A 57671-nucleotide genomic window follows, 5' to 3' on the forward strand; every position below is an offset into this window, starting at 1 on the left:
ATGCTCGCCACACAGGTCCAAAGCGGATGGAGAATAGCCGCCGAAATAGAGTAGCGGCCCTCCGGTCTGGTATGGCTTGGCCGGATCAGTAGTTAGGCCGGAGAAGTTATAGACTTCACCCGCATGGTTGATCTCATCCTGCGTCCAGGCCTGTTTCAGAACCTCGACCACTTCTCGTGAGCGTTGGTACCGAAACGCGCTGTCGGCCTCCTCACCGGGGAAGTCAGACGAGATGATATTAACCGTCAACCGCCCCTGCAGCATGTGATCCAGCGTCGCGATAGTGCGGGCCAGCATGATGGGCTGCATCTCACCGCAGCGCACGGCAGCCAGCATGTTGATCTTTTCAGTGATCGGCGCGCAGCCTGCAACAAAGCTCAGCGTGTCCTGACCGACCTGATAGGATGACGGGCAGAGGATGTTGCGGAATCCCTGCGCTTCGGCCTCTTTCACAATGCCGGAACAATGCTCCCAACTCGACCGCAGATCGCCATCGGGAACGCCAAGGAACTGGTAATCATCGGAACACAAAGCGGCAAACCACGAAACTTCGGCCGCATCCAGATCGGGGGATGTGATGGGGACGATGCTCATTTGATTCACGCTCCGTACATCTTTGACTTTCCTCTTGCGTAGCAATCACTTTGATGTAGATCAATAGTGTATCAATTTTTTCCTGCGACCGAACGAAGCGTCTACCTTGCCTGCATCCAACCGAAACCCAAATGCCCTACCGGTTTATATTCAGATCGCGGAACTTCTGATCCGTGATGTCGCGGCTGGGCGCCTTATTGATGGTGAGCGTTTGCCGCCCGAGCGCGAGATGGCGGCGGAGTTGAATGTCTCGGTTGGCACGCTCCGAAAATCGCTCTCTGAGTTAGAAAAAAAGGGGATGTTGGAGCGTATCCAAGGCTCAGGCAACTACATCCGCGAGACCGGTACACAAAATAGCGTCTATGCAATGTTCAGGCTGGAACTACCTGAGGGGGGCGGCCTACCGCGTGCGGATACCCTGTCGGTCGACCATCTGAAGAAGCCAGCCGATCTGCCAAATTTCGGCGCTTCGGATACCGGTTCGCGCGTCCGGCGGATGCGCTACCTGAATGATACAATCATCGCTGTCGAAGAAATTTGGCTGGACGAATCAGCGGGCCTGGTCGAGCAAAGCCTGCTGTCCGACTCACTCTATCGCTATTATCAACGCCAATTGGGCTTTTGGATCGCAAGGGCTGAAGACAGAGTTTCGGTCCGTGCGCTACCGGACTGGACGCCTCCTCAATTCACCAAACCAGCGGGCCAAGCGGTAGGTTATATCGAGCGGTTCAGTTGGTCAGAGAACGCCGAACCCGTTGAATTCTCAAAAACATGGTTCGACCCAGATCGGGCCAACTACGTACAACGTTTGAAGTAAAAAGGAATCGCACATGACCCGGACCATCAACTACGGGCTGATTGGATGCGGAATGATGGGGCAAGAGCACCTGCGCAATATCGGATTGCTGGAAGGTACTAAAGTGGCTGCGATCTTTGAACCCGATCCAGAGATGGCAAAAGTTGCCAAGGCAATTGCGCCAACTGCAGCCATGGTAGGTTCCATACAAGAGCTTCTGGCGGTCGAGGAACTAGACTGCGTCGTCATTGTTAGCCCAAACCATCTTCATGTGGACCAGATGTGCGAAATCGCCGAGACACGTCCGCTACCGCTTTTGGTAGAAAAGCCATTGTTCACCGACCCACAGGACGTGGCTCGGCTCGAGCAGTTGCAGAGCGGCTACCCCTGCCCGATCTGGGTTGCGATGGAATACCGGTACATGCCCCCTATTGCTGCTCTGATCGAGAAGGCTGAGGCGACAGGTGGCATAAAAATGCTGTCGATCCGCGAACATCGTTTTCCATTCTTGAACAAGATAGGCCACTGGAACCGGTTCAACCGCAATACTGGCGGTACTTTTGTCGAAAAATGCTGCCACTTCTTCGACCTGATGCGTCTGATATTGCAATCCGATCCGGTACGAATAACGGCAAGTGGCGGGCAGGCTGTGAACCATTTGGACGAGAGTTACGACGGTCAAACCCCAGATATTCTGGATCACGGCTATGTTCTTGTCGACTTTGCATCGGGTGCGCGCGCGATGTTGGAACTTTGCATGTTTGCCGAAGGGTCACGTTATCAAGAAGAAATATCGGCAGTCGGACCCGACGCCAAGATCGAGGCATTGGTGCCCGGACCCGAACGTTTCTGGCCAGATCATTTGGAAACCCCACCGCTGCCGCAGGTGATCGTAAGTACGCGCAATCCCAAAGGCCCCATATCAATGGACGTTCCAGTGGACCCCAACCTTCTGGCGGCTGGGGATCACAATGGGTCGACCTTCTATCAGCATAAAGGGTTCCTGGCCGTGCTTCGTGGCGAAAAGGTTAAACCGGATGTGAGTTTGAAGGACGGCCTCTGGGCCGTCAGAATGGGGCAAGCGGCGCAACAGGCAATAGACACCAGCGAAACGGTATACATGGTCGATTGAAAGGGATCAAAAACACCGCTGCGTTTGCAACCGCCCTGCCCCGCTCAAGCGAAGTTAATCTGACAAGGCCGAGAAAACCTCAGTCAATGTTTCTCCGGCAGCACTGCTAGGTTGGCTGATACCGAAAATAGTGCTCAGAGTGACAGCCACGTCCACCGTGGAAACCGGTCGGCTGACACGAGCCGGCGTGATACCGGGGCCGGCGAAAATGATCGGAACATGTGTGTCATAGCGCCAAGGTGATCCGTGCATTACGGCAATTGGGCCGTCCTCAAAAAGGAAGGAATATGGGGTTTGCACAACATAGATGTCGCCAGAGCGTGTCGGGTGATAATTTCGCCGGATCTGCTCCTGAAGGGTGTGCCCTTGCTGTTCAGCAAGCGGTTCGGTCGGCATAGCAAGCTCAATGCCCGGTGCAGCCATTAGCTTTTCGACGATGCGTTGCTCGATCACGCGTCGGTCAACGCCCGACACTTCTATCGCGGCATTGTCCAAATAAACGTAAGGACGAAAAAAGAACTTTATTGCGGAGTCCACTCCAAACTCATCGGCGATGACCGAATTCACTGCCGTCATCAATGCTTCGGTGGAGTTACGGAATGTCGAGAGCCCTGTTTCGGTCATCTCTTCCGGCGCTTCCGGCATGCCATGATCGGCGGAAAGCACGTAAATCACGTTCTCACGTCCAACCTCTCGATCCATGAATTCAAAGAAATCTGCCAGTGTCTCATCCAGACAGCGGACCATTTCTTCATTTTCCAGGCTGGATGGTCCGAAAAAATGGTTGGTTGCGTCTACGCCAGAAAAACTGACGCTTAGGTAGTCTGGCCATTCGTCAACACCAAGCCCCTCTTCTTTGATTACCGTCTTTGCGAAGTCGGCCGTGATCCGGTCCCCATGCGGCGACAATAAGACCTGTGTGTAGTAGAGACCGTCGTCCGGTGTCCCGTAGAAATGCGGGAAAATGCGACCGAACGCGCCAAGGTTCGTTACAAAGGAGCGTTCTTTTCTTTGCATCAAGTAAGGTGCGTCTGAACACTCCGGCCACCATTCACTTTCGATCTTCGCATCGGCGGGGCGTTTAGAATTCCAATCGAGAACCCAATCGGGATACGCGTCGTAGTAGAATGTACTTGTTTCAAATGCTCCTGTAGCCGCCGACAGCCAAAAAGCCTTTCCAGAATGTCCTGCCATTGCAACCGCTGAACGGTCTTTACCAGAAACGGAAAAAACTCTTGATCGGCCGTCATTGGCCTTGACCAGTTCGTCTCCAACCGTCGTCGCCAACAAGTTTACAGGAGAACGGCCCGAAGTCGCAGCAGCAGCTTGAGTCGGGTCGACCTGATCAACGTTTCCTCCAAAGCCTGGTACTGGCAGCATTGGGTAGTCTGGATCTTCAATGTTATACCCCAACCGCTCTTCAGCCCTGTTGAACCAGGCGTTACCGATCATTCCATGTTCAGAAGGGTGGGCTCCTGTAGCCAGGGTCGCGTGACCAACAATGGTTTCGGTGTTAGCGTGTCGATGATGAGCGTCAATGTACCAAACACCGCTTTCTATCAGTCTTTTGAAACCTGCCGCTCCGAAGGAGGCCTCATAGCGAGAAATCAAATCTCCGCGCAGCCCATCAACTGTGATTTGCACGACAAGTCGAATGTCTTCCGTTGCCCTGCCTGCTGTGGCGGAAATTGAAAGGACGATGATTGAGGCTAACGCCAGTGATCGCTGCATATGAGACCCCAAAGGATTACCTATAGGGCCTGAATACCAGCATCTAAGTCCTCTGCCTAATAAGAGTTGCGAGCGATGATGTCCTTTGAACCTGCACTTTGGGCTCAGTGCGGACGTCGATGGGACACGTGTTGGAGCCCTGCCTCCGTCTCTCCAACTACTGCGGATTCTTGAATTAGAGGCGCGCCTCAGAACAAACAGCTGATAAGCGGGCGATTGTGATGTCATAGTTCAATCTGTCGGGGTAAACGTATTTCTGCGGTCCAGCCGACAATTCATATGGTCGCTCATAGCAGAAAGAACCTTCATGCCTCACGTATCGATAGAATTTTCCAAAGGCCTTGAGAAAACTTTTGATTTTCAGTCGGTATGCGACCAATTGTATGACGTCCTCGCTGATCAGGATGTATTTGATCCACCAACAATAAAAATTCGAGCAACTTCAGTAGAATTCTTCCGCATTGGGACCGAACCTCAAACGTTCGTTCATGCAACTCTCTTGCTTATGGACGGTCGCGACGAGCAAACCCGAGCACAACTCAACACAATAATTGCCGACCTACTGAGGAAGGTTCTTCCTGGTGTTGGGAGTATTACGGTTCAAGACGTCGAAATGACTCTTGCCACATATGCTAAGCGCTTACTGTAAACCCTGGCTGACGCCGAAGTTAGGCTGCAATGGATTCAGTGCGGTCATTCGGTGCATTCGGCATGAATGACTGCCTTGCGGACAACCCACGCTTTCACTGCGCCGTCACCAACGGCCGCATTGGAAAAACCGGAGCATTAAGCCCTACCCTTTGGCTGCCTTGTCTAAGCCCGAACAGTTGAATGCAAACATGACGGTAGTTCCCGCTAAGATAAGGTCTAAACGCGGCGGCCTAGGTCGGGACATCAGCGGTGAACAGCGCCTTTGAGCGGCGCAAGCCAGACTTGTTTTTCCAAAACTGCACTTTTAGTGGCCGACGGAATCCAATCCCCTTTTGCCACCTTTGATTACATTCAGGGCGTCGTGGTAGATCGGCTGTTCACGAATGACGTCCATGTAAGCGTTAGCCAGTACCTGCCCGGAGGTAACGTCCATCGGATAGTGGACGCCTCCTATGACACGACCGTAACCAATTTCACGACCAAGCTCGTCGAGCTCATCTGAATGCTCAGGGAAAATGTCCGAAAGAACAGACGTGTAAACTATTGCACGGATAGTATGCCCACTCGGATATGACGTGACAGGGAAGGCTGTTGCGACCGGTTCAACGTCTTCATTGGCAACAAATGGGCGCGGAATGTCATAGTTTGCTTTGACCGCGTTATAGTCATCGCGAACCTCATCAATAATCTGGTCCAGCGTTTGGCTAAGGACCTCGGTATCGACATTTAACAACCCAGGTGCCACGATGGGGGCGAACCGTTCCAGATCAACTGACTTTTGGACAAAATCGATTTGGTCTTGGGTTCTGCTTTCTTGCAGCCACATGACGGCAAACATTTCCTTGTCGAACTCCATCGTACCAGGTTCTGCCGGTGGCCCGATGAGTTCCATGCTGTCAAGACTGCCGGCCGGATAAAACTGTTCTGAAAAAGCTGGTCCAGCGAGGGCTACAAAGACAACAGCCGCAACGGTACTTTTGATCATGGCCTCAACCGTCCTGATGATTTCGAGGTTAACTTTCTAAAGTGATCAAGCCTCGGCGATCATTGTGCCCCAGCTGGAGAAGCCACCATCATTGTTACAGATGATTGTTTCCATCCCGGTCACAGGATCATTTCCAAAGTAGCATTCCGCGAATGCGCCGGTGCCGATTAGTGAAAGGGTCATGGCAACGAGACCCAAAGCAGCAAAGTTCTTCATGGTACTTACTCCTCTCAGGTGAGTCTCACGTGGGAACCATCGATGGGCGAAATATTTGGCTTTGATTAATTTTTCTTAAGCAGAATATATCAACCGAATGTCTTATTTAGGCGGGTGATGTCAAAGAAGTCCGTTGATTGGAAGGCATGGCCGCATTCCTAAAATCGGGCGAAGACCTACCTTTTTGCGGTTGTCATCAAACTGAATCCGAACCTTCACAAAACCGCAATGAACCACGGCCATGCCACTCTCATCCAAGTGAGAGAGGATACCGAACGATGTCATTGCGCTTTGCCTGCCTGACATCTGCCGTTGCCCTGACAACCGGTCAGGCCGTGGCAGAGATGAATTTCAACCGAATTGCGTCTTTCCCTGTCGTCAAGAACATGGCCGAGGGGGCTGATACCACCCGTGAGACCTCGCCCGAGATCATCGCGGCGACTGCGGATGGCATGACGCTGGTCTACACCGACAGCCCGTTGGGCGTGATCGGCATGGTGGACATCACCGACCCGGCAAACCCTGCGCCCTTGGGTGCGATGGCGGTTGGTGGTGAGCCGACATCCGTGGGGATCGTTGGTGCGACGGCTTTTGTGGGTGTGAACACGTCGGAAAGCTATACCGCTCCTTCTGGCAAGCTGATCTCGGTCGATATCGCAGGTAAGGCAGAAACCGGTGCCTGTGAACTGGGCGGTCAGCCTGACAGTGTCGCCATCGCCCCCGATGGCAGCTTTGTTGCCGTAGCGATTGAAAATGAGCGCGACGAAGACCTGAATGACGGCATCATCCCGCAACTGCCCGCTGGCTCGCTGGCACTGGTGCCGCTGAAGGACGGCATGTTGGATTGCGCAGGCATGAAGATGGCCGCGCTGACCGGTCTGGCCGAGGTTGCGCCGACTGACCCTGAGCCGGAATTCGTGGACATCAACGACCTTGGCGAAACTGTCGTCACGCTGCAGGAAAACAACCACATCGCGGTCGTCGACAAAGACGGCAAAGTGGTCAGCCATTTCTCGGCGGGTGCAGTTGATCTAGAAGGTATCGACGCCACCGACGAGCGCGGCGCGCTGATCTTTACCGAAAGCCAGCCGGGCCGCCTGCGCGAGCCAGACGCGGTGAAGTGGATCGATGACGATCACTTCGCTACCGCCAACGAGGGTGACTATCAGGGCGGATCGCGTGGTTGGACGATCTTCCACAAGGACGGCACTGTTGTTTACGAGAACGGCACCGATTTCGAAAAAGCCATAGTCCAGATCGGCCACTATCCCGACAAACGCTCGGACAGCAAAGGTGTTGAGCCTGAAAGCGTGACCGCCGAGACCTTTGGCGGCACGCCGATGATATTTGTGGGGGCGGAACGTGCCTCGGTCGTGGGTGTCTACGACGCCACCGACCCCGCTAATCCTGTGCTGAAACAACTGCTGCCGTCGGGTGTTGGCCCGGAAGGCTACGTTGCGATCCCCGAGCGCAACCTGCTGATTTCGGCCAACGAAAAAGACCTGATCGAAGATGGCGGCCCGCGCGCGCATGTCAGCATCTTCGAGTATCAGGATGCCCCCGCCAACTATCCTCATCTGACCTCAGAAGGTGCGGATGAACTGATCGGATGGGGTGCCCTGTCCGGTCTGGTCGCGGATGAGGACGGCATGATCTATGCGGTCAATGACAGCTTTTACGGCTTCCAGCCTTCGATCTTCAAGATCGACCCCAGCCAGACCCCTGCCCGCATCGTGGATGTGATCCGCATCCATCGTCAGGACGGCAATCCTGCGCAGAAGCTGGATCTGGAAGGCATCACGCTGGACGGTGAAGGCGGCTTCTACGTGGCCTCCGAAGGCCGCACCGACCGCGTCATCCCGCATGCGATCTACCAAGTCTCGGCAGACGGTTTGATCAAAGACCGCAAGAGTGAAATCGGCTTGCCGCCAGAACTGATGGCTGTCGAAAAGCGTTTTGGTTTCGAAGGCATTACCAAGGTCGGCGACACCCTGTGGATGGCTGTTCAGCGCGAATGGAAGGACGACCCGGAAAACCACGTGAAACTGGTCGCCTACAATCTGGACACCAAAGAATGGGGCGCGGTTCACTATCCTAAGGCGGACCCGGAAACAGGCTGGGTCGGTCTGTCGGAAATCGTGGCCTTTGGTGAATATGTGTATGTCATCGAGCGCGACAACCAGCACGACCACCGCGCAGTAACAAAGAAAATCTACCGCATCCCGCTTTCTGAGATGGCCCCGGCCCCGCTGGGTGGCCCGCTACCGGTGGTCAGTAAGCAAGAGGTCCGCGACCTGCTGCCCGACCTGACCTCGACCGGCGGTTACGTTCTGGACAAAATCGAAGGTCTGGCCATCCTGCCCTCGGGCGAGGCGTTTGTGATGACCGACAATGACGGCGTCGACGACGCCTCAGGTGAGACGATATTTTGGTCGATCGGTTCGGTTTCGGTTGGCAACTAGGTCAAGCATCAAAGATTGAAGAGCCCCGTGTAGAAACTGCGCGGGGCTTTTGCATTCAAAGCCAGTTTTGGTCCTCTTAGGACTTTGGCTTAAACCCTGCGACTTTGCGCTAAAAAATGCTCCACACAGCGCGTGTCTAAGGAATATCGAACACATTGAGGCATGGGTTCAGGTACGGAAATGTGGGTGCCAAGGGCTCTGAACCAATTGTCAGCCCAAGGGGATTCTTGTTCGAGGTTTACCTTGATAGATAAACACTTTCGCGTTCAGGCAGGCGAATTACCATAACTTTGTTCCAGTAAAGCTATTGTTTGCCAGCAAGGTTGGTGAGTTCTTCCATTCAGATTTTCGATGTGTCGGATGATCGTGAATTCAGGGTCACCATTCCGGAGTCCGACCTGTTTGTCTCGGTGCAGATTATGAACAAGAGCAGCTCGAAGCGCCGCGCGTTGCCTATAAAGATGAGTTCTTAAAGGCTGGCATTGATTACACCTATGCCAGAGCACCCGGCGCGGCCGATCAGCATCTTTTCGACATTTCACATGCATCAAGCTGGGGCGGGTATCCGGCAGAGTTGGCGGTCACGAATGCCTATTCCAGCTCGCCCCCAGTGCCAGGTTGTTCGCAGGCCATAGCAGCCACTGGGGTAGAGAACAAAATGCTGCAGTTGCAGCCCACAATCCAGACATTGACACAGGCAAACAATGCTCACGCTGCAATAGGTCAAAACTGCGCAACTCATATTGTAAGAAGAGTGGATTGATTAAGCCTACCGCCACTCCATAGTTCTCACGTGCGTATTGGCAATAGTCCTTCAAAGTTATCTTAAAGCAGTCAGTCACGCCTGCAGATTTTTATCACTACCGATCTTTCCAACCTTCAATCAGTCCAACAGCTGCCTCGGCATAGCTCTGTGGAAACTGGTCCGATGTCCGGGCTTTCATGATCGTGTGAAGCCCAAGCAGAAGTCCGATCAGCAGCTTTGCTCCTCCTACCGGATCAACATCCGCGTGCAAAGCGCCCTGTGATCTGGCGCGTTTTAGGATTGCCACAAATCGCCCTTCCAAAGTGGTCAGGTACCTTTCGATTCTGGCGTTCACCTCAGGGTCTGTGCGGTCAAAGGAACTGATCGAGTTGAAGGCAAGGCACCCCGTATCTTCGATCTTCGGCATACGTTCAGCCGAGGCGATGCCTTTAATCCAGTTCGCCAGGTCATCCAGCGAATAGGTGTCTGGGTCAGGAAAATGCCGGGCTTCAGCATTGTCCAGATAAGTGTCCAAGGTCTTTAGGAAAAACTTCTCTTTGCCGCCATACGTTGTTTGCAGTGTGAACCGGGTCAACCCCGTCTCCTGCTCAAGCTCACGCGTGCTGGCACCATGGTACCCTCGCCGCCAAAACAGGTCCAGCGCCCCTGCCACAGCACTGTCGTGATCCGTCTTGCGTTTGCGCGCCACAGATTTCTCCTTGCCTTTTCTATCCATGTGGATAGTAATTGTTTCCTATCCACATGGATAGCATTGCGCTGGCGCGGCGGCAAATGCTGCGTGACCCCAACCGAAACGGAGATCAGACATGACCGCCATCGATCCGACACCCGGAGTATCAAAACCTGTAAAGCTACGCGTGATCTTCATTTTGAACGCGCTGAAAATCGTGCTGGCCTTTGGCTTCTTCGTCGCATTCAAATTTTATGCTTTACAAGTAGGAGAGCTGGTCGGGCCGCAAGCGGCCAACCTGATGCTCTATACGATGCTGGGGTACATGGCGACTTTTGCCTGCATCGTCATATCCATCCTCAAGCGCACCATGATTGGTATTCGTGCGGCGATTGCCGTTGATTTTCTAGTCTCGATCCCAGCCACCGCAGTCATCGGCTTTGTCATTGCGATCATCAGCATGGGCCTGACCTTCACCGCATCCGTCCGTGCGTATTTCGAATATCGCAGCTGATGTGAGCATTCCTTTGAACCACCCAAATGACATTACCGGCCAATGCATCTGCGGCGCTGTGCGCTATCGGGTGCAGGACAACTTGGCCACGTTCAAACTGTGCTATTGTAGTTTTTGCCAAAAAGCTTCGGGTTCGGCCCATGTTGCGAATGCCTTTACAACGCCCGACCAGATCGAATGGCAGCAAGGGCAAGAGCAGCTAACATCCTTCGATGTGCCCAATTCCCAGGTCCGCCGGGTGTTTTGCCGCACCTGCGGAACGACCCTGCCGTTTGAAACGCAAAACGGCAAGTTCCTGGTCATCCCTGTCGGCACCCTTTCCCGCCCGCCATCCGGCCCCGTTACGGCGATTGTCGGGTGGGGGTCCCGACCAGCGTGGTATGATGAGGCGTTGGGTTTAATCGAAAAGACGCGCACTGCAGAAAGGGCCACTCAATGAATACCCAACAGGGGATTTCCCCCGACTTCCCATTTGACTCGAAATATGTCGAGGTGAACGGCCAGCGCATCCACTATGTCGACGAAGGTGAAGGCGCGCCGGTTCTGTTTCTTCACGGCAATCCGACCTCGTCCTACTTGTGGCGCAACATCCTCCCCTATGCAACCAGGCAGGGCCGCGCCATTGCGATGGATCTGATCGGCATGGGCAAGTCGGACAAGCCGGATATTCCCTACCGATTTGTCGATCACGTCCCCTTCGTGGATGGCTTCATCAAAGCGCTGGGACTGAAGAACGTGACGCTCGTCATTCACGACTGGGGCTCGGCATTGGGGTTCTATTATGCGCACCGGCACCCCGGGAACATACGCGGCATCGCCTTCATGGAGGGTGTCATTCGTCCGATGACCTGGACCGGCTTCCCGCCCGACTTCCGCGCGGGGTTTCGGATGATGCGGACGCCTGGTCTGGGTTGGATGATGATCTCGGGCCTGAACATGTTCGTCGAGAAAATCCTGCCAAGCGCCATTGTGCGCGACCTGACACCGCAAGAAATGGAGCACTACCGCGCGCCATTCCACTCCGCTCGCAGCCGCAAACCCGTTCGGGTGTGGCCGTGCGAAATTCCGATCGACGGTACGCCCGCAGATGTGCATGACATAGTCAGTGCCTATAGTCGCTGGCTGGGTGAAACCCAGATACCGATGCTTATGTTTCACGCCACACCCGGAGGAACTATTGGACCAAAAGAGGTCGAATGGTGCCGCCAGACCATCCAGAATCTCGAAGTTGTGGATATCGGAAAAGGTATTCATTTCCTGCAGGAAGATAATCCCCATCTGATCGGGCAGAGGTTAGAGGATTGGCTGGGGCGCCTGCCCGCGTAGGTCTTTCTGGACGCGCGTAGTGACTGGCCGATCTATACAAATCAGATTTCCTGATTGTAAGGTTCAACGACCAGCCCCAAAGGGGACCAGACACCGGAGCGTAGCCTTGCTGAATATGACGATCCCCATACCCTTGATACTGGTGGCGGTATTGCCCGCCTTTCTGGACCGGTGCTCGGGTTCCGATACCAGCGTGGCCTTGGGCGTATTGGCGCGCGACCGGGTCGCTTTGACCGCGACGGCCAGCGAAATCGTAGTCGGTTTACCGGTAGCTGAAGGAACCGTCGTCAAAGCTGGCGACACGCTGGTTCAGCTTGATCCGACGCTGCAAAGCTCAAAGCTAGCTCTGGCGCGGGCCGAACTCGAAAAGTCGCAGGCCACGCTTTTGAAACTGCAGGTCGGGCCGCGCGAGGAGGAGATAGCGATAGCCGAAGCCAAGGTGGCAGGCGCTGTTGCCCGCCTTGCCGATGCCGAGGCCATTTATGATCGAAACGCCAGACTGGTCGAGAACTCGGTCGTGACGGAAGCGCAAGTGGCCAATGATCTGGCACTGCGCGATTCCGCACGGGCTGAATTGGCAAGCGCTCAGGAATCCCTGAAAGAGCTGCGAAACGGCACAAGACCCGAAGACCTGGCGGTTGCCGAAGCAAATGTACGGGCCGCCGAGGCGTTGGTAGCCGCCGAGCAAACCGTTCTGGACGACTTGACGGTCACGGCCACCCGAGATGGCGTGCTGGATTCCCTGCCGTGGAATTTGGGCGAACGCGTAACATCCGGTAGCCCGGTGGCCGTTATGGTCACGGGCCAAACCCCCTATGCGCGCGTCTACGTTCCAGAGCCGCATCGCGTCAATCTGAAGCCCGGCGATACGCTGGAAGTACACGTTGACGGGCTGGCCGATCCGTTGGACGGCGTGATCCGCTGGATCAGCGACGACGCGTCCTTCACGCCCTATTACGGATTGAACCAAGATGACCGAACCCGGCTTGTCTACTTGGCCGAGATTGACCTGCCCACTGCAAAACCGGACTTGCCCGCCGGCGTGCCAGTGCAGGTCCCCATGCCATGAGCGATGTTGTCGTCTCGACGAAAGGCTTGACCCGCCGGTTCGGGGAAAACATCGCAGTCAACAATCTGGACCTTGAGATCAGAACGGGCCAGATTTATGGATTTCTCGGGCCCAATGGTTGCGGCAAGACCACGACCATGCGCATGCTGACCGGCTTGCTGACCCCCAGCAGTGGGGCGATCTCGGTTTTGGGTCGGTCGATGCCCGAGGCGGCAGAACCGCTGAAGAACGAAATCGGGTACATGACCCAGATCTTCTCGTATTACCGCGACCTGACGGTGATGGAAAACCTCCGGTTCGCGGCGGAAATCTACGGCATCCCAGTGAAAACAGCCAAGGATCGGATCGACGAGCTGCTGCATACCTATGACCTGACGACAAACGTCCATCAGCTCAGCGGCAGTATGAGCGGCGGTCAGCGGCAAAAGTTGGCCCTAGCCGCCACCGTCATGCACCGCCCAAAGCTTCTGTTTCTGGATGAACCGACATCGGCCGTTGACCCCGAAACCCGTCGAACGTTTTGGGAGCAGCTGTTCGATCTGGTCGATCAAGGAGCGACAATGATCGTATCCACGCATTTCATGGACGAGGCAGAGCGTTGTCACCGGCTGGCCATCCTGCAGCACGGGGTTAAGAAAGCGGACGGGTCTCCGCGTCAGTTGATGGACGATTTGCAGGCCGATGTGGTCGAAGTCGAAGGGCCGGACCTGCGAAAGGTCAAACATGAACTAGACGGTACACCGAAGATACTCTCAACTGCACAGGTCGGCTCGCGTCTGCGGGTGCTGGTGGACAAATCCGAACCTCGGCCGGTGGATATGCTGCGCGCCCAACTTGGCGCGTTCCCGGATCTGTCCCTGACACCACAAAGGCCAAATCTAGAAGATGTGTTTGTCAGTGCAACGCGGGGGCCGGAACCGTGATCTCACCACGCCGCATCGCTGCCGTCCTTAAGAAAGAGCTGCTGCAACTGCGGCGTGACCGGATGACTTTCGCCATGGTCATCATGATCCCGTTGATCCAGCTGCTGCTGTTTGGCTATGCGATCAACACCAACCTGCGGCACGTGCCTGTCGCACTGGTGGATGAATCCAGAACCGAGCTGTCTCGTACGTTGGCGCAGATCGTTCAGGCTACGCAAGTCGTGACAATCACTGAAGAGCTGACCACCCCATCAGAGGCCGAGCGTGCAATTACGGAATCCCGCGTACGCGCCGCACTGATCATCCCTCAGGACGTAAGCCAACGCCTTGCTCGCAGCCCGTCCGTCGGGTTGGGTCTGCCAAACGCAACGGACCAGACCAGCAGTCGGCCTATTGCCCATTGGATCGTTGATGGCTCAGACACGATGGTTGCCAGCGCAATCAAGTCCCTGCGGACGATGCCCCTAACCGAATTATTGAAACAGCCTCCAAACCGGCAAGTACCCACGTTTGAGGTCACGCTCTACTTCAACCCCGAACAGCGGTCGGCGGTGAATATCGTGCCAGGTCTTGTCGGGGTCATCCTGACCATGACGATGATCCTGTTCACCTCGGCTGCCATCGTCCGCGAACGCGAGCGAGGCAACATGGAGATGCTGATCAACACACCAATCCGGTCTATCGAACTGATGATCGGTAAGATCATCCCCTATATCTTTCTGGGTCTGATACAGGTCGCCATTATTCTCGGTCTGGGACATGTCCTGTTTGATGTCCCGATAAATGGTGGGTTGGGTGTTTTGTTGGTGGTCACATTGCTGTTCATCATTGCCAGCCTATCCCTTGGGCTGGTGATTTCCACTCTTGCCCAAAACCAGCTTCAGTCGATGCAGATGACAATTTTTGTCCTGCTGCCATCGATCCTGATGTCCGGCTTTATGTTCCCCTTCGACGGCATGCCCAAACCAGTCCAGATGATTGCTCAAATTCTGCCTGCGACGCATTTTATGGACATGATCCGCGGTGTGGTCCTGCGAGACGCTTCGCTTTACGAGTTGCGCTGGGGGATACTCTGGATGGTGGGCTTTGCGGTTTTTGGATTGTTGGCGGCAACTCTAAGGTTCAAGAAACGATTGGGTTAAAGACTCGGCCTAAACCGGCCATTGCTCGAGGCTTCCCATCGCTGCGGTGCAGCCCGCTAAACCGGACTTTCACTGCACGATCATAGTCCTGAAGCTTGCGAACTCACAATTCGCGAGACCAAGCATGCGTTCGCGATCACAAGTCAAACATCCGCTGTGTAGTGCTTTAGAAACATCGCAACGCAATCGTCCAAAACATCTTTGGGCGTCGGGTTCTCGCCGAGGAAAAATTCCGGCCAGAAGAAAAAGTTTTTCACAAGCGCCAAAAGCTGGTTGGTTGCAAAAACCGGATCAGCCTTTCGGATTACGCCTGCGTCCATGGCTTCACTGATCAGCCTCGTTATTGGGTAATCATGTGTTGCTGTTTCTGTGAAGAATTGCCGGGAACGGTCAAGGTCACGGATCAATTCTGAGATGACCATCCGGTTTAATCCAATGGCATTCTCATCAGTGATCACCGCAATGTAACGCCATAAGGCTGCCTTCAATTGCTCGACGAAGTCACGATCCGGGTCATAGGGAACCGGCTCCATGCTCCGGTTCTGCTCCAGCATGATCTGTGAGATCGCCTCAAACAGGGCCTCCTTGCTCTCGAAGTGATTGTAGAGCGTGCGACTCGATACGTTGGCTTTTTTGGCGATCGAGGTGGTCTTTGCCCCTAAAAACCCCTGTTCTTTGAACTCGTCGATGGCTGCGTCGATGATATCTTTTCTTTTTTTATCAGTGCGTTTCACGATTTCCACCACAAAAAGTAAAATGATGTGTTTACAAAAGCCTTCTCCCTACCATAAGTAAACTCAACATTTTACTTTAGCAAGGCGCAATAAAGCCTGATCCTGAAAGGACCAAGACTATGACAACCCAAAACCTCGCCGCGGGCAAAAACGAAGTCACTTTCAAATCCTTTGGCGTGGATTTGGCGGGAGATCTCTATCTCCCCGAAGGTTTCGATGAGACCAAGACCTACAAAGCAATCGTCGGCGCCAGCCCGTTCCCGCAGGTCAAAGATCAAATCCCGGCTACTTACGGCCCGGAAATGGCGGCACGGGGCTTCGTCTACCTCGGTTTCGACTACCTCGGCATGGGCTCGTCCCCTGCCCTGCCCGGGGAGCACAAGCAGTCCCGCTACATGTTCCGGCTGATCGAAAACACTTGGGACGCTGTTTCTTACCTCGGCACTCTGCCGTTCGTTGACGAGATTTACGGTCTGGGCGTATGCCAAGGCGGTTCAATCATCGCATCGGCTGCCGTGACCGATCACCGGATCAAGAAGATTGCCATGGTTTCCGGTATGATGGCAGCGGACGCCTTCCAGTGGACCGACCGAGACGTGGTCAATCAGCAAATCGCAGCCTCGAACGCCTCGAAGCAGAAGATGTATAAAACAGGCGAACCGGATTATGTCGCTCCCTTTGGCCTTAGCGATGACCAATCCCGAGAAGAATTTGTTGGATCGGGCGGCAACCCGATGGCCGGAGAATCCTACGATTACTACGGCCGCGATGGTGTCAAAGGGCCGGTGGCAGTTCCGAACTATACCAACATGCATATTGGCGATCAGGGTATGCAGTCGCTGATTTCCATTGGGGAAGCTTATGCCGACAAAATCGTGCAGCCGTCCTTGACCATCTATAGCAGCTCAGCCTTCACGGCCCCGTGCTCAACGCAGTTTGTCGAGAAGTTGACCAATGAACATAAAGAATTGGCGTTTGATGAGTTCTCCCATGTGGACTTCTACTACCAGCCAGAAGCGGTAAAGGCATCGACGGACGCAGTTGCCGAATTCTTTGGCAGATAAACTTATTAGGCAGAGGTCACTCCGGGACCTTTGCCATTTTGATTGATCAAAAGCAGGATCAGTTGACCGTACCAGTATGAGCTTTGATGCCACCCCAGGTACTTGTCGAAGAATTCGACCATAGTTTCCGGATGAGGGTTGCCAGTTGATCTTCGGTTGGCTGAACGCTCATTTCGGTGCTCCTGATTTTAACGAGTTTCATGGTTTGGGGCCGGAGGGCCGGTCCCGATTAAAGGAAGGGCGGTGCAATCTGCATTTGAGGTGAGGCACAGGTCAGGTTTGGATTGGCACCTTGCACGGGCTTTTCGCCAATCTGGCGCGCTACTTGGCTGGGGTCAGATGTTCCCATTTCTGGAAGGCACGATACAACGAGCCCTGATCTTCGTAGCCGAGCAAGTATGCAATCTCGCTGATGTCGAAATCCGGCTCAGCCAGATACTCACGTGCCAACTGATGCCGGGTGTCCGACAGATGCGATTTGAAGCTGTGGCCTTGGCCCTTAAGGTGTCGCTGCAGAGAGCGTTCATTGACCGCCATATCGCGGGCGATACCCCGCGGCTCTGGGCGACCGGCAGTCAGCGCGCGGCGCAGATGCCACCGCACCTGATCGGTCAGCGACGTGGTATTCTCGGCTTTTTCAAAGATCAGGCGGGCGTGTGGCGCATTCCATGTGATCGGGCAAGAGAACCAAGTCTCAAGCCTTTCGCTTGGACTACGCCGCAGCTCGACCAACTCGGGTTTGATCATATACCCGGTTCCAGTCCGCACCATGTTCACAAGGAATGTGAAGGTGGCAACGCGGAACTCTTCGGGTGCGCAAAGTGCTTTGAACCGTGCAACTCGATGCATGGCTTCACCAACTGTTTTGGCGTGGAAAGCAACCAGAAAGGAGGGAGGCAGCATCGGCCCATGCATTGTTTGGGTGAGATCCAATCCAATATCGTCGCCGCCCAAAGTCTGCAGTGCGTCCCACATAGCAAAAAAATGCTTCGTGCTCATGCGTGCTTCTGACGAAAACATGCTCGGTGGAAGTTTGGCCGCCTGTAGAAATGCTGCCCGATTGATCGAGAGGCTCACAAGAGCGTCCCTAAAGGTATCTGGTGTCTTTATCCGGTCAGGCGTTGGCATGAGTTCGTTCCTTGGAGACTGAACTGAACATGGTCAGTGCAGCCGAAAAAGTTTATGGCACCACCCGCCACATCATTTGCAGAACGTGCCAATGCTCTGCGCTTGATAAGGTCACCTTCGCTGCCATTCGTACACGAAATAACATCCGAGTCATTAGGCTCGAAGCCGGCCTCGGATGCGGAGCAGTCCCGGCATCAGCGCAACGGGCAAGCCTTCACAGACAGCCCAGAGCAGACTTCCAATTGTCACTATAAATGCTGCGACGCAGCCTGTCGAAACTGCCGTTCGCTTTGCTCGTACATATCGGCTGCACCTGAATCCACACAACGTTCAATTGTCAGACGCTAACCGTCACTATCCACGTTTGCGAACAATCCGCTGGATTATATTATTTTTCTGAAAGGAATTTACAGGCAGCTGCCACTTCGTCAGGACTATCACCATCTGCAACGTCTTTCCTGACAGATTCAAGGAGGGTGATTGCCTGTTCGATCCAACCTTTTCTCTTCCAAAGCGCTGAAAGACTAATGGCCGCCCGCAGTTCCCATTTTTTTGCATGTTGTGCACTGGCGACTTCCACAGCTTGTTTGAGGCACTCCTCGGCCAACTCGTGGTCACCAATCTTCAGCGCGATCATACCTTCAAGATGCAATAAATCACTCTTGATGAAGTTTTCCTGCGTTTCCGAAAGAACAAGCCGCGCTTGGTCTGCAAACGTTTTACAAAGGCTAATTTCATTTGTGCGAAGCGCTTTCCAGGCAGCCAGACTTTTGAATATTGGCAGATAAAGGCGCGCGTTTAATCGGCTGTAACCCTTTTCAAACCTTTCATAAATTTCAACCCAAGTTTCGCCACCACCAACTCCGTCGGTCAGCGCTTCAATTGAGCCTGCGTAAACACCCATTTGTTTGAGACCGAATTTGTCACTTATTTTTCGAAGAGCTGAGGCGTGTCGGAGCGCCGACTTGTCCGCCCGATCAAGTAAATCACGCAATCCAACATGCACATGCACATACCCGACCGTGTTTGCGTGATCGGACTTCAGCGCCGCCTCTTCGGCAGTTTTTGCCATGTATTCGGATTCCTGCGTTCGCCCCAAACACCATAGATTCAAAGATTGGTAAGCGCGAATGGCGACGCCCGGGTCTTGTCCAAATCGATTTTCAAACCCAACATTTTCATCGGGGTCATAAAGGCTCAGCGCCAGGTCAAACTCTGCCTGCGCTTTAAAGAAATTGCCCAGCATACAACAAGAAACGCCCACCAAACGGTGGCCGGTCATTTTGTTTACGCGAACCCCCGAGCATTCGGCTTCGCTTGTGACATAACGGGCGGTTTTCAATGCTTCTTGATGTCGCCCGGTCATCAGGTTCCCAACCCACAATCCGTAGAGTGCGGGAAACCTAAGCGGTGAATCCCCGAGTTTCTCGGCCAGTGATAAGGCAACTTGATACGCCTGAGTTGTCTCATCTGCCGCATAGCCGTGCAGGGCCAGCAATATGGGTGCGATCTGGACCTGCAGATTCAAGGCTCGCTTTAAGCCTTCCAGCTCTTCGGCATCCGCCATGTCGCCGTTTAATGCGAAAGCGCGTCTAAGGTGCCGTACCGCTTCTTCAAATGCAGGCCCGGCGAAGGCAACTTTACTTGCGCTTTCCCACAAGCTGATCGCGCGGTCAGTTTCGCCCGCGGCCTCGGCGTGGGTTGCCAAAACCTCTGGCGCAATATCTGGGTCGGTCTCCAGGGCTGCAAGAATGCGGGTGTGAACCGCCCGTCGGTTCTCTTTCAGCAGGCTCTCATACGCGGCATCCCGTACAAGCGCATGCTTAAAAATGTAGGTTGCCTCGGGCGGCAATCCGCGCCGGTAAATCAATTCGGCTGCGATCAAGCCATCCAGAGCCGCCCCAAGTTCAGCTTCGGACAGGTGGCATACGTCAGCCAGAAGACGATGATTGAACTCCCGCCCGATGCAGGCGGCGGTCTGCGCCACATCCTTGATCGGTTGCAACCGATCCAGGCGTGCCATCAGACTGTCATGCAAAGTGGTTGGAATAGCGATTGCGCTAATTGGACCGTCAGCAACAAGCTCGCCCTTGATCTCTTTGAGTGCCCCGGATTCGAGGATTGTCTTGGTCAGCTCTTCAACAAACAGTGGCACGCCATCCGTACGTTGCGCGATAATCTCAATAATCTCGGACGGCATCGATTTGCCATCCGTCAGCTTTCCTATGATGGCACCGATTTGTTCGTTGCCCAGCCTGTTGAGCGAAAATCGTGTCACAATCGGATGCCCGCCGAAACCGTGCTCAAAACTTGGTCGCGTCGTTGCAAGGACCATAACCGGTTTATCGGTGATCGAGTCCAGAATGAGATCAAGCAGTTCAAGTGAAGTGGGGTCGATCCAGTGCAAATCCTCGTAAATCAACAGAACGGGTTTCTCAGAGGCTTGTTGCTCCAGTAAACGGATCAACGCCTGCATGGTTTGGGCACGCAACTGCGCTGGCGTCAGGCTCAGCGCGCCGTACCGCCCACTGCCGTCCAACCCCAGCATCGGTGCAACAAATCTGAGGGTGTCATGATCCGCATCGATCAGCGCCTCTAACTTGTCCATTCGTTCGTCCGGGGTGTCCGTCGGCGCGATACCGGTAGCGAAGGTCAACTGCTGAATGATGGGGTAGAATGCGCTATCGGCATGGTAGGGTGAGCATTGATAAGTGATGCGGGTTTGATCGTCCTGCGCAATGCTGTCGACTACGGCCCGCGTGATACGCGATTTTCCGATACCGGCCTCGCCGCTGACAACGACCATTTGACCATGACCAACGCGCGCCAGCTTCCAACGGTCAAGCACCAGTTCTATCTCGTGTTCCCGTCCGACAATAGGTGTCAGAATCCCGGATCGGCGCGCCGCAAAGCGGCTTTCGACTGCAGTCTCGCCTTTGGCAACAAATGCCTCGACCGGAGCGCCGACACCTTTCAACGTCTGTTCACCGATGGAATTCACCTTGAACGAACGCCCCAGTAACCTCCGCGTTTCAAACGGCATCACTAGCTGATTGGCGCGCGCGACACTTTGCAACCGCGCCGCCAGATTTGGAGTTTCTCCGACCACCGCTGCTTCTTGCGCTGCGCCGCTGCCCACGAGATCTCCGACAATCACGACCCCGGTGGCCATCCCGACACGAGTGGCCAGAGCGGTGCCGTCAGGTGCCTTTGTTTTCCGAACAACATCTATGATTTCAAGGCCAGCGCGCACGGCCCGTTCCGCGTCATCTTCATTGGCCCTGGGCCAGCCAAAATAGTTCAACACTCCGTCACCCATGAACTTGGCAACGAACCCTTCATGCCGACCAACCACACCGGCCACGGTGTTCTGGTAGTTTGTAATGACATTACGCATGTCCTCCGGATCGGCACGCTCGGCTATCTCGGTTGAGCCGACCAGATCGACAAACATCACCGTCAGATGGCGACGCTCAGCATCGTTGGGAGAAGCAGGTGACGAGTCCGTTGTTTCTATGGCCTTTGCATCAACGGCCGAATTCGCAGGACCACCGCCATGTCGTTGAATTTGAGAAACCGCGTCCATGATTTTGCGGCGAGGACCAATCGGTAGCCCAAGTTCTATTAAATCGTCTTTATCAAGGCTTGGCAGGACCTCAAAATCAATCTCAGCTTTCGCAAATACTTCAGAGTATTTTTCCAACCCAAGTTCGGCCAGCCAGCTTTCCAGATCTTGCAAATCCAATCTCCTGCGCTGTGGTTAAGCCGGCGGGTGGAAGCACAATAATACATAACACTAAACGGAAATTGCGTTGGTTGTCATGTTTTATGCCGCCCTTGAAGCTGCCCGTACGCAGGTAAATCAGCCGTTTGACGTAATCGCAATCGCAGCGGCCTGAGGCTATCAACCCTCGGCTAGCTTCGTGTACCCGTCTCTGGTTTGTGGCGTTTTTATTCCCAGCAAACTACCGGCGACCTGTGTTTTCAGAATCTGCGCGGTTCCACCGCCGATGGTAAACATGCGTACGTCGCGATACATGCGCTCGATCGGCTCCTGTGCGCCGTATCCGCGGGCACCAAAGATCTGCAAGGAGTCGTTGACAACTTCGATCGCCTGTTCAGACGCAAAGGCCTTTGCCCTGGCTGCCATCATCATGTCAGGAAACCCAGACGGCCCAAGAGTTCCAGCGGCCTCGTGCAGCATCAGACGGGACGCATGGACCGCCGTATCCATGTCTGCAAGCATCCATTGAAGACCCTGAAACTCCTGCAAGGGGCGACCGAACTGATGACGCTCGCGCAGGTATCTTTTCGCATGTTCTAGCGCGCCCGCTGCAATTCCCATGGCCACCGTTCCGGCCCCGACACGCTGACTGTTATAGGCGGTCATTAGATCGGCAAAGCCACGTTTCAGTCCCGACGGGGTGACCAACGCGAAACACTCGTCAACTTCCAGATCGGTAAAACGAAGCTCAGTTTCGGGCATTCCGCACAACCCCATGGTCCGTTCGCGGCCAACCACATCGAACCCTTTGGGGGCGATACCGTTTTCGGGATCGTAGTGAACCAGAAACCCGGTGATCCCCAGATCGGTTCCGTCTTCATCCAGAACACGCGCAAAAATCAGGTAGAGCTTCGAAACGCCGCCACCGGTGATCCAGTGTTTGCAGCCGTTGATCAGGTATTTCCTGCCAATACGCCGGGCCGTTGTCTGCATCTCGGTCGCCGCGCTGCCGGCGTTGGGCTCAGTTATGCAGATTGCAGGCTTGTCCCCCGACAGGACCAGCGGGGCCACAAAGTCGCGTTGCTCATCTGTGCCATAGGCCATGATTGCGCTGATGCCGCCCATATTGGCCTCAACAACGATCCTGGCACTCAACGCGCAGGCTTTGGCGATTTCTTCGACGGCCAAAACCACGTCAAGGTATGAGGCGCCGAGCCCTCCGAACCTGGTCGGAATTGTCATGCCCATAAGCCCGGCGTCGGTCAGTTCTCGTACGTTTCCCCAGCAATAGGTGTGGGTCTCGTCCCAGTGACTGGCGCGGTCCGCAAATCCCGGAGCAAGTTCGCGGGCGATTTGCTGATACGTTTTTGTTCCCTGATCAAGCATTGGGCCATCCTCTCTGCTCACAATTATGTGAGAGCCTGCTTGTTGTTTTCAATCGAATTTACTTTGTATTTAAATTAAGTTTTATTGAATTTATGCAGATATCAGCTTTTGAAACACTGGTTGCGATTGCGCAGCACAGCTCATTTTCCCGAACCGCAGAAGTGCGCAACATGACACTGTCTGCTGTCAGCATGCAGATGAAATCGCTGGAAGAAGAGCTTGGCGCAACGTTGTTCGATCGCCGGTATCGGCCACCCAAGCTGACCCCACTTGGAGTAAGGATCGCTCAGGACGCTAAGACAATTGTTGATGCCTACTCAGTTCTGAAATCAAGATGTGTGCCTACCGATCAACTGACCGGAACTTACCGGATCGGGTTTGTCCCCTCTGCTGCCGCTCGAATCCTGCCCCTGTTTCTCGGAACCGCAGAACAGTTGGCTCCAAAATCAATGTTGAGCACCAGCACCGGATTGTCAGAGACTTTGTGCGAGCAGGTCCGAGTTGGTCAATTGGATGCGGCAATCGTAACTGAAATCGCAGATGCGACATTTGATCTTTGCTGCGAAACGTTGATCCGAGAGGAAATGGTGGTCGCCGCGCCGCTGGGCAGCAAGGTAAAAGGACTAACCGAACTTTCCGGGTCCCATCCTTTCTTGCATTTCATACCGTCGTCGGGCATCGGCAAGCTGATCGCCCAGTACCGAAATCAAATGCAATTGATGTCGAAGGAAGTGATTGTCCTCGATAGTATCGAAGCCATCGTAAATTGCGTAAAAAGCGGGATCGGGTACGCGCTTTTACCCAAAACAGACGTATTGCGGTATGGGGCTGATCAGGTTCTGGTCCTGCCGTGTAAGCCGCAACCGTTGTTTCGCAACATATCGCTGGTGACACGTGAAGACGCCCTGACTGAAATATGGCGCCCAAAGCTGAAGACGCTGCTCGAAGCCAGCATAACTGGACTGAAAAATACAGAAATATAACCCGTTCAAATCGTTTGGTTTATTGCTGGTAGCACACAAACAAAATCCTGCAGATGACATAAGCTAGGCGATTGCCCTAGTCTGACACAAGGCGCAGCCACGAGCGCTGCACAGATATATCGTCGGGATTGTTACACCGAAGGATGGTGTCATGCACGAGCTTCAGGTCCAGTCTGTTCGTTCCCGTTGGCGCGTGTTTCTGGCGCTAATTTCGGGCCCGATACTGTTTTTTCTCGTTCGTTCGCTTGATACACCGCCTGGAATGTCCGAGGCGGGTTGGACGTTGCTGGCTTTGCTGGCGTGGATGGTTGCATGGTGGCTTAGTGAGGCGATACCCCTAGCCGCCACCGCATTACTGCCGGTTGTCGTCATGCCTCTTGCCGGAGTTGCCGAGATTGGTACGGTCACGCAGGCCTATGGCCATCCCCTCATATTCCTGTTTCTGGGTGGGTTCATGCTGGCCATGGCGATTGAAGCCGTCGGCCTTCATCGGCGCATCGCGCTTGCAATCGTTTCAAGGGCCGGTACGGGGCCACGCAATCTGACCCTGGGTTTCATGATTGCCACCGCATTCCTTTCGATGTGGATCACGAATACAGCCGCTACAATCATGATGTATGCGGTTGCACTGTCTGTCATCGACTTCATCAAGAGCAAAGTCGCGGCCTCGGATGAGCTGCGCCGGTTTTCCGTTGGCCTAATGCTTGCAGTGGCCTACAGCGCATCGATTGGAGGAATGGCCACGTTAATCGGTTCACCTGTCAATGCCTTGCTGGCGACGATCATGTCTGGTGAATACGGCATAACGGTCGAGTTCATTGATTGGCTGATGATCGGCCTTCCGATGACACTGGCAATGTTAGTTGTCGCCTGGGCCTTATTGAGCTTTGTTTTATTTCGTTGCGACGGCTTGGCAGAGAATGACCTTGCCGACGCTGTTCGCATTGAACGGGAACGGCTTCCGCCGATGGGCCGCGCGGAAAAGACCGTTGCAGTGGTCTTTGTTCTGGCCGCAACCGGTTGGATATTCGGGGATCAGATAACGCATTTCACCGGATTGCCAATTACAGATACCGGCGTGGCATTGATCGCAGCTTTGTTGCTATTCGCGACCCCGACAAACGCGCATATGACGAAATTCGCGTTGGATTGGGAAACAGCTGTGAAATTGCCCTGGAACGTGTTGATCTTGATCGGAGGTGGGCTTGCCGTGGCCTTGGCGTTTCAGATCACAGGACTGGCAGATTGGATCGGAGAACAGGTGTCCGCAATTGACATCACCGTATTCGCCATGGTGTTTCTAGTTGTTGCGATGATGGTTTTCCTGACCGAAATCATGTCGAATCCAGCGTCGGCTGCAACGATACTTCCGGTGGTTTCTGCTGTTGCTATCGGGTTCGATTGGAGCCCGCTTTTACTGGCCGTACCGGCCGCGCTTGCGGCCAATATGTCCTTCATGATGCCAGTCGCTACGGCTCCAAATGCGATTGTTTTTTCGAACCCTGATTTAAAAATCACCGACATGGCGCGGGCCGGGTTTTGGCTCAATTTGTGCGGTATTGCCCTGTGCACTTTGGCGGTCAACTTCGTCTATCTACCTATTTTGGATTGGTAGTAGCTAAGGCAAAATACGGCCCAAAGCGGTGTATCGCGAAGGTTCAAAATTGCTACGGGCGCGATCGCGTGATGTGGTCAAACTATCGTCCTGCAGACATTGCTAGCTACGATAAACCGGCAACCGCACCGACAAACTCGGTCCACCGCTCGCGATCCACGAACCCATAGTGCCCTGCGCCCGGCCATTCATGCGCTGTGCAGTTGGGAAGCTCAGAGCAAAGGTATCGTGGCATTTCCGGTGAGATAATATCGTCGGCAGTACCAAAGAACATTGTCACTGGTTGCTGGATTTCCTTTGGCGAAAATCCCCAATCCCAAAGAGCCATCGTCATTTCGAAAACTCCTTCCTCGTGTTGCAGATAACCAAGGCGAAAGTTTTCTTCGAACAAGGCTTGCTGCTCTGGATTGCGGAGTATGGTTTTGGCTTCGTTGGGCATTTGGTCAACGACAGACTCCACATATGAAGGGATGTCTTTCAAAACGCTTTTGGCACCCATTCGCTCAGCCCAACGGATTAGAAAGGTCAAATGGCGCAGTTTCGCGATGGTCTTGAGATCCTTCAATACCAGCAATTTGGTAACACCTGGCTCATCGAATGGCGCAACAGGAGAAGCGAGCGCAACCTTGCGGACACGTTCGGGCATGTGAAACGCCACCGCTAAAGCGTGGGGGCCGCCTCCAGAATGGCCCGCTACGTTGAAGGTATCAAGGTTAAGGTGGTCGGCCAGTTCCTCCATATCTGCCCCCCAATCAACCATTCTCCGGCCCGGCTTGGGGCTCGACCCACCAACACCGGGCTCATCCGCTGCAATCCATCGCACTCCAAGCGAAGCGGTTAAACTGTCGTCGGGTTGACGAATTATGTGAGAGTCGGAAAACCCATGGCTAAAAATCACTGGCGTTCCGTTTGGATCGCCGTAAGTACTGAATGCTAGCGTTCTACCATCTCTGAGAGTTATGTGTTTGGTCACGTTGTTCTCCTAAACCGAAATAACCTTGGGCTGTGAGTTCATTGGACTGCTGGAAGAGATTTGATCCAATGGTGCTAGCCATTCTAAAATTGTCAGATGCCTTATTGTTTGCTTCGCCAGCTTACATTGCATTTGAAGTCATCTCATTACTCAATCGGGCTTGTTTTTGTCGGTGCAGGGTCACGCGAATAGTTTTGTATCAACGTGGCCCATGCACGTTTTGGGCGAATTGCCGAAACCGCCTCGCCTTACTGCAACAGTCCTTTTTCCTGGTAATATTTCAGCGCACCCGGATGGATCGGGGCTGATAGACCAGCCGTTATCATTTCCTCTTTAGTCAGGTTGGCGAACGCAGGGTGGAAGGTGCGAAAATCGTCGAAATTCTCAAAGATGGACGACACCAAAGCATAGACCGCCGCATCAGAAACATTGGCCGATGTCACAAGTGTTGCACCGACCCCAAAGGTCTCAACATCGCTATCAGTTCCGCGATACATGCCGCCGGGGATTGTGACCGAGCGGTAATAGGCGTTGTTGTCGATCAAACCTGTCACCGCCTCGCCGGTCACAGGCACCAGCTTGGCGTCGCACGTGGTAGCGGCCTCGGTCAGATTCCCCGAGGGATGGCCGGCCGTGATAATGAACGCGTCGATCTGGTTGTCGCACAAGGCACTGGATTGCTCTGCGGACTTCAACTCGGCAGCAAGGGCGAACGTGTCTTTGGTCCAGCCTTTGGCTTCCATCAGCACCTCCATGGTGCCACGCTGGCCAGAGCCGGGATTGCCGATGTTAACCCGCTTGCCTGCCAGATCGTCAAAATGCTCGATCCCCGAGTCTGCGCGCACCATCACGTTGAACGGCTCCGCATGGACGGAAAACACTGCGCGCAGGTCTTCGAAAGGCCCGTCATCTTCGAACTTGGAAGTGCCATTCAGTGCGTGGAACTGCCAGTCGGACTGGGCAACGCCAAATTCCAACTCACCTTCGCGGATGGTGTTGATATTATAGACCGAACCGCCTGTGGATTCGACGGTGCAGCGCACCCCGGTTTCCTTGCGGTTTTTGTTCATCAGGCGACAGATTGATCCCCCGGTGGGATAGTAAACCCCGGTCACGCCACCTGTGCCGATTGTTACAAACTCTTCTGCCTGCGCTGCCGCAACTCCAAGCGACAGTGCCATTGCCGAAGCCAGAATCAGGTTCTTTCTCATCGTTTACTCCCTTTCGTTTTTATTGTTTCGTTTGCCTTTATTGCGGTGTCAGGGCGCCGCGCTCCTTCAGATCGTTTCAAACGCTTCCTGATATCCAAACAGGGCCGGAAGCCCTCCGGTATGCAGCAGGACGATTTTTTGGCCCTTGCGGATCACACCCTCGTCCAACAGCTTCAGAAGGCCGGCAAACGTCTTTGCCGAGTAGACCGGATCCAAAAAGATGCCTTCGGTTCGCGCCATGAGGGTCAAGGCATCACGGGTTCCCTCCCCGACCTGCCCATATCCGGGCGCAAGCACGCCGTCCCAAACATTGATATCGTTCATGACGATCGCCGGGTCGAAACCCATCAAGGCCGACAGTTTCCCCAGGACTTTTTCCATGCGTGCGTACTGCTGATCCTGATCGCGTCGCACACATATTCCGTAGACGGGTGCGCGCATTCCGGACAGGCGCAACCCGGTCAGAAACCCGCCGTGGGTTGAGCCACTGCCTGAAGGCACGACAGCAGCATCAAAATCGCGCAACTGCGCGCACAGCTCTGCACCACCCTGAACATAACCCAATGCCCCTAAGGGAGGGTGGTCGATACCAAGATGGATGACATAGGGACGATGGCCCGCGGCAACCAGCTGAGCCGCCCGTTCATGCAAGGCATTGTCCGCGCCAACTTCATCTTCTCCGACTGGAAAGCGCATGTGCTCAGCGCCCAGAATTTTGGCCAGCAGGACATTGCCAGAATGATAGTAGTGTTCTCCCATTCCCGGCACCCGTTCTTCCAGCTGCAGAACGGATTTCATCCCCAAACGGGCGGCGGCGGCGGCGGCAGTACGTACAAAATTCGACTGTACTGCTCCAGTTATCAGAACGGTATCGGCCCGCTGTCGTAAAGCTTCGCCAAAATAGAATTCCAACTGACGGGTCTTGTTCCCGCCAAAGCTAAGCCCGGTCAGGTCGTCCCGCTTAAGCCAGAGGTCAATACCAAGTTGGTCTGACAGGCGATCCAGCCTCTCGACGGGTGTGATGTCGGTCATCAGTCGAGCGCGCGGGAACTCGGACAGTTTCTGGTCGATTTCCATCTGTTCAATCATCACGTGTCATCCAACAAGATAGGCACGGCGGAAAAGGACCGCGCATGCGAGAATCGAGATCAACCGAATGGCATGGGTTATGGCCTGCTGCGGCAACAGCGGGCCGATCAGGTACCCCAGCAAACTGCCCGCAAGAGTGGCGACAACAAACGGCCAAAGCCATGGGGCGCTCGCAAAGGCCGTCCAGTCCGATAGGCAGTGTAATGCAAAGGCTGAACCATAGGCGATCAGTGCGACGGGCTGTACCAACCTACGCGCTTCGTGTGGGGTTCGGCCCGATGCTAGAAAACCCAAAATCATCAATGGACCGGGGGTCGCTGCCCATACCGTGGCAAGGCCAGACAGGCCCGAGATTGCCTGAAGTCCGTGTGGACCAACCCTGTTTTCCTGCGGCAACAACGACGTGGCAACTCCGACAAGCAGAAGCACACCCGTTAAAGCCAACACCATGCGTTCCGACAGATAGGGGTAAATCAAAAGACCCACAGCTATGCCCGCACAGCACCCGATTATGGCCTTCCGGATCAGCGCTTTGTTGTTCAACCACACCCGTCTGTCCGTTGCGACAAGCGATACCAGCGTGTTCAACAGGAGCAATACCGGAACAGCCGTGGTCGCCCCCAACAACACCATCATCACAGGCGCTGCGACGATGCTGAACCCAATACCAACCCCCACCTGAATCGCGGCACCTGTTACAATGGCGAGCAGCAGGATCAGTAGCTCAGCGGACATGTTTCGACCCTTAGTTGCGCAGTTCATGCCTAAAACGGTAACGCCAGTTAGCTTTAATGAAAAATCATCTTATTGTATTTATTGATACGCTGATGTTATCAGTGCTTATGCGTATAACTGCCCGACAGATTGAGCTTTTCCAGATGGCCTACCGACACCGGTCCACGCGAAAGGCGGCAGATGCCCTGCACATATCTCAGCCCGCCATAAGCCGCGTCGTTGCTGAACTTGAGACAGAAATGGGCGTGCCCCTGTTCGATCGATCAGGACGTAAGTTCGAGCCAACCTCTGCAGCGCACAGTCTGCAGCAGGCGGTCCAAAAACACTATCAGGGATTGGAACGTATCCAGGAGGCCGCAATCCAAATCGCCTCTGGCACAGGAGGACATTTGCGTGTGGCGACGGTTCCTGCGGTGGCCGATACCCGCGTTGCGCTTGCGGCCGGTAAACTCATGGCGGACCTCTCGGCCCTGAGAGTCGATGTCGATGTCCTTGACGAAATGGCCGGAATGGCCGCGTTGCGCGAAGGTCGGGTAGATTGCGCAATTGTGTCGTCTGACCCCGGCGATCCAAATCTTGCTTGTACCCGGCTGGCCGACCTGGAACCCGTGGTAATAGTTCCCCGGGATGATCCGCTGGCCACAGCGAGCAGTGTTTCGGCTACCGAACTCGCGAAGGCGCCTCAAATCATGCTGACACCTCGTAGCCCGTTCCGACGCGCTGTGGAGACAATGTTCGACAGCTGTGATGTTTCGTTTCAGGTCAGAGCCGAAGTCCAGACACAAACTGCTTTGATACGCATGGTTGCTCAGGGCGCAGGCCGCGCGATCGTTGACAAGGATATTCTGGGGACTTCGAAGGCTGGCGATGTATCAATAGTGCCTTTGACTTACGATCTCAGCTGGCCGGTTCGAATGATCACCTTTTCCGCTTCAAATGACATCCCCGGTTTGCAGAGATTCACGAATGAACTGAAAGAGTACCAGGGCCAGCCCGGTTAGTTTTAGAAGTAATTGACAGCCCATAGCGGTCGTTTGACCATGATCAACGTCGCTGCGGTGCGGCCCATCAAAGAGGCCGTTCGCCACGCGAGCAAAGCTGTCAGACAGCCGGTGTCCTAAGAGCGAACCTTCCAACCGCTCGCCGAGCGGCGAAAACCGGGACAGAACCCGCATTTTTTGGCATGCAGCCTGTCGGCAAATAGTATGAAACGGCTCCCAACATTTATTGGGAGCCGTGCTTGTTGAATTAGGGAAACTTCGGAAAATCAGGCGTGTCCACCACCGATCAAACCGATCCCCGAAGTCAGTCCGAACCAAGCTTTGACCCGCAGACCAACCGCTTTGATGATACCCATGGCCTGAATCCCATGTGCGACAAGTGATCCTTCCAAGTCACCTTCAAAACTGGTGGTGTAGGATTGAACGATGCAACCGCTTCCTGGCACCAGAAGATCGCAGTGCTCTGGGTGTACGAGGTCAAGATGGACGACGATCTGACCTCGTTTTGCTTTTTCGCTAGGTTCGATCAAGCGACCGCTAGGCGCGAGCTGACCCGAGGAAATCGATTCCTGAATGCGGACGATCCTTGCAGGAAGAACGGTATTGCGCATCGAGATGTTGAAGTTGCTTTCGCATGCCACTTCCGCCGCCATACCTTCATACAACTCTGTGCGTGAAACCTGTGAAAAACCAGCGACGATACGTCCACGCTCAGCATCTTTCCGATCCGGTACAATCACCATGGCAGGGCTCATCGCGGCTTGTGCTGCACGCGACCCAACGTTCAGGGTGACTTGTTCAACTACACCATCGACGGAGCTAAGCGTCAGCGTCTTTGACAGTTCCACCTGAGCTTGCTTCAACGACGCGCGTGCGGACGCGAGTTGGGCAGGCAAAACAGCAGTCGCCTGAACTTGCGCCACACCCAGTTGCGTTTCAGCAGCCTCAACCTCTGCTTCCCGGGTGCTCAAGGTCGCCTGCGCACGTTCCAACTGGCTCAATTGAAATGCAGCAGAGCCTTTCGCTCGAAGTGCCTCGTGATCCAATAGTACCAGCTCGGCCTGTTCTCTAGCCGTAACCGCAGCGTCAACCACGGCCTGAGCCGTCTGAACCTGCAACTCTGCTGCCAGTTTCGCGCTTTCGATCTCCTCAACTTTACGGGACGCAAAGTCTACGGCGGCTTGTTCCGACGCATTCTCAACTGCAAACAGCGGATCGCCAGGTTCTACACGGTCACCGCCCTTAACGTATATATCGGTCACTGTTCCACCGTTCTCGGCAACCACTGGAACAGTTCTGAAGGGCACGAGGCCAGTGTAGGACTTGGGGTAGTAGTAGAATACCGCAAAAAACACGATCAGGGCCAAGACGAACCACATGAACAGCGCCCGGTGAACATTGTACAGTGTGACAGGCAGCCCGCGCCATTTCAGATAGATCACGCGCAGGACAAACGGAAAAGATGTGACGAGTAGCTCGATCATTTTACCAACTCCTCTTGCGAAGGACGCCACCACAACATGAAGTCGCGCGCGATTGCGGTCATAATCAGGGCGGCTGGCAGCAGAATGCTAAAGTGGCTGAGTGCAGGCATTAGTTCATACGCCAGGGCTACGGTCAGCATCATCGGAATGGTTGTACGCAGCGGAGTGCCTTTTGATTTGTGCTCGGTATAGCGTTCAAGGCGCGCATAGAGGTGTACGACCAGTAGGATCGTAAGAAATAGAACAATCAGGCCGACCCAAGCGTAGGTGTCGGTCTGATTGGGTGCGACCCACCATCTGGGGTTGCCGCCAGCGGCAAAGGCAGGAGTTGAGATGAGGCCAAGTATAGGCGCCATCAGGAACGCGGGTGGTTTCATGTTTCAGGTCCTTTTGTTGCGCATCCAAGCTGCGCGCGTAGATTTTCAGTGTCTTGAGAACGTCAATTCTCGGTTGGTTGTTGTGCGGGTTCTGAGGGCTGTTCCCGCGGGGCGTAGGGAGGATCCCAACGACGTCCGTTCGGTGTTTTCTCACTAAGTGGCGAATTGCGAAGACCGTGGATGTTCCCTCCCGACCACTCTTGTTTGGCCGAGTTTTGGATTGCCTTCAGAACGCGGTAGTACCTTGCAAAGTAGATCATGGTCGTTTCCTTTCTGATGACCCGGACCTAACCGTCATCGCGTCCGCGATCCTGAGGGTTCTGGACATTTGTTATTGGCTTCTGGACAATTGCAGCGACTGCAGGGGGTTGCGTGCCAGTCAGGGGAGGACGCAAAAGTGCCACGCATCAGCGCTTACAGACTGCAAAATGTCGGACTGCGTTATGCGCAAGAACCCGGCGCGCGCATTCCATTTCCCGAGATCCTGGAAATGGCGGGGGCACCCCGTGAAATCGTCGACAGCCCCGACGCCACTGTCGAGCTGCTGCATGAAGCAGGCACAATTGAAACCGCCTGTCGGGTTCTGGACGACAAAACCTTCGCCGCGCGGGTTGGTCTTTCGGCGCAAGGTCCCGGAACACTTCTGGCCTACATCGTGCGCGCAGCCGAAACGGTGGAAGACGCGCTGGTATTGACGCAGCGCTTTTATGCAATGCAAGATCCTGACCTGCTCCTAAACGTCGTGGGAGCACCAGATGAGCCAAAGATCACTCTGGAGAGTAGTGTAATCCCGGCGCATCAATATCCTCGCCATCGCGAAATGCTGATATTCGGACTTTATAAGCGCGTTCAACAAATCACCTCTGACGGGCTTGCCCCGATCTCTATCGAGTTGGAAACGGACGATGCCAAGCATTGCAGGCTGCTGGCAGATTTGGCGGGATGTGAAGTCTTAGGCTTCAAGTCCGGTTATGCCTTGGCTCTGCCCGCAAACGGCATGAGTTTTCGGATACCAACGGCAGACCCCACCTTATTGGGACACTTACGTAGGCACGGGGAAGAGCAACTGAAGGCTCAGCCTGATGCAGTCCGCAGCCTGTCCGACCGCATAGTGGGCATGCTCGGGGAGCGTCTTCCCGGGCCAATACCAAACGGCGACGATATAGCCGGAGAGCTTGGACTGACGCGGCGCACAATGACCCGGCACCTGTCGGCCGAAGGAACAAGCTTTAAAGCGCTCTTAGAAGGGGTGTTGTGCGACTTGTCCAAGCGGATGCTTCGGAGTGGAGAAGGTGTTGCCCGGGTTGCATTCATGCTTGGATTTGCGGATCAGGCCGCCTTTTCAGTGGCGTTCAAGCGATGGACAGGTGAAACGCCCGCCAGGTTCCGTAAAGCTGGCCGCTAAATCTATCGGCACCTGCCGCAAGATGTCCAAGATCCACAAAACCTTGTCCCATTTCCAAAAGAAAGCAGGCCATCGGATCACCTAGTTCAATGACACACGGCAGCCGCAGTGGTTGCTGACCCAGAACAAGCATCATCCCTATGAAGACTTCAAAGAAACTCTTTATCGCTCCGATCTCGGGCGCCCTTCTGATCACCATGGCTGCTACAGCCCATGCGGACTACGTCACAGACAAGGCAATAAAAGGCGCAGTTGTCGGCGCCACTGTCGCCGGTATCGCTGGTGAAAGCATCGTAGGTGGCGCTGCCGCTGGTGCCGCAGTCGGAGCCGTGGGCGGTGCGATCCAGAAGGACAACTTCGAAGACGCGCAGGACGAAGCCCAAGAGCGTCGCGACGACTTCAAAGAAGAACATAAGGACTGGAACGACTAAAACTTGACCGCCAGTGAAACAGAAAAAGGAGAAACACAGCCGAACAAACCAGACCGGTCAGCATGCGCTGTTAGCATCCAGACGCGATCTGACTGACCATCCCGCACAGAACTCGCAAAGTTTCAGATAGGTTGCCATCCAGCTCACAAACGAGCCGGGTGGCAACTTTGTTTTGAGCCCTCGAACGCAACTGCTTCTTAAGGCGCGGTTTCGGCTTTCAGGCTCAGCCCCGCCCAACGCGAGCCGGGTTTTGTCCAAACCCCAACAATTGCCCTCCAGAACCCAAACGACTGAAACAGGCACCAGCCCATATTGGCTCATCCGAATGAAATCGGGTAGCTGGCAACAGATGCAACTCTGATGACTGCTGCGCTTTGCAAGCCGAAGTGGAATATCCTAAGTGACCGCAAACAAATCCCAGTCACCGGAAACCCCTTTAAAGCGGTGTGACCCGGCGGGAATAAATTCGAGCCCTGAGCCTGCCGTAAGGTCGCGAACAGTTGTTGATACGTTACATTCACCCCCCTGGAGTAGCGTCCAATATCCGTGCTGCTACGTTTACCGCAATGCCGGATAAATCCTGCCCTCGACGCTCGCATTCTCCGGTGCGAACAGCGGCTCGGACAGTAAGACCCAATGCCGCGGCGTCAGATTTAAGGCGCTTCGCGCAGGCAACGGCTCGACTGGGGCCTCCAAATGTTGCCAATACACCGTCTCCCATCGTCTTTACGAGCGTTCCACCCTCGCGTGCAATTGCACGCGCTGCGGCAGCATCGTGAGCCTCTATAATCTCACGCCAACGAGCATCTCCCATTTGGATCGCAGCTTCAGTCGATCCCTCAATATCAGTCATCAATATCGTCATCAGTCATCAATATCGTCGCGAGAATACGATCAGATATCTGCTCGTCCTTGGACGCGAGAGCGAAGGAAGTAATCTCGTCTGCGATTTCATCCAAGTCGCCGATCCAGGGCAGATGATCATCCCTGTCCAATACCTTCAGGCGACCGTTCGGCAGCCCGTCCGCTAGAAACTTTGCGTCTTCGTCGCTAACAACTTGATAGGCAATGGCAACGTCACCGGCGGCGGTAAAGTGTGTACACGGCTTCTCCATTTGTGCCCCCAAAATCTGTGGTTAAATAAATTGAACACGGAAGTGCTAGGGCGAGCAACCATCGTATCACCCTCAAAGCAGACCGCTTTGGGCTCTGTGCGGTCGTTCGGTGTACTCTGCGTGTGTGACCTCTTCGAGAACATACCCAACCTTGCGCCAATGAGCCTCATAGGGAGGGAACGGCCCATTGCGGACATTTGCCGTACTGGATGGGCCGCATCGCAGCGGCCCCAAAACGGACCTTGGTTGGCCGCAGAAAAAATACTGGGGTACGTTTAGATGTCCCAAATCATGACTGTTCAGACGCAAATTATTCACGTCTTTCAGACCACCCCCTTCTGAATGAAGTCGGCGCTTCACCGTAGCGTTTCTTGAATCGTACCGTAAGTTGTGTAGCGCTGCTAAAGCCTGTGGCTGCCGCGATTTCCGCAACCGCCATCTCGGTTTCGCTAAGCAATGCGAAAGCCCTCGAAACGCGCAGTTCTATATAAAACTGTACAGGCGAAGATCCGACATACTTTTGGAAAAGGCGCTCCAACTGGCGACGAGATATCTGCACGGCTTCTGCTATTTCAGGGATATCTAACGGCTCTTCCAGATTTTCTTGCATGATCTGCATCGCGTTGATCAGGTACTGGTTACGACTACCCAAAGCCACCGAAAAGGCTGATTTCTGAAGCGTTTTACTATTATTGGACCGAAAGTGGATGCACATGTCCGAAACGATGACCGCCAGATCATTTCCGAAATCGGATTCGATCATGTCCAACATCATGTCGGTCGCGGCATTTCCACCGCCACATGTCATAAGTTCATTGTCGATCTCATATAGGTTTGATGATGGCTCCAAGTCATCAAAATGTTCGATGAAAGCAGGGTGGTTTTCCCAATGCAATGTGAATCTTTTACCTGACAGAACTCCAGCCTTTGCAAGGGCGAAAGCGCCCGTGCAGATACCCCCCAGATTACATCCAAAGGTTCTTTGACGGCTGATCCAGGACAGGACTTTGGGGTTTGTACTTTCCGCCGGCTCAATACCCGAGCAAACAAACAGCCGCGAGGATCGCGGTAGATTACGCAGGGCATAATCCGGTGTAATTTCAATCCCATTCGAGCAGGTAACCGAATTTCCGTCTTCGGTAATCAGGAACCACTTATACAGTTCCTTGTTTGTGACTTGATTGGCGATCCTCAGAGGTTCCACTGCAGCGCTAAAGGCTAGCATAGTCAGCTTAGGCAGCAGCAGGAAATAGATCTCCTTGGCCGATCCATCATAGTCTATGCGATAGCTGGCCGCGCCCTTTGGGACAAAGTTTCTCGGGTCCATATGCTCTCCTCCCAGTATCGACCAAGGCGGATGAAGGGCACCAACACCTCATTTGGTGTTGGTGCAGAAAGATTAGGCACTCATCTGCGCAACAGGTTCGCCACTTTCCTCCCAGGAGCGGATTTCTTCTTCGCTCGCTTTAGGCGAAAAGAGCCCAGTCATGGCATAGAAGATACCGATGACCGGTGACAGCCAGCAAGCGAATGCAAGCGGAATATACAGCAGGTTTTCGAAGTTGCCGTCCGCGATGCCCAGGCCAAGTGCTGTTATGACGAATGCGCCACCTGCATTCCACGGGATCAGTGGGGATACCAGTGTTCCGCCTTCCTCGACTGCGCGGGAGAGGTTCAGGGGGGAATAACCCATCGCGCGATAGACCGGTGCATACATCCGTCCTGGCAGTGCAATTGACAGATAGGGGTCACCTGCAACCGTGTTGGTCGCGACAGAGGTTAGGATGGCCGAGGTTTGAATACCGGCAAACGTCTTCACCTTCGAGATGACAACTTTGATGATAGCCTGAAGGCAGCCTACGCGTTCAAGCGCTCCACCAAAACCAAGGGCCAGCAACACCAGTGAGATTGTCCACATCATTGACTGGATGCCGCCACGGTTCAGCAGAGGATCGATCTCCGGAACACCGGTGTCAATCGAGTAGCCACTGTTGGCGAAGGTGAACGTCTCATGCAGCCCAGCCCCCTGACAAAAGATAGCCATGACGCCGCCCGCCACGGCCCCTGCGAACAAAGACGGGATCGGCGGTTGTTTCATGACTGCCAGCACGATGACCAGAACAGCGGGAAACAGCATGATCGGCGAAATCCAGAACGCGTCGTCCAGCGCAGTCGTGATTGCATGAATGCGGTCAAACGAAACCTGAGTGGTATCGATCAGAGTGAAGCCAACGACAAAGTAAATCACCAGCGCAATCAGCATCGAAGGAACTGTCGTCGGAAGCATATTCCGAATGTGATCGAACAGATTAGTCCCCGTCACGGCAGGTGCTAGGTTTGTCGTGTCTGATAAAGGAGAGATCTTGTCTCCAAAAAATGCACCAGAGACCACCGCCCCCGCTGTCCAGTACATGGGGATACCGAACCCGGCACCGATCCCCATCAACGCGAGGCCCACCGTGCCAGTCGTTCCCCAAGAGGTGCCCAATGAAACAGAGACTATAGAGCAAAGGACCATTCCTGCAGCAAGGAAAAGCTCAGGCGACAAAATCTTGAGACCATAGTAAATCAGCGTCGGGACAGTACCGCTTGCGATCCACACACCAATGATCATTCCTACTGTGATCAGTATCGACACTGACGGCAGGGAGATATTGATGACGTGGAACACGCCCTCTTCGATGCTCGGCCATTTGTGCCCCAACAGAAGGCCAACGATGCCAGTGATCGCGATCCCGAATGCCAGTGGTATATGCGGGGTAAAATCCCCGAAATAGAAAAGCTGCAGCCCAAGCACACACAGGGTAAGCACTATTGGCACAAGGGCCAGCAATAAGCCGGGCTGCCGTATGTTGTCTTCATTCGCAGACATATGGGTCTCCTCCTTTGGAATAATCCAGATCCGTGATGATCTGCGGAAGAAACCAAGTTTGGCGGTGTAAGACTGTCGGTCAGTGCGCACATCTTGTAAGAATTTGCGACATTGGGGCGTCGGATTTCGGCGTCTTCGAATGAAATGAAGACTGACCAATGCGATCACGCTAAACAGTTTACCTGCGCTTAGGCCATCTCACCTCCTTTATTGGAGCACATTACAAATTTTGCTCGAATTGAAGTGGTTCTGTTGGTCAAGACCCATAAGAGACATTGAATAAGTACCGCACATGCTGCGGTCGCAGCCGGCTTAGCGGTCAGTCGCTGCAAGTGCAAAGTTACGTGCGCGCCTGAGGCCGGGAGCGCAATAAGGCTGCCCTTCGAATATCTACATTCAATGACAGAAGCCCTGCAGGTTTTATTGGTTGATCCAGTCGGCCTGCGTAACCGCTTGAGTAAAACATTCGCGAAATGCTGAAGAACATTGCGCAGCTCGATTGAGATTCAACTGACCTTCTTACGCAATAAAAACTGATTTGTTGCGCAACCATGTCACAAACCCCATACTTGCTGCGTCCTGTTTCTGTACACCCCTAAAACAGGAGCGCCACATGAAATCCCGCCTCAACCATTTCGCCGTTGCCCCACAATTGATGCAGCCTATGCTTGATATGGAGGAGTGCCTCAAATCATCGGGTCTGGAGCACAGTCTCATCGAATTGGTAAAATTGCGTGTGTCGCAGATCAACGGTTGCGCATTCTGCATCCACATGCACACCCATGACGCGCGTGCGCAGGGCGAAAGTGAAGACAGGCTTCACTTGTTGAATGCCTGGCGAGAGTCGCCCCTTTATTCCGAGCGTGAACGCGCCGCTCTTGCCTGGGCCGAAACGCTGACCCGCATCGAGCAGAATGGCGCACCGGATCACATCTATGAAGAAATGGCCGTTCAGTTTTCAGATCAGGAAAAGATCGCCCTGACATTGGCGGTAACAACGATCAATTCCTGGAACCGCATTGCTATTGGCTTTGCAACGCCACATCCTACCGCCAAGGAGGCCTAGGCCGCATGAGTTATATGACTTCACTCGTCAACGACCAGGTTTTTGTCGATCTGCGACCACGCTTGTTCGCGGTCGCCTATCGAATGCTGGGCACCGTTAGTGACGCAGAGGATGTAGTACAGGACGCATTTTTGCGTTGGCAGAAGGTTGATCATATCAGTGTGCGGGACGCGACGGGGTTTCTGATCCGAACGGTCACGCGGTTGTGTCTCGATCACATGCGGGCCGCGCGTACTCGACGCGACACATATCCCGGTGAGTGGTTGCCCGAACCACTGATCACAGATGATGCCACGGAGCGACTGGATCGGGACGTCTCGGTGGCACTCCTGCTGGCGCTGGAGCGGCTAACGCCACTCGAGCGGGCAGCCTTTCTACTCCATGATGTGTTCGAGCAACCATATGACGAGCTGGCACGGGCACTGGAACGCACACCTGAATCCTGCCGCCAGCTTGTCAGCCGAGCGCGGAAACATGTGCAGTGCAGCAAACCTCGAACGCAGGTTGAGCCGCAACAAGGCGAAGCTATCGCGAAGGCATTTTTTATGGCCGCCAAAAGCGGCGACCCCGACGTTCTTACCAATTTGCTTGCGCAAGACGTACGATTTGTCTCGGATGGCGGCGGCAAAGTGCTGGCGACACTCAATCCGATTTTGGGCCGAGACAAGGTGATGCGGCTATTGTCTGGACTGGCGCGTAAATACTCTGATCAACCTGTACAGCAATGGCAATTCTGCCACCTGAACAATCTGCCATCGATCCTCAGCCACGAAACTGACGGCATTTTGCAAACAACATCCTTGGAGATCGAATACGACTTGATTACAGCTGTTTACGTGGTGCGCAATCCGGAAAAGACTCGTCATCTGTCTTTCGGCGAACACACGCCCATCAACCTCGGCCTATTTGACTGAGGTCACAACATCGGCTCATAGCCGACCTTGGCAACCAGGTCTGGGTGCCGCGGTCGCTATCTGCATTGCTGACATTCGCGACACCTACTCGATTACGGTACAGGTGGGCGTTCAGGAAGCGGGCTAAGCTGTCGATAGGGCCTTACAGTTTTGCCAACAATTGTACCACGGTAAGTAGTACGAGCGAGCATCGGAGTTCTCTAGCCATGGTACTTGAATGCTGGTGTGCTCAGAATTTTTTGAGCACACCTTGACGCTATGGGGTAAGCGTTCCTTGTAAGACTCGTTCAAGGCCTAACAGGTCAAAAACTCCAACTTTTATCTCGTCCAAAACGCAAATCCTTGTGGTAGAGTTCCGGGTTCAGGCCAATGTCTTTCAGCATTCGTTTATCAAGCTGAGACACATGCCGGAGATCCCGCCTAAAGCGATATTCACGAATAACGGCGCTACGCAATTGCGAAAACAGCTTGGCGAAAACCTCAGCAAATGGGACGCTACTCTTTCCCCTTTTATTTGGCGCCTTGGCGCCAACCGGTTGAATCACCACGCTGGGCGGGACAGAAAAAGAACTACGTTCGGTTGTCATTTTTACCTCCTATCTTCGGCGTAATCGCCCCGAAGATTCCCGAACCGCTGAGCCGCCAAGCTTTGCGGCAACTTGAGCCTATTGCGATGACAGTCTGCTTTTCACAGTCCGGGGTTATGTGATCTAAGTCGTCGGTCAGACGGTTACGGTGGTCGGTTGCTGGGTTGCCATGCAAACTTGCTCGACATGACGATGATCGGTGCCGCAGCACCCACCGATGACGGTCAGATTGGGCAGAATTTTTGCAAGCTCTTGATGAAGCTCACCGAATTCCTGCGGGTTCCCGTCATCCAACTCTTCAGCTTCGTCCAACTCGGCATGGGACAGGCGTGACGCATTGGCCCGCACTCCCATGATCCGCTTCGTCCAATCGCCGCCCTGCTCAAGGACAGAACGGAAATGATCGGGATGCGCGCAGTTGATCATGAAGTATGCCGCTGCGCCTTTTGTGGCGGCGTCGACCTGCTCTATGGCAGAACGCAAATCCTGACCCGAGGGCAACCGGCCGTCGGTCTCGACGGTGAACGAAATCACCACCGGAATACCAGAGGTATGTGCAGCGCGCACAATGCCGATCGCTTCTTCGACATAGGTCATAGTGATGGCCGAAACCATGTCTGCGCCCATCTCTGCGAACCAGCCCACCTGTGTCTGGTGATAGGTTTCGGCTTCGGTCACACTCATTATTTCTGTCGGGGCGTAACCGTCGCTGTGAGGCCCGATTACTCCGTTGATCACAAAGGGCGACTCTGGGGTTTCGTGCTCATCCCGCATCTTGACCAGCGTTGCGATAACCTCGCGATGGACCCCTCTAAGTTCATCACGGTCCACCCCGAGCTCAGCCGCCCAACGGGGGCTCGCACGCCAGGTCGGAGTGTCCATTATGAACCCACGGCGATGATTTACGGCCAGCCCGGCGAACCTGCGCATGTATCTGTCTATGGCGTCGATGCCCTCTTGCCTTTCCAGGGCTTTAAATGCCGCAAACAGAGGCAGGTCGATCCCGTCGTGAAAGACTAGGGTAGTTTCAAGGCCGCCGTCCGCTACCATCTGGGTGCCGTTCAATTGCGGTAACTCATTGCGATATTTCATTGCTACTCTCCTGTTTTCAGGCCCCAAAGCGGACCGTTAAGGATGAAACGGGAATAGCGGCGGCACGGATTCGAACCTCGAGCAGCATCTGAGCTTTTCCTGAGAAAGTATGAGGGCTAGGCTTGTTTCAAACGAGAATTGTTTCAAACATGATCGGCTCCGGGCCATGAAATACGCGTTCAATGAATATACGGTTGATACCGATCTCTTTCAGATATCGCGGGGCGAGGCCTGTAACAGTCTGACCCCACAGACCCTGCAAATTCTGGAATACCTCATTGCCAACCGGGACCGAGTGGTTCTGAAGGACGAGTTGGTCGAGCAGGTCTGGCAAGGCCGGTTCATCACTGACGCCACTTTGTCGACCGCGATGAAAGAAGCTCGCCAGGCGGTTGGAGACACAGGCCGGGACCAACACACAATCAAGACCTTACATGGCACAGGGTTTCGCTTTGTCGCTGATATCGACATGCCCGTCACTAAAACTCAAGACACACCGGCACTTGACGGTATTGTGCTTGCGGTACTTCCTTTCAAAAATCTCGGTACAAACTCCGACGATGGATTTCTGGCCGAAGGTTTGACCGAAGACACGATCACCAATCTGTCCCGGTTTCGCGAATTTACCCTGCTATCACATCGCACAACCGCCCAGTTGGCAGTCGATAAGGCTTCAAACTCGGACATGTCAGACCGATATGCGGTCACACATGTCGTCGAGGGCAGCGTTCGAAGGTCTCAAAGCCAGCTACGGGTGACGGTGCAAGTGACCGAGGCCATCAACGGCACGCTAATCGCGACCGAACAATTTGACCGTGGTAGCGGACCAGAAGAGCTGTTTGATATTCAGGAAGAAATTGCGGCTCTCATTGCCGGCCGCCTTGGAAGTCGCCACGGCCTGGTGGCAAAAAACATCGCTCGATCTCTGCCCGACGGGCGCACTCAGTCCTGGGAAACTTATTTCCTCGTCGCGCAGTTTTATGAATATTACCGGTCCTACGATCATTCCATACATGCAGATATTCGGGAAAGGTTAAAGGACGCGCTCGAAACGGATCCTCATTCTTCGGATGGGTGGGCGGCATATGCCATGCTGCTGCTGGAAGAGTACCGCTACCACGTCAACCAGCGCCCCGATATCGACGCCTTGGCGCTCTCGGCAGAAGCTGCGCGTAAGGCCGTGAAATGCGACGGGCTGAATGCCTTTGCGCAAATGACACTGGCGCTGACCATCTTCTACCAGATGGACATTGCAGGATTTCGGGTAGCTGCCGAACGTGCGCTTGAGTTGAATTCCGGCCATTGCGATGTTCTGGCCGAGATTGGGTCCTGCCATCTGTTCCTGGGCGAATATGATCGCGCGGTCGAATTGTTGGATCGGGCGATTGACCTGAGCCCAGTCCACCCCGGATGGTATCACTATGCGAGATGCTGGCTATACGCATCGCAGGGTTTCACCGAAGCCGCTCTGGTGGAGATTGAGAAGTTTCCTATGCCCGAGTTCTTCTGGTACCAGGCCCATCTTGCCTGGCTTCACGGCGAATTGGGCAATACCGGAAAAGCCCGCGCAGCAGCTGCGGTCATGCGAGAGATGTTTCCGATCTTCGAGGACGTTGTCTATGAAGAACTCGCGATGACCGGTATCACTCCGGAGCGCGGTGAAATGGCTATCCAAGGATGGCGCAAAGCGGGACTCAGTATTCCGGAATATCCGTCTTAGGTCGCCGACGCGCCATAGAAGGTACGGCAATTAAGCCCGAGAATACGACAGCGGCGGCCAATGCCGTGTAACCTCCCACGGCAATCGCAAGGCTTCCGATCACGCCACCCAACGCAAAACACAGAAGGTAGCGTGCCATACCTGCAGCTGGCGTATCCGTCCGATCCAGGTAGAGAGGGAAGAACAGGAAAAGTCCGAATGCATTTAGCAGTATAGTCATGCCAACCAAAAACTCGGTTTTAGACAAGTAGGTGAGCCCGCCCGCAAATGCCGCGAGTAGTAAGCCTACTACCTTGGCGCGCAGTCCCAATCGCTTGGGCACAATACCGGCAAGGTAGGACCCCAAGCCGGACAGCAACAAGCTAGCGGCCAACCAAGCGCTTAGACTGCCAAGATCTTGCTCTGCCGAAAATACTTCGAGAAAGGCCCAATAGGCACCCATACAGATGAAAAAGGGCAGCAAGCTAATGTCCCGCTTCCAGTTGAATTGCCCTCCATTGCGATAGTTTTGCGCAGGCATTTTCCGAAACAACAGTATTACCTGTATCGCCGAAAGAAGGGCCAAAAAGGTCAGTAAAGACCACTCGGCTACGTGAATTATAACCAACAGAATGAACGAAGCGGCACACCCGATCGCCATTCCGTTGCCAATAGTTCGCAGAACCTTTGACTCTGTGAAACTGCGCGACAAGGGCAAAGCCAAAACAACACCAAACGCCAAACCAACACCGCCTGCCCCGACAAACAAAACCGCAGTTGAAATACCCTGTACGGTCGCAGCACCGGTAATGCCGCTGAACGCAACAATCCCGGCTACGCGCAGCAAAGCCTTATTTCGCGTGTCGGCCCCAATCGCACATCCGACCGCAGAGCACAGCATGACGACGCTTGCCAACAGGCCAACGGCCACGTCGGTAATCCCGCTTTTTTCGGCCAGTTCAGCCAGCCAAATTGGCATCGTATTTAGAACGGTAACGGCCAAGGCGATTATGAATAAACGTGTCAATCAACCACCCCCGCCAAGTCAGCTTCTGTTCTCTTTCGATGTTTGCTCACCCTAAACATTTGGTCAATGTTACCGAAAATGAGCTTTTGCGCTCGCTAGAGGGCTTTAAGAGTTTTCAGCAAATATTCTCCAAACAAACCTTGGTAACTAGGGGCTAGACAGTCAGAGAATCCTCAGTTTCAAAAGTACAAATTGAGTCCTGCGGATTACACCCCGCTCGCCTTCGTTGACGGATATCAAATACTGTTCAATCTCGTGTTTGGTCTGCGTGCTAAAGGGATCGACTTTGAGTGTTTCCACAAATGTATCTCTTCTAGAAAAGAACTTTAGGCGATCGAGGACGATTTTTGTCGGCTGAGCTTCGCAGCTCCGATACGGCAAACTTGTCATAATTTCCATCAGTAATGAACCCTCACTACGCTCACGGCCCAAACCAGCCATTCATCGACTGGTCACCATTCCGCAGTAACAGCCCGCATTTCCGACATTCGCCGCGCGAGCAAAACTCGAAGCAAGTCGAACTCGCGGCCTTACCCGAGCACCACACTGATCGCTGGCTGGAGAACGGGATGTGTCGCAAACTTTTGGAATGGCCAGAGTCAGCGTCTTATTGGGCACACTTGTCCTGCGATCTTGGCGAATAGCTGAAAGCCAGACGTCGTAGTGCTGGGGAATTGCTGCTTTCGGAACATGTTGGCGACCTCGATACCGTCCAAAGTAGCCGATACGGATCTAAACGATTTGAACCCGCACATGTGTCGTCCGCGACGCTTGATAAACCGATGATCCTGTTCGATCAGGTTGCTCAAATATTTGGACCTGACCGTTTGGATTTTGGCTGGGCAGCCAAACCGACTAAGAATTTTGTTCACCTCTCGAATGCCCGCCGCGTTGGCGTCACTTTTGTCAATAACGATCTTGCTCGGGACACCGTTTGACCACAGAGCTGTGCCAAAGAAACTTGCGGCTGCTGGACGGTTCCTCCGCTCGGACAGCATGAAATCAAGGGTATTTCCTGCGTTGTCGACGGCACGCTAGAGGTACATCCATTTGCCCCGCACTCGAACGTATGTCTCGTCCTTGCGCCAGGATCTCAGCGTTGGGCGTTTCTTCAATTGCGCCTGCGCAGCAATCATCGGTGAATACTTCACAACCCACATGTTGAGAGTTGCGTGGTCCACCTGCACGCCGCGTTCGGCCATAATTTCTTCCAAGTCACGATACGACACTGTGTCCCGCAGGTAGAAGTACACAACGTACAAAACTGCGTCCTTGGGAAAATGAAAGCCTTTCAAGGAAATCATGCTGAAACCTGTAGGAGAACAATGCGCTGAGAACAGACGCCGGAACCTGCGGGCGCGTCACTCCAGACAAAAAGGTTGCAATGCAACCTGAAATCCGAGCGATTGAAAACCTCGTGCGCCTTGCGCCCGAAAACGTCGGTCTTGGCTTTCTTGTTGGCCGGGCGACCCATGTGCATGCCTTCGGTATTTGGGGCTTTGCGATCCTGACCAGCCCGACTTTGCGGGCTGCAATCGAGACGTCGATCAACTACGCGAAAATGTCCTTTCTAATTGCTGAGATGGCGCTGGTTGAAGACGGTATGGAGGCGCGGTTGGAGTTCGATACATCCGACATCCCGACCTTAATGCACCGTCATATTCTTGAGCGCCATCTGGTTATCTCGGTGAAGTTCATCCGGGACCTTCTGCAACAACCTGGCTTCTCTGATTTTAAAGCGCGGCAGATTGATAAATATGCTGAATACCCATCAAGATGCGCCAAGAGAGCAATGCGTTGGTTTTTCCGGTGACCGTCCTCGATGCGCCTCTGCCAAAATCCGATCCAGTTTCTGCCTGGACCAATGCAAATCCCAGCTTGAAGAGCTTTCCGGAGCATTACCGCAATGGTCGCAACGGATGCGCGATGCCATTGTCGACGACATTGGAAAGGAGCATCAGATTGAGGACATTGCATCTAGGCTGGCAGTTTCTGAGCGCATGCTGCGGCGCAGATTGACATGTGAAGGCACCAGTTTCCAACAGCTCTATTTCGATACAAGAATGGCCATTGCGCATGAACTGCTTTCGTCAGCGGGGAGGAATATCGAGACTGTCGCCGGGCGCGTCGGCTACGCAGAACCAGCCAGTTTCGCGCGAGTTTTTGCTAAGAATTTCGGGAATAGTCCCGGTGAGGTTCGCAAAATGAGTTCTGTTGGATCAACAAAATTCAATGCGTCTACCATCATTCGTTGCCCTAAATCACCACCTGCTTAGGAATGTCTGTAGGACACTGCCGCTTCGCGAGCGAACCTAGCCAAAATCTTTCGCAAGAGAGCTCCCTTCGAGTTCTGCAGTGATGTTGCCGACCAACTTCGTGCGATGGAGACGATTACCCAAGATTTTCACTGGTGAAACACTCCAATTCTCCAATATCCATCGAACGATTAGAGTGCACTGGTAGGAATTCAGAAGTGATCTTTGTATCTGCAAATTGGTTTAAGTCTTTGCAAAGGAAATATGAAAATTTTTATTTTTCAGCGCTCTAAGAAAATTATGGAAGAAAATCGCTTTCTTCTTTCTGGCAGATTCTGAAATCAGATCAGGCACGCAAATAACTGCTCACTAACTCCGGGGAAAATACCTCTTGACGCTTCGCTGGCGCATATGGTTTCGTATATGAAACCGTTTTACGGTGAATCGTTTAGATCGGCGAAGGGAGGCGCTGTGATGGCGAAACAAGAATCCGCGCTGCGTGCGCAACAAGGAACCGAAAGCCAGATCACCGCGTCCCTTAGCGGGATTGGTATGTCGTTTTCAGGCGTATCTGTTCTCCGGGATGTCGACCTCGTTTTCGACGGTGGTGAAATCCACACTTTGATGGGCGAGAATGGTGCCGGGAAAAGCACGCTGGTCAAAATCATCTCTGGCGTTCAGAAACCCACATTTGGAAAATTCCAGATTGATGGTGAAACTGTAGAATTCGATGCGCCGCGCGATGCAGAAAAGCACGGCATCGTAATCATGCATCAGGAACTCAGTCTGATCCCGGAAATGACAGTGGCCGAAAACGTCCTGCTGGGGCATGAGCCCCGGAAGTTCGGCACCTTCATCGACCGCAAAGCGCTGCGGGAAAAGGCAAAGAAGGCGCTGGCTCGCTTCGGGTTCACGCTGGATATCGACACCCCTGTCAAAGATCTACGCGTTGGCGAGCAGCAACTTGTCGAGATTGCACGTGCCTTGCTGATGAATGCGCGGCTGCTGATCATGGACGAGCCGACCTCGGCCCTGTCGCAAGCCGAAGCTGACATTCTGATGGAGGTCGTGCGCGATCTGGCCCTACAGGGCGTTGCCGTAGTCTACATCTCGCACCGAATGGACGAAGTATTTGAAATCTCGGACCGGGTTACGGTTTTACGTGACGGTGACCTGATCGGCACGCGGCTGGCCTCCGAGACGACGTCAGCCGAACTGATCCGCATGATGGTCGGTCGCACGGTCGAAATCAACGCCGTCGAACGCCAGAATCCGGCGGCTGATGAAACCGTATTGCAGGTCGACAACCTGTCGGCCTGGGACGGCAAACGCAAAGTGTTGGACGATGTTTCATTTGATCTTAAGCGCGGAGAGATTCTGGGTATCGGCGGCCTTTTGGGGGCGGGCCGGACTGAGTTGCTGGAGACACTATTCGGCGCAAGAGGTGCCAGTTATCAGGGTGAGATAACGTTGGAGGGTAAACAGCTGCGGCCTGTTAGACCTCAGGACGGGGTGCGCAGTGGGTTGGCCCTGATCACCGAAGATCGAAAAGGCAACGGCCTGATCCTTGATCGCTCAATCTCATCAAACGTTGCGTTGCCGTTGATGCCTTTGCAGTCCCGATTTGGGCGTTTTTCCGAAGCCGAGCAGCGCAAACAAGCGCTTAAGGCCATCGAAACACTCAAGGTTGCGGCAACCGGCCCCGAACATCCGGTTGGCAAACTCAGCGGGGGCAATCAGCAAAAGGTGGTTTTGGGCAAATGGCTGGCAACACAGCCTCGCGTCCTGCTTCTGGATGAGCCCACGCGCGGTATCGACATTGGGGCCAAAGACGAAATTTATGACCTGGTCGGACGACTGGCAGATCAGGGTATCTCGGTTTTGTTCGCAAGTTCTGAGCTTTCTGAGTTCATGGCCGTCTGTGATCGCATGATTGTGCTTTGCGAAGGCCAGATGGCCGGAGAGCTGTCCCGAAAAGAAATGTCCGTGGATTCAATCAAGGCCCTGGCGATGCAGTTCCGCTAACTGCCCCGGCCCACAAAAGAGAAAAGACATGACCGTTATGGAACCCAACAGCCCGACAGCGAAACAAGACCGCCCAAGTGCGGCGATGTTCATGCAGCTATTGAGCAAAACCAAACTGTATTGGGGGCTGTTTGCCCTGATCCTGTTTGGTGCGCTGACTTCACCCCTTTCTTCGAAGGGCAACAACATCTTTCTGTCACTGGGTAACCTTACGGACATCCTGCGGCAGGTATCGGTCACCGGGATTGTCGCGGTTGGGATGACGATGGTGATCTTCATCGCGGGCATCGATCTGTCTGTGGGATCAGTCATGGCATTGGGCACAGTGATCTGCGCCATGCTGCTCACTCAGGAAGGCTGGACTGCCGCAAGTTACTTTGGCGTTCCTGCGACCGGGATTGTCCTTTTTGTAACCATCGCGGCCCTGATCTATTTCGTGCAAAGCAACCTGAACCGCACCTCAGAAACTGCAGCGACGACAAGCGCGCCGTCGCGGATTCTGAGCCGTCTGGTCGCGGCTGCAATTGCAATTGGCGTGATGTTATGGCTGGCTGGTCAGGTCATGCCAAAGTTCGGTGTTCTGGCCGTGCTGATTGTGGTGCCTTGCATCGGCGCCGTCATGGGCACGGTGAACGGAGCACTGATCGTCTATGGTCGTTTGCAGCCTTTTATTGTGACCTTGGCGATGATGGTGGGTGCGTTGGGTTTGGCGCGTGTAATTGCGGGGCAGGACACGGCTGTTTACCCGGTCTACACCGGCAGCAATGCGACCGAGAATTTCGAAGTGCTGCGTGAATTGCTATGGAGCGCCCTGCCCGTACCCGGGCTTTTCTTCCTTGGTGTCCTGTTGGTTTTTTTCCTGATTACACGGTTCACCACATTTGGCAGCTACTTGATGGCCATCGGCGGCAATGAAGAGGCCGCGCGTCTGGCTGGCATCAATGTTGGCCGTAACAAGATCATCACTTACGCGCTGGCTGGGGGCCTCTCAGCGCTGGCGGGAGTGCTCTATGTGGCGCAATTCCGGCAAGGCAAGCCGGATGCCGGCCTCGGGCTGGAACTGGATGCGATCGCGGCTGTTGTGATTGGTGGCACCAGCCTGATGGGCGGTCGTGGGGCAATCATGGGGACTTTTGTTGGGGTGCTGATCTTCGGCTTCCTCAGCAACATCCTGCAACTCAACAACATCGACAGCAACACGCAGCTGGTGCTCAAGGGCATCATCATCGTGGTCGCCGTCCTGCTTCAGGAAGGGCGATTTGAAGAGATCTTTGTCATGGCGAAAGAGCGCCTCGGCAGAGGGAGGAGGCTCTAACCTCAGATCTTGGCGGACCAAGGTTAGAGCAATCAGAACGCGGGAATTTGGAGAAACCCGCATCATGACTAAGGAGTAGACTATGAAAAGAAGAACATTTGGCAAGGGCCTGATGGCCGCCACCGCGCTCGCAACCTCGTTTTCGGCCTCGATGGCACTGGCGGGTGACAACTATGTGATCGGATTTTCGCAGGTAACCACAGTTGAGCCCTGGCGCGTCCAGTTCAACAAAGACCTACGCGCCGAAGCGGACCAGCACGACAATGTCGAGCTGATCATCGCGGACGCCAACGACCGCACTGAAAAGCAGGTGGCGGATGTTGAGAACTTTATCCGTCAGGAAGTTGACGCGATCCTGATCTCGCCCAAGGAATCCGCTGGTCTGACCGGTGTGGTCGAGCAGGCAACCGACGCGGGCATCCCTGTCTTCGTCCTGGACCGCAACGTAGACACTGAAAAGTTCGTCCAGTGGGTCGGTGGCGATAACGAACTGATCGGCCGCGAAGCCGGTAAGTTCGCGCTGGACCAGCTGGGTGGTGCAGGTGCGGCCAAAGGCACCATCGTTGAAATCTGGGGTGGTCTGGGCACACAAGCCGCGCATGATCGCGCCAACGGCTTCCACGAAGCCTTTGAAGGCGAAGAAGGCGTGACCTTCCTGCTCGATCAGCAGTCGGGTGACTGGAAGCAGGATCAGGCCTACGACATCATGTCGACCGCCCTGCGCAACTATGAAGACATCACCATGGTCTATGGCCACAACGACCCTATGGCCTATGGCGCTTATCTAGCCGCCAAAGACGCGGGCCGCGCGGACGACATCATCTTTATCGGTGTTGACGCCCTGCCCGGTGAAGGCGTGACCTGGGTTGCTAATGGCGAACTGTCGGCCACGTTCCTGTATCCAACCCCGGGTGCCGAAGGTCTGCGCCAGGCTCTGAAGCACCTGAAAGGTGAAGAGGTGCCAAAGTCGGTCGTTATGGGCACCGAGGCAATCACTGCCGATAACGCAGGTGAAATCCTGAAGAAGAACGGCTTGTAAGGAACGATCAGGCCGGTTTCCTTTCTCCTCCCTGTCGGGGTGGCCGGTCGGACACGCAGGGGCTTGCGCCCCTGCTGTCTTTTTTGAGAAAGCTTCGAAAAAAGGTGCCGCGAATGTCCGAGCAAAAAACGAAACTCCAAAAGTACTCCGCTCCCGCTTTGGAGAAGGGATTGGATATTCTTGAGTTTCTCTCTCTGTCGGACACTGCCCCTACCCTGTCTCAGCTTGCGCAAGGTATTGGCCGTTCAAAGAACGAAATCTTTCGCATGATGATCGTGCTGGAGGAACGCGGTTACATCGATCGCCAGGAAGGTGACCTGTTCAAACTGACCGGAAAGCTTGCCCTGTTGGGCGGAGACCGGACTGACAACAGCAAACTCGCAGAATTGGCTGAACCTTACATGAACCGTTTGGCCGAAGAGATCGAGCTGTCCAACCACCTTTGGGTACCAAATGGCAAAGACGAGCTGATTGTGATCAACAGTGTCTCGTCGTCTCAAAATTATGGCGTCACGGTGCAAGTCGGTTACACAACGCCAGTGTTTCCGACATCGGCTGGGGCGTGTTTTCTTTCGGAAATTGCCTCACGCGAAGATCGGTTGGCGTATCTCCGCAAAATAGCATCGGAGGAAAACCCGAATTCTCTGCAAGAGTTTTCTGATCAGGCGGCAGTTTGCGCCGACCAGAACTACATCTCGCTCGGCAGCCCCGAGAGCAATGCCATAAGCGAGATTTCGACACCTATCCGCCATGGCATGGGTCAATCCGTGATCGCGTCACTGACGATTCCGCATTTCGCTTCCGCCTTGATCGACAACCGCCGCGAATTTGTCATTGATGCGCTGAAAACGACGGCGGCTCAGTTGCAAGCCAGCGTAGCGACCCGAATGCCATTGCCCCGCACGCCTTGGTATCAATTCACCTGACAATCTGCAGATGAACCCATCCGGCCCGCCCAAAAGGCAGGCCGGACAGTTTGAGTGGTTGTACTTAGTCGTACAGAACGGCCGAGATCTTCGGGTCGTCAATGTTTGAGGCATCGTAGTAGTAGAAGCCTGTATCGATCAGACCTGGAACCTCTTCTCCGTTCAGAGCCGCAACTGCTGCTTTCACCGTCTCATAGCCAATTCCGACCGGGTTTTGCGTGATCGCGCCCGCCATCAGACCGCTCTTGATTGCGTCTTTCTGAGCTTTGCCGCTGTCGTAACCGATGATGACCAGACCCTCGGTGCCCAGCTCCTGAACGCCGTTTACGACACCGATTGCTGAACCTTCGTTGGTGCCAAAGATCCCATTCAGATCGGGGTTCGCCGTCAGGATCGCCTTGGTGACTTCGGTCGACTTCAAGTGATCCCCTTGCCCGTACTGAACCGTTACAACTTCGATATCCGGGTATTTCTCGGCCATACGGTTCACGAAGCCGTCGCGACGATCGATGCCGGTGCGGCTGGTCTGGTCGTGCGCGACAACTGCGACTTTACCTTTGCCACCAATTTTCTCGGCCATCTTGTCGGCCGCGAGCCCGGCTGCCGCCAGGTTATCCGTTGTCGCGGTTGAGAGCGGAATGTCACTGTCAACGCCGCTGTCGAAAGCGATGATCGGAATGCCTTTTTCGTTGGCCTGCTTCAAAAGCGGGATTGCAGCTTGGCTATCCAGAGCGGCAAAACCAATGGCTTTGGGGTTGTTGGCCAGAGCGGCAGCCAGCATGTCGATCTGACGGTCCACCATTGTTTCGTTGTCAGGGCCCTCGAAGGTAATTGTGACGCCATACTCGTCAGCCGCCTGCTCCGCACCCGACTTCACGGCCTGCCAGAACTGATGCTGGAAACCTTTGGATACCAGCGGGATGTATATTTCTTCTGCAGCCGCCATCGAGGCGGGCCCTGCCAAGGTGGCTGCACTCAGCGCACCCAGAATGAAACGACGTGTAAACATGTTTTCTCCTCCACAGTTGGTCGTTTTTTGTTGAATTTCTCAGCCTGACTTTTTGCGCCGCGCCATATCGGCGTAGACGGCCAGAATGATGATTGCGCCGGTCACAACGGTCTGCCATTCCTGCGCGACAGACAGCACGCGCAATCCGTTGGTCAACACGGCCATGATCAACGCACCGATGAGCGTACCCAGAATCGTCCCGCGTCCGCCCGACAGAGATGTCCCTCCGATCACCACGGCGGCGATCGCCTCCAGTTCGTATCCCAGTCCCAATGCAGGTTGTGCGGAATTCAAACGCGAGGCGATGAGGATTCCGGCGATGCCGCAGATCGCTCCGGCCAGAGCATAGATGCGCATCTTCCACATGTCGGTGTTCACACCGGACAGGCGCACAGCTTCCTCATTTGAGCCAAGAGCAAAGGTGTACCGGCCCAGAACTGTGCGCCCCAGGATATAAGAGGCCGCAATGGCAACCAGGAACAGGATCAAGACGCCATTGGGGATGGGCAATGACGGGAAAACCTCTCCTATCAGCGACCCGCGCGAGATCAGGTCGAAACCTGGCGTATCGTTGAAATAGATTGGCCGCGTCCCCGAGATCACCAGCGACAGACCTTTGAGGATCAACATCATCCCCAGCGTCGCGATGAATGGCGGGATCTTCATCTTGGCAACAAATGTGCCTGAGCAAAGCCCGCAGAACGCTCCTGCTGCAATGGCTGCGGCCACGCCCAACAGCAATGGCATCCCAAGATACGTTAGAACCACCCCTGCGATCACAGCGCAGAAGGTCATCAGTGTACCGACCGACAGGTCAATCCCGCCGGTAATGATGACCAACGTCGCCGCGACGGCCAGAACACCATTTACCGAGGTGGCTTGCAGAATGGCGATCATGTTCGAGGTCTGCATGAAGTTGGGCGACGCAATGGAAAATCCGATCAGCAGAACGATCAAACTGGCGAAGGCCAACAGCTTTTGATACGCGCCGCTGTCCGCAAGGCCCGAGAGTGGCTTTTTCTTTTCAATGTCGGTTGCTGTGGTCATTGGACTGTCCCTGTTACCTGCATCGCCGCCGCACGTTGCGTGGCCAGATGCATGATGTCTTCTTGAGTGGTGTCTTTCCCGCCGGGCAGAATGCCGGTCAGTCTCCCTTCGCACATCACGGCGATGCGATGGCTGAGGCGCATGATCTCGGGCAGTTCGGATGAGATCACGATGATCGTCTTGCCCTGCCCCGCCAGTTCTTCCAGCAGCTTGTAAATCTCGGATTTCGCGCCGACGTCGATACCGCGGGTCGGTTCGTCAAAGATCAGAATATCGCAGTCGCGCAGCAGCCATTTGGCGATGACAACCTTTTGCTGATTGCCGCCAGACAGCAGGCGAACCTCCTGCACATCCGATGGTGTTCGAATACCCAATTGCTGGATGTAGCTTTTGGCGGTGTCGCTGATTTCACCATCGTGCAGAACGCCGCCTGCGCCCGTGAAAAGGTCCATTGAGGCAAGCGCGATATTGTCGCGCACGTTCATGCCAGTAGCGAGCCCGAAATGCTTTCGATCCTCGGACAGGTAACCGATCCCCGCTTTGACCGCGTCGGTGGGTGATTTGATTGACACCGCCTGGCCATGCACTCGGATGTCGCCGCTATCCTTGGGGTCGGCCCCGAAGATAGCCCGCGCAACCTCGGTACGACCTGCGCCCATCAGACCGGCAAAGCCCAGAATTTCGCCCTTCTGGACCGAGAAACTGACATCTTGGATTTCGTTGCTCCGGTTCAACCCGGTGACCTGCAGAGATATCTCGGCATCACCCAGATCGGGCACGTCCAGCGGTTCTTCCTTGACCTCTCGACCCACCATCATGGCGATGATCTGGCTGATGGGGGTTTCGGCAGCACCAACTGTTCCGACGTATTCCCCATCGCGCATAACCGTCACGCGATCCGAGATTTGCTTGAGCTCGTCCATCTTGTGGCTGATGTAAACGATACCCACGCCCTCGGCCTTGAGGCGACGAATGATGACGAACAGCTCGGCAATCTCGGCGTCATTCAGGGCCGCCGTGGGCTCGTCCATGATGAGCACTTTTGACCGAAAGGATAGTGCCTTGGCGATCTCGACCATCTGCTGTTTCGCGATGGTAAGGCTTCCAACCAACGCCTTGGGATCAAGGCTGAGATTCATCGAAGCAAAGATTTCAGCGGTCTGAGCATTCAGCGCCGCCTCGTCCAAACGACCAAAGCTCTTGCGCGGTTCGCGCCCGATAAAAATGTTCTGAGCGACGGTCAAATCGTTCATCAGGCTCAGCTCCTGATGGATGATCCCGATGCCCAGATCCTGCGCTTCGCGCGGGGTTGTCGGGCTGACTTCACACCCTTCGATCTTCAGCGTTCCGCCATCGCGCTGATAGATACCCGACAAGATCTTCATCAGCGTGCTCTTCCCGGCCCCGTTCTCGCCCATCAGCGCGTGAACTTCGCCCGGTTCCAGATCGAACTGCACGGATTTCAGCGCGTGCACGCCGGGGAAGAATTTATCAATCCCCGTCATTTCGACCAATTTATTCATTTTTCCTCCCATGCGCCCCTCTCCCTTGGGCCCGACGCGGGTTACATCACCGCGCCGATTTGCCAGGGGACGAATTCAACGCCCCCAAAGCCAAGTTCCTCACTTTTTGTTTTTTGGCCCGAAGCCACGCGGATGAGCATTTCGAACAGCTCTTCGCCTTTTGCCTCGATGCTGACCCCGTCGGTCACGATGTCACCGCAGTTCAGGTCCATGTCGTCGGACATGCGGGTGTACATCTCGGAATTGGTGGCCAGCTTGATACAAGGTGTCGGCTGGTACCCCGAAACCGAGCCGCGTCCGGTGGTAAAAACGATCAGGTTCGCGCCCGAGGCCACTTGTCCGGTCACCGAACACGGATCAAACCCGGGACTATCCATGAAAACGAACCCGTGCTTGTCGACCATTTCACCAAATTTGTAGACGTCGCGCAGAGGGGCTGTGCCGCCTTTGGCAACGGCTCCCAGCGATTTTTCAAGAATGGTTGTCAGGCCACCGCGCTTGTTGCCGGGGCTTGGGTTGTTGTCCATCTCACCGCCGTTGCGGGCGGTGTAGTCCTCCCACCAGTGAATGCGTTCGATCAGCTTTTCGCCAACTTCGACCGTTTCGGCCCTCCGGGTCAGCAAGTGCTCCGCCCCATAAATTTCCGAGGTCTCCGACAGGATCGTTGTTCCACCATGGCGCACTAGCAGATCCGAGGCATATCCCAAGGCCGGGTTTGCGGTGATCCCTGAATAGCCGTCCGAGCCGCCGCATTGCATGCCGACCGTGATGGCACTGATCGGAGCGGGGAAGCGTTCGGCCTGATTGGCCAATTCAGCGATGCCGCGCAGTTCTTCGAGCCCCCGCTCGATTGTGCGCCGCGTTCCTCCCTCGTTCTGAATGGTCATATAGCGCAGGGCACCGTCAGCGCGGATTGGACGACCGCCGACAAGGTCTGCTACCTGCATGACCTCACACCCCAGACCAATCAGCAGGATGCCCCCGAAATTCGGATGCTGTGCATACCCGGCCAAGGTTCGAAACAGGGTAGCATAGCCCTCATCTTTGCCGGACATTCCGCAACCGGTCCCATGCACAATCGGCACCACGCCATCGACGTTGGGAAAACTGCTCAACAGGCCGGATTTTTCCGCCGCCTCAGCGATAAAACGCGCCACAGACCCCGAGCAGTTCACGGTGGTCAGAATTCCGATGTAGTTTCGCGTGCCTACCTTGCCGTCGGTACGATGGTATCCTTCAAATGTCCGGTCTTCAGTCAGAGCAGGCAGCGGCGCATTCGCGCTGGCATGCGCATAGTCCTGCTGATGCGCCCCCATGCCGAGGTTGTGCACGTGGATATGTTCGCCCGGCGCGATATCGCATTTGGCCTGTCCGATGATCTGGCCATAGCGAACAACGTTTTCGCCAGCATGAATTGGTGACACCGCAACTTTGTGACCGCGGGAAACAGGCGCCGCCAAGGGCTCCGGAACCTGCGCCGGTTGTTCGCCCGCCTGCAGGTCGCGCAAAGCAATGACGATATTGTCCTGCGGATTAAGCTTCACGACGTCGCGCGTCGCTTCTTCCAAAACATCTATGCCGCCGTGTGCTTGCATCTCTTCCCCGCTTGCTTGGCCAATGTTGCTAAATCCAAAATCACTACTTGTCAACTAACATGTTAGAATGCTAAATTACGAAGTATGAACAAACACCACGATATTGATGCCGCGCTGCTGCCCGAGATCACGACGATCGAAGGGCCGCTAACTCAACGGGTTCACCACTCTTTGAAGCAGGCGATTCTCTCGCTTGATTTCCCACCCGGGGCGAATCTCCGAAAGGCTCCTGTGTGTGAGCGATTAGG

Annotated in this window: 52 protein-coding genes and 1 pseudogene (2 of these 53 cut by a window edge); 26 read left to right on the plus strand and 27 right to left on the minus strand. The window is 54.5% G+C overall.

Translation table 11 applies throughout. The features are described 5' to 3' along the window. Positions 1 to 594 carry the 5' portion of an LLM class flavin-dependent oxidoreductase gene (locus ACR0IY_RS08725; RefSeq protein WP_480672289.1) on the minus strand. It extends 561 nt beyond the left edge of the window, so the window shows 594 of its 1155 coding nt (coding positions 1–594); its start codon is at positions 592 to 594; its stop codon lies off the left edge, out of view. Positions 595 to 700: 106 nt separating this feature from the next. Here ACR0IY_RS08725 and ACR0IY_RS08730 point away from each other — a divergent pair, with 106 nt between their 5' ends. Together ACR0IY_RS08730 and ACR0IY_RS08735 are read left to right on the plus strand one after the other, a co-directional pair. After that, positions 701 to 1411 (plus strand): GntR family transcriptional regulator, encoded by a 711-nt coding sequence (locus ACR0IY_RS08730; protein WP_480672291.1) that lies wholly within the window; start codon positions 701 to 703, stop codon positions 1409 to 1411. A 13-nt stretch (positions 1412 to 1424) separates the two neighbouring features. Then, positions 1425 to 2522 (plus strand): Gfo/Idh/MocA family protein, encoded by a 1098-nt coding sequence (locus tag ACR0IY_RS08735; protein WP_480672293.1) that lies wholly within the window; start codon positions 1425 to 1427, stop codon positions 2520 to 2522. 54 nt (positions 2523 to 2576) lie between these two features. Here the strand turns inward: ACR0IY_RS08735 and ACR0IY_RS08740 are convergent, their stop codons facing one another. Beyond that, positions 2577 to 4253 carry an alkaline phosphatase family protein gene (locus ACR0IY_RS08740; protein ID WP_480672295.1) on the minus strand — a complete coding sequence of 559 codons (1677 nt, stop codon included), beginning with the start codon at positions 4251 to 4253 and terminating at the stop codon, positions 2577 to 2579. A gap of 307 nt (positions 4254 to 4560) precedes the next feature. Between ACR0IY_RS08740 and ACR0IY_RS08745 the strand changes: the two genes are divergently transcribed. After that, entirely contained in the window at positions 4561 to 4902 is a 342-nt protein-coding gene (locus ACR0IY_RS08745) for a 5-carboxymethyl-2-hydroxymuconate Delta-isomerase (protein ID WP_480672297.1), read from the plus strand. Positions 4903 to 5208: 306 nt separating this feature from the next. Here ACR0IY_RS08745 and ACR0IY_RS08750 read toward each other — a convergent pair whose 3' ends face one another. Both ACR0IY_RS08750 and ACR0IY_RS08755 read right to left on the minus strand, forming a co-directional pair. Next, positions 5209 to 5889, minus strand: a complete 681-nt coding sequence (locus ACR0IY_RS08750) for a phosphatase PAP2 family protein (protein ID WP_480672299.1) — start codon at positions 5887 to 5889, stop codon at positions 5209 to 5211. Between the two features lie 45 nt (positions 5890 to 5934). Further along, positions 5935 to 6105 carry a hypothetical protein gene (locus tag ACR0IY_RS08755; protein ID WP_480672301.1) on the minus strand — a complete coding sequence of 57 codons (171 nt, stop codon included), beginning with the start codon at positions 6103 to 6105 and terminating at the stop codon, positions 5935 to 5937. Between the two features lie 278 nt (positions 6106 to 6383). Here ACR0IY_RS08755 and ACR0IY_RS08760 point away from each other — a divergent pair, with 278 nt between their 5' ends. After that, the gene (locus ACR0IY_RS08760) at positions 6384 to 8567 is read left to right on the plus strand and encodes an esterase-like activity of phytase family protein (protein ID WP_480672303.1); all 2184 of its coding nucleotides are present in this window, start codon (positions 6384 to 6386) and stop codon (positions 8565 to 8567) included. Positions 8568 to 9427: 860 nt separating this feature from the next. On the opposite strand, the gene ACR0IY_RS08765 is transcribed toward ACR0IY_RS08760, so the two are convergent. Further along, complete coding sequence (locus tag ACR0IY_RS08765) at positions 9428 to 10021, minus strand: TetR/AcrR family transcriptional regulator (RefSeq protein ID WP_480672305.1); 594 nt, start codon at positions 10019 to 10021, stop codon at positions 9428 to 9430. Positions 10022 to 10139: 118 nt separating this feature from the next. Between ACR0IY_RS08765 and ACR0IY_RS08770 the strand changes: the two genes are divergently transcribed. The 6 genes from ACR0IY_RS08770 (at position 10140) to ACR0IY_RS08795 (ending at position 14977) form a co-directional block, all read left to right on the plus strand. Beyond that, entirely contained in the window at positions 10140 to 10517 is a 378-nt protein-coding gene (locus ACR0IY_RS08770) for a hypothetical protein (RefSeq protein ID WP_480672307.1), read from the plus strand. A gap of 13 nt (positions 10518 to 10530) precedes the next feature. Then, positions 10531 to 10956 carry a GFA family protein gene (locus ACR0IY_RS08775; RefSeq protein WP_480672309.1) on the plus strand — a complete coding sequence of 142 codons (426 nt, stop codon included), beginning with the start codon at positions 10531 to 10533 and terminating at the stop codon, positions 10954 to 10956. Beyond that, positions 10953 to 11843 carry a haloalkane dehalogenase gene (locus ACR0IY_RS08780; protein ID WP_480672311.1) on the plus strand — a complete coding sequence of 297 codons (891 nt, stop codon included), beginning with the start codon at positions 10953 to 10955 and terminating at the stop codon, positions 11841 to 11843. The genes ACR0IY_RS08775 and ACR0IY_RS08780 overlap by 4 nt, the downstream gene beginning before the upstream one ends. Before the next feature lie 115 nt (positions 11844 to 11958). Then, positions 11959 to 12912 (plus strand): HlyD family secretion protein, encoded by a 954-nt coding sequence (locus ACR0IY_RS08785; protein ID WP_480672781.1) that lies wholly within the window; start codon positions 11959 to 11961, stop codon positions 12910 to 12912. Beyond that, a complete protein-coding gene (locus tag ACR0IY_RS08790) occupies positions 12909 to 13835 on the plus strand; it encodes an ABC transporter ATP-binding protein (RefSeq protein ID WP_480672313.1) in 927 nt (308 codons plus the stop codon). Before ACR0IY_RS08785 ends, ACR0IY_RS08790 begins: the two co-directional genes overlap by 4 nt. Then, on the plus strand, positions 13832 to 14977 hold the full coding sequence (locus ACR0IY_RS08795) for an ABC transporter permease (protein WP_480672315.1): 1146 nt from the start codon (positions 13832 to 13834) through the stop codon (positions 14975 to 14977). The genes ACR0IY_RS08790 and ACR0IY_RS08795 overlap by 4 nt, the downstream gene beginning before the upstream one ends. Positions 14978 to 15120: 143 nt before the next feature. Here the strand turns inward: ACR0IY_RS08795 and ACR0IY_RS08800 are convergent, their stop codons facing one another. Then, positions 15121 to 15711: a TetR/AcrR family transcriptional regulator gene (locus tag ACR0IY_RS08800; protein ID WP_480672317.1), complete on the minus strand. Its 591-nt coding sequence runs from the start codon at positions 15709 to 15711 to the stop codon at positions 15121 to 15123. Between the two features lie 119 nt (positions 15712 to 15830). Between ACR0IY_RS08800 and ACR0IY_RS08805 the strand changes: the two genes are divergently transcribed. Then, a complete protein-coding gene (locus ACR0IY_RS08805; RefSeq protein WP_480672319.1) occupies positions 15831 to 16775 on the plus strand; it encodes an alpha/beta hydrolase in 945 nt (314 codons plus the stop codon). Positions 16776 to 17096: 321 nt separating this feature from the next. Here ACR0IY_RS08805 and ACR0IY_RS08810 read toward each other — a convergent pair whose 3' ends face one another. From ACR0IY_RS08810 to acdA, 3 genes are all read right to left on the minus strand, one after another. Then, positions 17097 to 17903, minus strand: a complete 807-nt coding sequence (locus ACR0IY_RS08810) for an AraC family transcriptional regulator (RefSeq protein ID WP_480672321.1) — start codon at positions 17901 to 17903, stop codon at positions 17097 to 17099. A gap of 388 nt (positions 17904 to 18291) precedes the next feature. After that, a complete protein-coding gene (locus ACR0IY_RS08815) occupies positions 18292 to 21642 on the minus strand; it encodes an AAA family ATPase (RefSeq protein WP_480672323.1) in 3351 nt (1116 codons plus the stop codon). Positions 21643 to 21807: 165 nt separating this feature from the next. Further along, positions 21808 to 23013, minus strand: a complete 1206-nt coding sequence (gene acdA, locus ACR0IY_RS08820; protein WP_480672325.1) for a 3-sulfinopropanoyl-CoA desulfinase — start codon at positions 23011 to 23013, stop codon at positions 21808 to 21810. On the opposite strand from acdA, the gene ACR0IY_RS08825 reads away from it, so the two are divergent. Further along, positions 23013 to 23996, plus strand: coding sequence for a LysR family transcriptional regulator (locus ACR0IY_RS08825; RefSeq protein WP_480672327.1), 984 nt, complete (start codon positions 23013 to 23015; stop codon positions 23994 to 23996). The genes acdA and ACR0IY_RS08825 overlap by 1 nt on opposite strands. Before the next feature lie 151 nt (positions 23997 to 24147). After that, a complete protein-coding gene (locus ACR0IY_RS08830) occupies positions 24148 to 25611 on the plus strand; it encodes an SLC13 family permease (protein ID WP_480672328.1) in 1464 nt (487 codons plus the stop codon). Positions 25612 to 25717: 106 nt separating this feature from the next. Here ACR0IY_RS08830 and ACR0IY_RS08835 read toward each other — a convergent pair whose 3' ends face one another. The 4 genes from ACR0IY_RS08835 to ACR0IY_RS08850 all read right to left on the minus strand — a co-directional run bounded on the left by ACR0IY_RS08835 (position 25718) and on the right by ACR0IY_RS08850 (position 29619). Then, positions 25718 to 26584 (minus strand): alpha/beta fold hydrolase, encoded by an 867-nt coding sequence (locus ACR0IY_RS08835; protein ID WP_480672330.1) that lies wholly within the window; start codon positions 26582 to 26584, stop codon positions 25718 to 25720. Between the two features lie 248 nt (positions 26585 to 26832). Continuing rightward, entirely contained in the window at positions 26833 to 27795 is a 963-nt protein-coding gene (locus ACR0IY_RS08840; RefSeq protein ID WP_480672332.1) for a TAXI family TRAP transporter solute-binding subunit, read from the minus strand. Between the two features lie 66 nt (positions 27796 to 27861). Next, entirely contained in the window at positions 27862 to 28884 is a 1023-nt protein-coding gene (locus tag ACR0IY_RS08845) for a D-cysteine desulfhydrase family protein (RefSeq protein ID WP_480672334.1), read from the minus strand. Between the two features lie 6 nt (positions 28885 to 28890). Then, entirely contained in the window at positions 28891 to 29619 is a 729-nt protein-coding gene (locus tag ACR0IY_RS08850) for a TSUP family transporter (RefSeq protein ID WP_480672336.1), read from the minus strand. Positions 29620 to 29711: 92 nt separating this feature from the next. Between ACR0IY_RS08850 and ACR0IY_RS08855 the strand changes: the two genes are divergently transcribed. After that, a complete protein-coding gene (locus ACR0IY_RS08855; protein ID WP_480672338.1) occupies positions 29712 to 30620 on the plus strand; it encodes a LysR family transcriptional regulator in 909 nt (302 codons plus the stop codon). A 266-nt stretch (positions 30621 to 30886) separates the two neighbouring features. Here the strand turns inward: ACR0IY_RS08855 and ACR0IY_RS08860 are convergent, their stop codons facing one another. Both ACR0IY_RS08860 and ACR0IY_RS08865 read right to left on the minus strand, forming a co-directional pair. After that, positions 30887 to 32104 (minus strand): HlyD family secretion protein, encoded by a 1218-nt coding sequence (locus tag ACR0IY_RS08860; protein ID WP_480672340.1) that lies wholly within the window; start codon positions 32102 to 32104, stop codon positions 30887 to 30889. Continuing rightward, on the minus strand, positions 32101 to 32481 hold the full coding sequence (locus ACR0IY_RS08865; RefSeq protein ID WP_480672342.1) for a hypothetical protein: 381 nt from the start codon (positions 32479 to 32481) through the stop codon (positions 32101 to 32103). The genes ACR0IY_RS08860 and ACR0IY_RS08865 overlap by 4 nt, the downstream gene beginning before the upstream one ends. 397 nt (positions 32482 to 32878) lie before the next feature. Here ACR0IY_RS08865 and ACR0IY_RS08870 point away from each other — a divergent pair, with 397 nt between their 5' ends. Together ACR0IY_RS08870 and ACR0IY_RS08875 are read left to right on the plus strand one after the other, a co-directional pair. After that, positions 32879 to 33886 (plus strand): helix-turn-helix domain-containing protein, encoded by a 1008-nt coding sequence (locus tag ACR0IY_RS08870; protein WP_480672344.1) that lies wholly within the window; start codon positions 32879 to 32881, stop codon positions 33884 to 33886. A gap of 140 nt (positions 33887 to 34026) precedes the next feature. Continuing rightward, on the plus strand, positions 34027 to 34317 hold the full coding sequence (locus ACR0IY_RS08875; RefSeq protein WP_171672847.1) for a glycine zipper domain-containing protein: 291 nt from the start codon (positions 34027 to 34029) through the stop codon (positions 34315 to 34317). Positions 34318 to 34834: 517 nt separating this feature from the next. Here ACR0IY_RS08875 and ACR0IY_RS08880 read toward each other — a convergent pair. From ACR0IY_RS08880 to nhaC, 4 genes are all read right to left on the minus strand, one after another. After that, the gene (locus tag ACR0IY_RS08880; RefSeq protein ID WP_480672346.1) at positions 34835 to 35170 is read right to left on the minus strand and encodes a nucleotidyl cyclase domain-containing protein; all 336 of its coding nucleotides are present in this window, start codon (positions 35168 to 35170) and stop codon (positions 34835 to 34837) included. Beyond that, a complete protein-coding gene (locus ACR0IY_RS08885; RefSeq protein WP_480672348.1) occupies positions 35163 to 35432 on the minus strand; it encodes an alpha/beta fold hydrolase in 270 nt (89 codons plus the stop codon). The genes ACR0IY_RS08880 and ACR0IY_RS08885 overlap by 8 nt, the downstream gene beginning before the upstream one ends. A gap of 310 nt (positions 35433 to 35742) precedes the next feature. Next, positions 35743 to 36759, minus strand: coding sequence for a GlxA family transcriptional regulator (locus tag ACR0IY_RS08890; RefSeq protein WP_480672350.1), 1017 nt, complete (start codon positions 36757 to 36759; stop codon positions 35743 to 35745). 72 nt (positions 36760 to 36831) lie between these two features. Then, positions 36832 to 38304, minus strand: a complete 1473-nt coding sequence (gene nhaC, locus ACR0IY_RS08895) for a Na+/H+ antiporter NhaC (protein ID WP_480672352.1) — start codon at positions 38302 to 38304, stop codon at positions 36832 to 36834. Positions 38305 to 38917: 613 nt separating this feature from the next. On the opposite strand from nhaC, the gene ACR0IY_RS08900 reads away from it, so the two are divergent. Both ACR0IY_RS08900 and ACR0IY_RS08905 read left to right on the plus strand, forming a co-directional pair. Continuing rightward, positions 38918 to 39370 (plus strand): carboxymuconolactone decarboxylase family protein, encoded by a 453-nt coding sequence (locus tag ACR0IY_RS08900; protein WP_480672354.1) that lies wholly within the window; start codon positions 38918 to 38920, stop codon positions 39368 to 39370. A gap of 5 nt (positions 39371 to 39375) precedes the next feature. Next, a complete protein-coding gene (locus ACR0IY_RS08905; RefSeq protein ID WP_480672356.1) occupies positions 39376 to 40284 on the plus strand; it encodes a sigma-70 family RNA polymerase sigma factor in 909 nt (302 codons plus the stop codon). A 302-nt stretch (positions 40285 to 40586) separates the two neighbouring features. On the opposite strand, the gene ACR0IY_RS08910 is transcribed toward ACR0IY_RS08905, so the two are convergent. Together ACR0IY_RS08910 and ACR0IY_RS08915 are read right to left on the minus strand one after the other, a co-directional pair. Beyond that, positions 40587 to 40871 (minus strand): DUF1127 domain-containing protein, encoded by a 285-nt coding sequence (locus ACR0IY_RS08910; RefSeq protein WP_480672358.1) that lies wholly within the window; start codon positions 40869 to 40871, stop codon positions 40587 to 40589. Between the two features lie 135 nt (positions 40872 to 41006). After that, a complete protein-coding gene (locus ACR0IY_RS08915) occupies positions 41007 to 41963 on the minus strand; it encodes a homocysteine S-methyltransferase family protein (RefSeq protein WP_480672360.1) in 957 nt (318 codons plus the stop codon). Positions 41964 to 42129: 166 nt separating this feature from the next. On the opposite strand from ACR0IY_RS08915, the gene ACR0IY_RS08920 reads away from it, so the two are divergent. Then, the gene (locus tag ACR0IY_RS08920) at positions 42130 to 43683 is read left to right on the plus strand and encodes a winged helix-turn-helix domain-containing tetratricopeptide repeat protein (RefSeq protein WP_480672362.1); all 1554 of its coding nucleotides are present in this window, start codon (positions 42130 to 42132) and stop codon (positions 43681 to 43683) included. Here ACR0IY_RS08920 and ACR0IY_RS08925 read toward each other — a convergent pair. Continuing rightward, a complete protein-coding gene (locus ACR0IY_RS08925; RefSeq protein WP_480672364.1) occupies positions 43658 to 44689 on the minus strand; it encodes a hypothetical protein in 1032 nt (343 codons plus the stop codon). The genes ACR0IY_RS08920 and ACR0IY_RS08925 overlap by 26 nt on opposite strands. A gap of 599 nt (positions 44690 to 45288) precedes the next feature. Continuing rightward, positions 45289 to 45993 (minus strand): annotated as a pseudogene (locus ACR0IY_RS08930) (IS6 family transposase). Between the two features lie 26 nt (positions 45994 to 46019). Between ACR0IY_RS08930 and ACR0IY_RS08935 the strand changes: the two are divergent. The 6 genes from ACR0IY_RS08935 (at position 46020) to ACR0IY_RS08960 (ending at position 52249) form a co-directional block, all read left to right on the plus strand. After that, a complete protein-coding gene (locus ACR0IY_RS08935) occupies positions 46020 to 46502 on the plus strand; it encodes an AraC family transcriptional regulator ligand-binding domain-containing protein (protein ID WP_480672783.1) in 483 nt (160 codons plus the stop codon). After that, positions 46447 to 46965 (plus strand): helix-turn-helix transcriptional regulator, encoded by a 519-nt coding sequence (locus ACR0IY_RS08940; RefSeq protein ID WP_480672366.1) that lies wholly within the window; start codon positions 46447 to 46449, stop codon positions 46963 to 46965. Before ACR0IY_RS08935 ends, ACR0IY_RS08940 begins: the two co-directional genes overlap by 56 nt. Before the next feature lie 453 nt (positions 46966 to 47418). Continuing rightward, positions 47419 to 48969, plus strand: coding sequence for a sugar ABC transporter ATP-binding protein (locus ACR0IY_RS08945; protein ID WP_480672368.1), 1551 nt, complete (start codon positions 47419 to 47421; stop codon positions 48967 to 48969). A 28-nt stretch (positions 48970 to 48997) separates the two neighbouring features. Beyond that, on the plus strand, positions 48998 to 50284 hold the full coding sequence (locus tag ACR0IY_RS08950; protein WP_480672370.1) for an ABC transporter permease: 1287 nt from the start codon (positions 48998 to 49000) through the stop codon (positions 50282 to 50284). A gap of 82 nt (positions 50285 to 50366) precedes the next feature. Next, on the plus strand, positions 50367 to 51323 hold the full coding sequence (locus tag ACR0IY_RS08955; RefSeq protein WP_480672372.1) for a substrate-binding domain-containing protein: 957 nt from the start codon (positions 50367 to 50369) through the stop codon (positions 51321 to 51323). Between the two features lie 113 nt (positions 51324 to 51436). After that, complete coding sequence (locus tag ACR0IY_RS08960; RefSeq protein WP_480672374.1) at positions 51437 to 52249, plus strand: IclR family transcriptional regulator; 813 nt, start codon at positions 51437 to 51439, stop codon at positions 52247 to 52249. A 64-nt stretch (positions 52250 to 52313) separates the two neighbouring features. Here the strand turns inward: ACR0IY_RS08960 and ACR0IY_RS08965 are convergent, their stop codons facing one another. Genes ACR0IY_RS08965 through ACR0IY_RS08980 form a run of 4 tightly spaced genes read right to left on the minus strand, consistent with a single transcriptional unit; the run spans position 52314 to position 57423 of the window. Further along, positions 52314 to 53258, minus strand: coding sequence for a substrate-binding domain-containing protein (locus tag ACR0IY_RS08965; protein WP_480672376.1), 945 nt, complete (start codon positions 53256 to 53258; stop codon positions 52314 to 52316). A 39-nt stretch (positions 53259 to 53297) separates the two neighbouring features. Continuing rightward, positions 53298 to 54305, minus strand: coding sequence for an ABC transporter permease (locus ACR0IY_RS08970; RefSeq protein ID WP_170423121.1), 1008 nt, complete (start codon positions 54303 to 54305; stop codon positions 53298 to 53300). Beyond that, the gene (locus ACR0IY_RS08975; RefSeq protein WP_480672378.1) at positions 54302 to 55828 is read right to left on the minus strand and encodes a sugar ABC transporter ATP-binding protein; all 1527 of its coding nucleotides are present in this window, start codon (positions 55826 to 55828) and stop codon (positions 54302 to 54304) included. The genes ACR0IY_RS08970 and ACR0IY_RS08975 overlap by 4 nt, the downstream gene beginning before the upstream one ends. 41 nt (positions 55829 to 55869) lie before the next feature. Then, positions 55870 to 57423, minus strand: coding sequence for a UxaA family hydrolase (locus tag ACR0IY_RS08980; protein ID WP_480672380.1), 1554 nt, complete (start codon positions 57421 to 57423; stop codon positions 55870 to 55872). 84 nt (positions 57424 to 57507) lie between these two features. Here ACR0IY_RS08980 and ACR0IY_RS08985 point away from each other — a divergent pair, with 84 nt between their 5' ends. Further along, positions 57508 to 57671, plus strand: partial view of a GntR family transcriptional regulator gene (locus ACR0IY_RS08985; RefSeq protein WP_480672382.1) — the start only. The gene runs 574 nt beyond the window's last position; the window shows 164 of its 738 coding nt (coding positions 1–164); its start codon is at positions 57508 to 57510; its stop codon lies beyond the right edge, outside the window.

The sequence above is a fragment of the Ruegeria sp. BC1 genome (assembly GCF_056539305.1).

Bases quoted from the DNA above. Each gene is read 5' to 3' on its own strand.
- ACR0IY_RS08735 (WP_480672293.1), top strand. From the start codon at position 1,425: ATGACCCGGACCATCAACTACGGGCTGATTGGATGCGGAATGATGGGG.
- ACR0IY_RS08740 (WP_480672295.1), bottom strand. From the start codon at position 4,253: ATGCAGCGATCACTGGCGTTAGCCTCAATCATCGTCCTTTCAATTTCC.
- ACR0IY_RS08745 (WP_480672297.1), top strand. From the start codon at position 4,561: ATGCCTCACGTATCGATAGAATTTTCCAAAGGCCTTGAGAAAACTTTT.
- ACR0IY_RS08750 (WP_480672299.1), bottom strand. From the start codon at position 5,889: ATGATCAAAAGTACCGTTGCGGCTGTTGTCTTTGTAGCCCTCGCTGGA.
- ACR0IY_RS08755 (WP_480672301.1), bottom strand. From the start codon at position 6,105: ATGAAGAACTTTGCTGCTTTGGGTCTCGTTGCCATGACCCTTTCACTA.
- ACR0IY_RS08760 (WP_480672303.1), top strand. From the start codon at position 6,384: ATGTCATTGCGCTTTGCCTGCCTGACATCTGCCGTTGCCCTGACAACC.
- ACR0IY_RS08770 (WP_480672307.1), top strand. From the start codon at position 10,140: ATGACCGCCATCGATCCGACACCCGGAGTATCAAAACCTGTAAAGCTA.
- ACR0IY_RS08780 (WP_480672311.1), top strand. From the start codon at position 10,953: ATGAATACCCAACAGGGGATTTCCCCCGACTTCCCATTTGACTCGAAA.
- ACR0IY_RS08785 (WP_480672781.1), top strand. From the start codon at position 11,959: ATGACGATCCCCATACCCTTGATACTGGTGGCGGTATTGCCCGCCTTT.
- ACR0IY_RS08790 (WP_480672313.1), top strand. From the start codon at position 12,909: ATGAGCGATGTTGTCGTCTCGACGAAAGGCTTGACCCGCCGGTTCGGG.
- ACR0IY_RS08805 (WP_480672319.1), top strand. From the start codon at position 15,831: ATGACAACCCAAAACCTCGCCGCGGGCAAAAACGAAGTCACTTTCAAA.
- ACR0IY_RS08810 (WP_480672321.1), bottom strand. From the start codon at position 17,903: ATGCCAACGCCTGACCGGATAAAGACACCAGATACCTTTAGGGACGCT.
- acdA (WP_480672325.1), bottom strand. From the start codon at position 23,013: ATGCTTGATCAGGGAACAAAAACGTATCAGCAAATCGCCCGCGAACTT.
- ACR0IY_RS08830 (WP_480672328.1), top strand. From the start codon at position 24,148: ATGCACGAGCTTCAGGTCCAGTCTGTTCGTTCCCGTTGGCGCGTGTTT.
- ACR0IY_RS08840 (WP_480672332.1), bottom strand. From the start codon at position 27,795: ATGAGAAAGAACCTGATTCTGGCTTCGGCAATGGCACTGTCGCTTGGA.
- ACR0IY_RS08845 (WP_480672334.1), bottom strand. From the start codon at position 28,884: ATGATTGAACAGATGGAAATCGACCAGAAACTGTCCGAGTTCCCGCGC.
- ACR0IY_RS08850 (WP_480672336.1), bottom strand. From the start codon at position 29,619: ATGTCCGCTGAGCTACTGATCCTGCTGCTCGCCATTGTAACAGGTGCC.
- ACR0IY_RS08855 (WP_480672338.1), top strand. From the start codon at position 29,712: ATGTTATCAGTGCTTATGCGTATAACTGCCCGACAGATTGAGCTTTTC.
- ACR0IY_RS08860 (WP_480672340.1), bottom strand. From the start codon at position 32,104: ATGATCGAGCTACTCGTCACATCTTTTCCGTTTGTCCTGCGCGTGATC.
- ACR0IY_RS08865 (WP_480672342.1), bottom strand. From the start codon at position 32,481: ATGAAACCACCCGCGTTCCTGATGGCGCCTATACTTGGCCTCATCTCA.
- ACR0IY_RS08875 (WP_171672847.1), top strand. From the start codon at position 34,027: ATGAAGACTTCAAAGAAACTCTTTATCGCTCCGATCTCGGGCGCCCTT.
- ACR0IY_RS08880 (WP_480672346.1), bottom strand. From the start codon at position 35,170: ATGACTGATATTGAGGGATCGACTGAAGCTGCGATCCAAATGGGAGAT.
- ACR0IY_RS08885 (WP_480672348.1), bottom strand. From the start codon at position 35,432: ATGGAGAAGCCGTGTACACACTTTACCGCCGCCGGTGACGTTGCCATT.
- ACR0IY_RS08890 (WP_480672350.1), bottom strand. From the start codon at position 36,759: ATGGACCCGAGAAACTTTGTCCCAAAGGGCGCGGCCAGCTATCGCATA.
- nhaC (WP_480672352.1), bottom strand. From the start codon at position 38,304: ATGTCTGCGAATGAAGACAACATACGGCAGCCCGGCTTATTGCTGGCC.
- ACR0IY_RS08900 (WP_480672354.1), top strand. From the start codon at position 38,918: ATGAAATCCCGCCTCAACCATTTCGCCGTTGCCCCACAATTGATGCAG.
- ACR0IY_RS08905 (WP_480672356.1), top strand. From the start codon at position 39,376: ATGAGTTATATGACTTCACTCGTCAACGACCAGGTTTTTGTCGATCTG.
- ACR0IY_RS08910 (WP_480672358.1), bottom strand. From the start codon at position 40,871: ATGACAACCGAACGTAGTTCTTTTTCTGTCCCGCCCAGCGTGGTGATT.
- ACR0IY_RS08915 (WP_480672360.1), bottom strand. From the start codon at position 41,963: ATGAAATATCGCAATGAGTTACCGCAATTGAACGGCACCCAGATGGTA.
- ACR0IY_RS08920 (WP_480672362.1), top strand. From the start codon at position 42,130: ATGAAATACGCGTTCAATGAATATACGGTTGATACCGATCTCTTTCAG.
- ACR0IY_RS08940 (WP_480672366.1), top strand. From the start codon at position 46,447: ATGCTGAATACCCATCAAGATGCGCCAAGAGAGCAATGCGTTGGTTTT.
- ACR0IY_RS08945 (WP_480672368.1), top strand. From the start codon at position 47,419: ATGGCGAAACAAGAATCCGCGCTGCGTGCGCAACAAGGAACCGAAAGC.
- ACR0IY_RS08950 (WP_480672370.1), top strand. From the start codon at position 48,998: ATGACCGTTATGGAACCCAACAGCCCGACAGCGAAACAAGACCGCCCA.
- ACR0IY_RS08955 (WP_480672372.1), top strand. From the start codon at position 50,367: ATGAAAAGAAGAACATTTGGCAAGGGCCTGATGGCCGCCACCGCGCTC.
- ACR0IY_RS08960 (WP_480672374.1), top strand. From the start codon at position 51,437: ATGTCCGAGCAAAAAACGAAACTCCAAAAGTACTCCGCTCCCGCTTTG.
- ACR0IY_RS08965 (WP_480672376.1), bottom strand. From the start codon at position 53,258: ATGTTTACACGTCGTTTCATTCTGGGTGCGCTGAGTGCAGCCACCTTG.
- ACR0IY_RS08970 (WP_170423121.1), bottom strand. From the start codon at position 54,305: ATGACCACAGCAACCGACATTGAAAAGAAAAAGCCACTCTCGGGCCTT.
- ACR0IY_RS08975 (WP_480672378.1), bottom strand. From the start codon at position 55,828: ATGAATAAATTGGTCGAAATGACGGGGATTGATAAATTCTTCCCCGGC.
- ACR0IY_RS08980 (WP_480672380.1), bottom strand. From the start codon at position 57,423: ATGCAAGCACACGGCGGCATAGATGTTTTGGAAGAAGCGACGCGCGAC.